Origin of the sequence: Ferrimonas marina, assembly GCF_900129905.1 — a bacterium.
GTDB classification, from domain to species: Bacteria; Pseudomonadota; Gammaproteobacteria; order Enterobacterales; family Shewanellaceae; genus Ferrimonas; species Ferrimonas marina.
Genome location: NZ_FQXG01000005.1, coordinates 347,617 through 398,724, shown reverse-complemented (window position 1 = coordinate 398,724; position 51,108 = coordinate 347,617). Strand labels below are relative to the sequence as shown.

52 protein-coding genes and 1 pseudogene (1 of these 53 only partly in view) are annotated in these 51,108 nt (G+C 61.9%); 30 read left to right on the top strand and 23 right to left on the bottom strand.

Features of this window, described 5'->3' with window-relative positions:
* Nucleotides 1-124 precede the first annotated feature (124 nt).
* Nucleotides 125-607: an Rsd/AlgQ family anti-sigma factor gene (locus BUC04_RS14195; RefSeq protein WP_067661651.1), complete on the bottom strand. Its 483-nt coding sequence runs from the start codon at nt 605-607 to the stop codon at nt 125-127.
* A 396-nt stretch (nt 608-1,003) separates the two neighbouring features.
* Between BUC04_RS14195 and hemE the strand changes: the two genes are divergently transcribed.
* The gene (gene hemE, locus BUC04_RS14190; RefSeq protein ID WP_067661844.1) at nt 1,004-2,068 is read left to right on the top strand and encodes a uroporphyrinogen decarboxylase; all 1,065 of its coding nucleotides are present in this window, start codon (nt 1,004-1,006) and stop codon (nt 2,066-2,068) included.
* 275 nt (nt 2,069-2,343) lie between these two features.
* A complete protein-coding gene (locus tag BUC04_RS14185) occupies nt 2,344-3,261 on the top strand; it encodes a pseudouridine-5'-phosphate glycosidase (RefSeq protein ID WP_067661653.1) in 918 nt (305 codons plus the stop codon).
* Nucleotides 3,262-3,265: 4 nt separating this feature from the next.
* Here BUC04_RS14185 and BUC04_RS14180 read toward each other — a convergent pair whose 3' ends face one another.
* Nucleotides 3,266-3,838: a uracil-DNA glycosylase family protein gene (locus BUC04_RS14180; RefSeq protein WP_067661655.1), complete on the bottom strand. Its 573-nt coding sequence runs from the start codon at nt 3,836-3,838 to the stop codon at nt 3,266-3,268.
* Between the two features lie 123 nt (nt 3,839-3,961).
* On the opposite strand from BUC04_RS14180, the gene BUC04_RS14175 reads away from it, so the two are divergent.
* Nucleotides 3,962-6,550: a putative bifunctional diguanylate cyclase/phosphodiesterase gene (locus BUC04_RS14175; RefSeq protein ID WP_067661657.1), complete on the top strand. Its 2,589-nt coding sequence runs from the start codon at nt 3,962-3,964 to the stop codon at nt 6,548-6,550.
* A 59-nt stretch (nt 6,551-6,609) separates the two neighbouring features.
* Here BUC04_RS14175 and BUC04_RS14170 read toward each other — a convergent pair whose 3' ends face one another.
* Nucleotides 6,610-7,470: a patatin-like phospholipase family protein gene (locus BUC04_RS14170; RefSeq protein ID WP_067661659.1), complete on the bottom strand. Its 861-nt coding sequence runs from the start codon at nt 7,468-7,470 to the stop codon at nt 6,610-6,612.
* Between the two features lie 211 nt (nt 7,471-7,681).
* On the opposite strand from BUC04_RS14170, the gene BUC04_RS14165 reads away from it, so the two are divergent.
* Nucleotides 7,682-10,066 (top strand): YgiQ family radical SAM protein, encoded by a 2,385-nt coding sequence (locus BUC04_RS14165; RefSeq protein WP_067661661.1) that lies wholly within the window; start codon nt 7,682-7,684, stop codon nt 10,064-10,066.
* Nucleotides 10,067-10,487: 421 nt separating this feature from the next.
* On the opposite strand, the gene BUC04_RS14160 is transcribed toward BUC04_RS14165, so the two are convergent.
* The 3 genes from BUC04_RS14160 to BUC04_RS14150 are packed head-to-tail and all read right to left on the bottom strand — an operon-like array spanning nt 10,488 to nt 13,011.
* Nucleotides 10,488-10,880, bottom strand: coding sequence for a MaoC family dehydratase (locus tag BUC04_RS14160; RefSeq protein WP_067661663.1), 393 nt, complete (start codon nt 10,878-10,880; stop codon nt 10,488-10,490).
* A complete protein-coding gene (gene phaC / locus BUC04_RS14155; RefSeq protein WP_067661665.1) occupies nt 10,877-12,655 on the bottom strand; it encodes a class I poly(R)-hydroxyalkanoic acid synthase in 1,779 nt (592 codons plus the stop codon). The genes BUC04_RS14160 and phaC overlap by 4 nt, the downstream gene beginning before the upstream one ends.
* Nucleotides 12,656-12,678: 23 nt before the next feature.
* Nucleotides 12,679-13,011, bottom strand: coding sequence for a phasin family protein (locus BUC04_RS14150; RefSeq protein WP_067661667.1), 333 nt, complete (start codon nt 13,009-13,011; stop codon nt 12,679-12,681).
* Nucleotides 13,012-13,268: 257 nt separating this feature from the next.
* On the opposite strand from BUC04_RS14150, the gene BUC04_RS14145 reads away from it, so the two are divergent.
* The 6 genes from BUC04_RS14145 (at nt 13,269) to BUC04_RS14120 (ending at nt 18,151) form a co-directional block, all read left to right on the top strand.
* The gene (locus BUC04_RS14145) at nt 13,269-13,613 is read left to right on the top strand and encodes a metalloregulator ArsR/SmtB family transcription factor (RefSeq protein WP_067661669.1); all 345 of its coding nucleotides are present in this window, start codon (nt 13,269-13,271) and stop codon (nt 13,611-13,613) included.
* A 30-nt stretch (nt 13,614-13,643) separates the two neighbouring features.
* Nucleotides 13,644-14,693, top strand: coding sequence for an ACR3 family arsenite efflux transporter (gene arsB, locus BUC04_RS14140; protein WP_067661671.1), 1,050 nt, complete (start codon nt 13,644-13,646; stop codon nt 14,691-14,693).
* Nucleotides 14,694-14,705: 12 nt separating this feature from the next.
* Nucleotides 14,706-15,713: an ArsJ-associated glyceraldehyde-3-phosphate dehydrogenase gene (locus BUC04_RS14135; RefSeq protein ID WP_067661673.1), complete on the top strand. Its 1,008-nt coding sequence runs from the start codon at nt 14,706-14,708 to the stop codon at nt 15,711-15,713.
* 50 nt (nt 15,714-15,763) lie between these two features.
* Nucleotides 15,764-17,002 carry an organoarsenical effux MFS transporter ArsJ gene (arsJ, locus tag BUC04_RS14130; RefSeq protein WP_067661675.1) on the top strand — a complete coding sequence of 413 codons (1,239 nt, stop codon included), beginning with the start codon at nt 15,764-15,766 and terminating at the stop codon, nt 17,000-17,002.
* Between the two features lie 25 nt (nt 17,003-17,027).
* The gene (locus tag BUC04_RS14125) at nt 17,028-17,504 is read left to right on the top strand and encodes a phosphatase domain-containing protein (protein ID WP_067661677.1); all 477 of its coding nucleotides are present in this window, start codon (nt 17,028-17,030) and stop codon (nt 17,502-17,504) included.
* Between the two features lie 134 nt (nt 17,505-17,638).
* A complete protein-coding gene (locus BUC04_RS14120; protein ID WP_067661679.1) occupies nt 17,639-18,151 on the top strand; it encodes a GNAT family N-acetyltransferase in 513 nt (170 codons plus the stop codon).
* Between the two features lie 13 nt (nt 18,152-18,164).
* Here BUC04_RS14120 and BUC04_RS14115 read toward each other — a convergent pair whose 3' ends face one another.
* The 3 genes from BUC04_RS14115 to BUC04_RS14105 form a co-directional block, all read right to left on the bottom strand.
* Nucleotides 18,165-18,503, bottom strand: coding sequence for an SH3 domain-containing protein (locus BUC04_RS14115; RefSeq protein WP_067661682.1), 339 nt, complete (start codon nt 18,501-18,503; stop codon nt 18,165-18,167).
* 43 nt (nt 18,504-18,546) lie between these two features.
* On the bottom strand, nt 18,547-18,951 hold the full coding sequence (locus tag BUC04_RS14110; protein ID WP_067661684.1) for a YccF domain-containing protein: 405 nt from the start codon (nt 18,949-18,951) through the stop codon (nt 18,547-18,549).
* 89 nt (nt 18,952-19,040) lie between these two features.
* A complete protein-coding gene (locus BUC04_RS14105) occupies nt 19,041-19,253 on the bottom strand; it encodes a hypothetical protein (RefSeq protein ID WP_067661686.1) in 213 nt (70 codons plus the stop codon).
* A 124-nt stretch (nt 19,254-19,377) separates the two neighbouring features.
* Between BUC04_RS14105 and BUC04_RS14100 the strand changes: the two genes are divergently transcribed.
* The 3 genes from BUC04_RS14100 (at nt 19,378) to BUC04_RS24205 (ending at nt 22,543) form a co-directional block, all read left to right on the top strand.
* Nucleotides 19,378-21,711 carry a helicase-related protein gene (locus tag BUC04_RS14100; RefSeq protein WP_067661688.1) on the top strand — a complete coding sequence of 778 codons (2,334 nt, stop codon included), beginning with the start codon at nt 19,378-19,380 and terminating at the stop codon, nt 21,709-21,711.
* Between the two features lie 80 nt (nt 21,712-21,791).
* Nucleotides 21,792-22,256, top strand: coding sequence for a DUF2780 domain-containing protein (locus BUC04_RS14095; protein WP_067661690.1), 465 nt, complete (start codon nt 21,792-21,794; stop codon nt 22,254-22,256).
* A 155-nt stretch (nt 22,257-22,411) separates the two neighbouring features.
* Nucleotides 22,412-22,543: a hypothetical protein gene (locus BUC04_RS24205; protein WP_268762532.1), complete on the top strand. Its 132-nt coding sequence runs from the start codon at nt 22,412-22,414 to the stop codon at nt 22,541-22,543.
* Nucleotides 22,544-22,726: 183 nt separating this feature from the next.
* On the opposite strand, the gene BUC04_RS14090 is transcribed toward BUC04_RS24205, so the two are convergent.
* Nucleotides 22,727-23,248: a DUF4136 domain-containing protein gene (locus tag BUC04_RS14090; RefSeq protein ID WP_082766722.1), complete on the bottom strand. Its 522-nt coding sequence runs from the start codon at nt 23,246-23,248 to the stop codon at nt 22,727-22,729.
* A gap of 162 nt (nt 23,249-23,410) precedes the next feature.
* Between BUC04_RS14090 and BUC04_RS14085 the strand changes: the two genes are divergently transcribed.
* The 4 genes from BUC04_RS14085 (at nt 23,411) to BUC04_RS23975 (ending at nt 25,259) form a co-directional block, all read left to right on the top strand.
* Entirely contained in the window at nt 23,411-23,584 is a 174-nt protein-coding gene (locus tag BUC04_RS14085; RefSeq protein WP_159437697.1) for a DUF1289 domain-containing protein, read from the top strand.
* Between the two features lie 39 nt (nt 23,585-23,623).
* Nucleotides 23,624-24,511 carry a DUF1684 domain-containing protein gene (locus BUC04_RS14080; RefSeq protein ID WP_159437696.1) on the top strand — a complete coding sequence of 296 codons (888 nt, stop codon included), beginning with the start codon at nt 23,624-23,626 and terminating at the stop codon, nt 24,509-24,511.
* Nucleotides 24,512-24,717: 206 nt separating this feature from the next.
* Nucleotides 24,718-25,005, top strand: a complete 288-nt coding sequence (locus BUC04_RS14075) for a hypothetical protein (protein WP_067661696.1) — start codon at nt 24,718-24,720, stop codon at nt 25,003-25,005.
* Between the two features lie 89 nt (nt 25,006-25,094).
* Nucleotides 25,095-25,259, top strand: coding sequence for a hypothetical protein (locus BUC04_RS23975; RefSeq protein ID WP_156480020.1), 165 nt, complete (start codon nt 25,095-25,097; stop codon nt 25,257-25,259).
* On the opposite strand, the gene BUC04_RS14070 is transcribed toward BUC04_RS23975, so the two are convergent.
* The 3 genes from BUC04_RS14070 to BUC04_RS14060 form a co-directional block, all read right to left on the bottom strand.
* A complete protein-coding gene (locus BUC04_RS14070) occupies nt 25,256-25,501 on the bottom strand; it encodes a DUF2960 domain-containing protein (protein WP_067661698.1) in 246 nt (81 codons plus the stop codon). The two genes, BUC04_RS23975 and BUC04_RS14070, sit on opposite strands and share 4 nt — an antisense overlap.
* Before the next feature lie 16 nt (nt 25,502-25,517).
* The gene (locus BUC04_RS14065; RefSeq protein ID WP_067661699.1) at nt 25,518-25,766 is read right to left on the bottom strand and encodes a VF530 family protein; all 249 of its coding nucleotides are present in this window, start codon (nt 25,764-25,766) and stop codon (nt 25,518-25,520) included.
* 105 nt (nt 25,767-25,871) lie between these two features.
* A complete protein-coding gene (locus BUC04_RS14060; RefSeq protein WP_067661701.1) occupies nt 25,872-26,252 on the bottom strand; it encodes a Cif family virulence factor in 381 nt (126 codons plus the stop codon).
* Between the two features lie 240 nt (nt 26,253-26,492).
* Between BUC04_RS14060 and BUC04_RS14055 the strand changes: the two genes are divergently transcribed.
* The 4 genes from BUC04_RS14055 to BUC04_RS14040 all read left to right on the top strand — a co-directional run bounded on the left by BUC04_RS14055 (nt 26,493) and on the right by BUC04_RS14040 (nt 28,308).
* A complete protein-coding gene (locus BUC04_RS14055) occupies nt 26,493-26,780 on the top strand; it encodes a hypothetical protein (RefSeq protein ID WP_143165729.1) in 288 nt (95 codons plus the stop codon).
* A gap of 125 nt (nt 26,781-26,905) precedes the next feature.
* Complete coding sequence (locus tag BUC04_RS14050; protein WP_067661705.1) at nt 26,906-27,118, top strand: hypothetical protein; 213 nt, start codon at nt 26,906-26,908, stop codon at nt 27,116-27,118.
* A gap of 152 nt (nt 27,119-27,270) precedes the next feature.
* Complete coding sequence (locus BUC04_RS14045; protein WP_067661707.1) at nt 27,271-27,951, top strand: HdeD family acid-resistance protein; 681 nt, start codon at nt 27,271-27,273, stop codon at nt 27,949-27,951.
* An 81-nt stretch (nt 27,952-28,032) separates the two neighbouring features.
* Nucleotides 28,033-28,308 (top strand): hypothetical protein, encoded by a 276-nt coding sequence (locus BUC04_RS14040; RefSeq protein WP_143165728.1) that lies wholly within the window; start codon nt 28,033-28,035, stop codon nt 28,306-28,308.
* Nucleotides 28,309-28,367: 59 nt separating this feature from the next.
* Here BUC04_RS14040 and BUC04_RS14035 read toward each other — a convergent pair whose 3' ends face one another.
* Nucleotides 28,368-28,736 carry a glutaredoxin family protein gene (locus BUC04_RS14035; RefSeq protein WP_067661711.1) on the bottom strand — a complete coding sequence of 123 codons (369 nt, stop codon included), beginning with the start codon at nt 28,734-28,736 and terminating at the stop codon, nt 28,368-28,370.
* 150 nt (nt 28,737-28,886) lie between these two features.
* Between BUC04_RS14035 and BUC04_RS14030 the strand changes: the two genes are divergently transcribed.
* Together BUC04_RS14030 and BUC04_RS14025 are read left to right on the top strand one after the other, a co-directional pair.
* The gene (locus BUC04_RS14030; RefSeq protein WP_143165727.1) at nt 28,887-29,333 is read left to right on the top strand and encodes a universal stress protein; all 447 of its coding nucleotides are present in this window, start codon (nt 28,887-28,889) and stop codon (nt 29,331-29,333) included.
* Nucleotides 29,334-29,846: 513 nt separating this feature from the next.
* Nucleotides 29,847-30,191 (top strand): DUF3332 family protein, encoded by a 345-nt coding sequence (locus BUC04_RS14025; RefSeq protein WP_082766724.1) that lies wholly within the window; start codon nt 29,847-29,849, stop codon nt 30,189-30,191.
* 198 nt (nt 30,192-30,389) lie between these two features.
* Here the strand turns inward: BUC04_RS14025 and purD are convergent, their stop codons facing one another.
* Together purD and purH are read right to left on the bottom strand one after the other, a co-directional pair.
* Entirely contained in the window at nt 30,390-31,673 is a 1,284-nt protein-coding gene (purD, locus tag BUC04_RS14020; protein WP_067661715.1) for a phosphoribosylamine--glycine ligase, read from the bottom strand.
* Between the two features lie 224 nt (nt 31,674-31,897).
* Nucleotides 31,898-33,490 carry a bifunctional phosphoribosylaminoimidazolecarboxamide formyltransferase/IMP cyclohydrolase gene (purH, locus tag BUC04_RS14015; protein WP_067661717.1) on the bottom strand — a complete coding sequence of 531 codons (1,593 nt, stop codon included), beginning with the start codon at nt 33,488-33,490 and terminating at the stop codon, nt 31,898-31,900.
* 298 nt (nt 33,491-33,788) lie between these two features.
* On the opposite strand from purH, the gene zntR reads away from it, so the two are divergent.
* The 3 genes from zntR to BUC04_RS14000 all read left to right on the top strand — a co-directional run bounded on the left by zntR (nt 33,789) and on the right by BUC04_RS14000 (nt 35,895).
* Entirely contained in the window at nt 33,789-34,193 is a 405-nt protein-coding gene (zntR, locus tag BUC04_RS14010) for a Zn(2+)-responsive transcriptional regulator (RefSeq protein WP_067661719.1), read from the top strand.
* Nucleotides 34,190-35,398, top strand: coding sequence for an SO_0444 family Cu/Zn efflux transporter (locus BUC04_RS14005; protein WP_067661721.1), 1,209 nt, complete (start codon nt 34,190-34,192; stop codon nt 35,396-35,398). Before zntR ends, BUC04_RS14005 begins: the two co-directional genes overlap by 4 nt.
* Nucleotides 35,399-35,475: 77 nt before the next feature.
* Nucleotides 35,476-35,895 (top strand): hypothetical protein, encoded by a 420-nt coding sequence (locus BUC04_RS14000; RefSeq protein WP_174522315.1) that lies wholly within the window; start codon nt 35,476-35,478, stop codon nt 35,893-35,895.
* A 74-nt stretch (nt 35,896-35,969) separates the two neighbouring features.
* Here BUC04_RS14000 and BUC04_RS13995 read toward each other — a convergent pair whose 3' ends face one another.
* The gene (locus BUC04_RS13995) at nt 35,970-36,866 is read right to left on the bottom strand and encodes a LysO family transporter (protein WP_067661723.1); all 897 of its coding nucleotides are present in this window, start codon (nt 36,864-36,866) and stop codon (nt 35,970-35,972) included.
* A 133-nt stretch (nt 36,867-36,999) separates the two neighbouring features.
* On the opposite strand from BUC04_RS13995, the gene BUC04_RS13990 reads away from it, so the two are divergent.
* On the top strand, nt 37,000-37,338 hold the full coding sequence (locus BUC04_RS13990) for a glutaredoxin family protein (RefSeq protein WP_067661725.1): 339 nt from the start codon (nt 37,000-37,002) through the stop codon (nt 37,336-37,338).
* Between the two features lie 10 nt (nt 37,339-37,348).
* Here the strand turns inward: BUC04_RS13990 and BUC04_RS13985 are convergent, their stop codons facing one another.
* Nucleotides 37,349-37,576, bottom strand: coding sequence for a TIGR02922 family protein (locus BUC04_RS13985; protein ID WP_067661727.1), 228 nt, complete (start codon nt 37,574-37,576; stop codon nt 37,349-37,351).
* Between the two features lie 244 nt (nt 37,577-37,820).
* Here BUC04_RS13985 and BUC04_RS13980 point away from each other — a divergent pair, with 244 nt between their 5' ends.
* Nucleotides 37,821-39,149: a DEAD/DEAH box helicase gene (locus BUC04_RS13980; RefSeq protein WP_067661730.1), complete on the top strand. Its 1,329-nt coding sequence runs from the start codon at nt 37,821-37,823 to the stop codon at nt 39,147-39,149.
* Nucleotides 39,150-39,220: 71 nt separating this feature from the next.
* Here BUC04_RS13980 and BUC04_RS13975 read toward each other — a convergent pair whose 3' ends face one another.
* Nucleotides 39,221-39,877, bottom strand: coding sequence for a YiaD family glycine zipper/OmpA-like lipoprotein (locus tag BUC04_RS13975; RefSeq protein WP_067661732.1), 657 nt, complete (start codon nt 39,875-39,877; stop codon nt 39,221-39,223).
* Between the two features lie 167 nt (nt 39,878-40,044).
* Between BUC04_RS13975 and BUC04_RS13970 the strand changes: the two genes are divergently transcribed.
* Nucleotides 40,045-40,875 (top strand): LPS-assembly protein LptD, encoded by an 831-nt coding sequence (locus tag BUC04_RS13970; protein ID WP_143165726.1) that lies wholly within the window; start codon nt 40,045-40,047, stop codon nt 40,873-40,875.
* 86 nt (nt 40,876-40,961) lie between these two features.
* On the opposite strand, the gene BUC04_RS13965 is transcribed toward BUC04_RS13970, so the two are convergent.
* Complete coding sequence (locus tag BUC04_RS13965; protein ID WP_067661737.1) at nt 40,962-41,315, bottom strand: ribonuclease E inhibitor RraB; 354 nt, start codon at nt 41,313-41,315, stop codon at nt 40,962-40,964.
* Between the two features lie 78 nt (nt 41,316-41,393).
* A pseudogene (locus BUC04_RS13960) lies at nt 41,394-41,615 on the bottom strand (RNA-binding S4 domain-containing protein); the annotation flags it as partial.
* Between the two features lie 152 nt (nt 41,616-41,767).
* On the opposite strand from BUC04_RS13960, the gene BUC04_RS13955 reads away from it, so the two are divergent.
* Nucleotides 41,768-43,873, top strand: a complete 2,106-nt coding sequence (locus BUC04_RS13955) for a TonB-dependent receptor (RefSeq protein WP_200804690.1) — start codon at nt 41,768-41,770, stop codon at nt 43,871-43,873.
* A gap of 88 nt (nt 43,874-43,961) precedes the next feature.
* Here the strand turns inward: BUC04_RS13955 and BUC04_RS13950 are convergent, their stop codons facing one another.
* Both BUC04_RS13950 and BUC04_RS13945 read right to left on the bottom strand, forming a co-directional pair.
* A complete protein-coding gene (locus tag BUC04_RS13950; RefSeq protein WP_067661741.1) occupies nt 43,962-49,364 on the bottom strand; it encodes an RICIN domain-containing protein in 5,403 nt (1,800 codons plus the stop codon).
* Nucleotides 49,365-49,426: 62 nt separating this feature from the next.
* A protein-coding gene (locus BUC04_RS13945) for a PQQ-dependent sugar dehydrogenase (RefSeq protein ID WP_067661743.1) crosses the window boundary here: on the bottom strand, nt 49,427-51,108 show its 3' end. Its footprint extends 1,915 nt past the window's final position; 1,682 of the gene's 3,597 nt are visible here — the last part of the coding sequence; its start codon lies beyond the right edge, outside the window; its stop codon occupies nt 49,427-49,429.

Here is a 51,108-nt window from a genome sequence, read left to right as displayed (position 1 = left end):
ACCTAGCACCTAGCACCTAGCACCTAGCACCTAGCACCTAGCACCCAGCACCCAGCACTTAGCACTTAGCCGAACACGATCAAAAACGCCCCGCAGTGGCGGGGCGCAGCATCGGTGTCTGGTGTCAGCCGGCGGTGGCCTCACTGGTATGAGACAGCAGGGTCTCGAGCAGCTTGTCTTCGAGTTCGAACCGCTCCTCCATTGCCTGACCCAGCTTGGACAGCTCGGCGTCCAGCTCCAGCAGCACGTCCTCGTCGACGCCATTGGTGAACTTGTCGTTGAAGTCCAGAGCGGAATCGGTGCTGGCGTTGATCTTCGGCAGCAGCGAGTTGGCCAGGGTCTTGCTCTTTTCGCCGTTGCGCTCGCAAGCGGAAGCCACCTGGTCATACACCTCGAAGTGGCCTTCGGAAACGTAATCCACCAGCTGGTTACAGAACTGCTTGATGTGGCCCTCTTCCGGCAAGGCCTCTTTGGCTTCGCCGTAGGGCGGTAGGCCCGCGAGCTGGCAATAGGTGATCAACAGCTGTCGTCGGCTCTCGAGCCATTGATCAATCAGTTTGTTGTTGCCGCCCCAAGCGTCGACCGCTCTTTCTAGTTTTGTCAGCATCGCACCGTCCTCTTGCAAGCTAACCTGCTTGTCCGTGGTTTCAGTTTAAATGTGTGAGTTGGAGTCGATCAATTGTTTTTCTCACTCAGCATAGCATCGCTGAGGCGGGGGAGGAGGGGTTAATGGGCTGAACCAGAAAAAGAAAACCCCGCTCAGAGAGCAGGGTTCAATAGGTGTATAAGCGGGCCCACTGCGGTGGACTTCTTGCTTCATTTTGCTAGCGCACCCTTGTTATACCAAAGCCGCATAATGAGTGCAAACTGGTGCGATCTTCGTTACATCCTGAAGTGGGTTAGTTAATCTGTGGCACAACTCACGCTTGGCTCGTATCAATCCGCTACCGCGGTGCTACAATGGCGCCACATTTTACCTTGTTGTGCGTTAGGGATGAACAAGATGTCAGAATTGAAGAACGATCGTTATCTGCGAGCTCTACTGCGTCAGCCGGTAGACGTGACCCCGGTTTGGATGATGCGTCAAGCGGGTCGCTACCTGCCTGAGTACCGCGCTACCCGCGCCGAAGCCGGCGACTTTATGAGCCTGTGTAAGAACCCGGAGCTGGCCTGCGAAGTAACCCTGCAGCCGCTGCGTCGCTTCCCGCTGGATGCGGCCATCCTGTTCTCCGATATCCTCACCATCCCGGATGCCATGGGCCTGGGTCTCTACTTCGAGACCGGTGAAGGTCCGCGCTTCCAGACCCTGGCTGACAACAAGGCCACCATCGAGAATCTGCCGATCCCGGATCCGGAAGGCGAGCTGCGCTACGTGATGGACGCGGTCCGTACCATCCGTCGTGAGCTGAAAGGCGAAGTGCCGCTGATCGGCTTCTCCGGCAGCCCGTGGACCCTGGCCACCTACATGGTGGAAGGTGGCAGCACCAAGGACTTCGCCAAGGTCAAGAAGATGGCCTTCGCTGAGCCGGCCATGATGCATATGCTGCTGGACAAGCTGGCCGAGTCCGTCATCGTTTACCTGAACGCCCAGATCAAGGCGGGTGCTCAGGCGGTACAGATCTTCGATACCTGGGGCGGCGCGCTGTCCGGCCCGGCTTACCGTGAGTTCTCCCTGCGCTACATGCACAAGATCGTGGATGGCCTGATCCGCGACCACGACGGCCGTAAGGTGCCGGTGGTGCTGTTCACCAAAGGTGGCGGTCAGTGGCTGGAAGACATCGCGGCCACCGGCTGTGACGCTGTCGGTCTGGACTGGACCGTGGACGTGAAAGACGCCCGCGCCCGTGTCGGCGACAAGGTGGCCCTGCAGGGCAACATGGATCCGTCCATGCTGTACGCCCCGGTGCCGCGCATCGAGGAAGAGGTTAGCCGCATCCTGGGTGAGTTCGGCCACGGTGAAGGCCACGTCTTCAACCTGGGCCACGGCATCCACCAGCATGCCGATCCGGAACACGCCGGTGCCTTCATCAAGGCGGTACATGAGCTGTCCAAGCCGTACCACAAGTAACGGCTCAGGCCGCGACTGAAATAAAAAAGCCACCGTTTTGCGGTGGCTTTTTTATTGGCACATGCTTAGGGCCTGTTGACCCTTCGGGATGTTTTTTGCAGCAAGCGCTGCCCGAAGGGTTCGGCCAAAGCCATTTTTCTCGTTGTCGAAGGCTCTTTGCTTAGCCCACTAGGCTTCATCGCCTTCTCCTAGATTAAAATCGCTTTGACTCGAACAAAAGTTCACCACGAAAGATCAACAGGCCCTATGGCCCGTGGATCTGCCAGGGAGAGAGTATGCGTGCGTTGAAGCTTCATCCTGAGGTGGCGTCGGCCCTGAGCCACGGCCAGCCGGTGGTGGCACTGGAGTCCACCCTGATCGCCCATGGTATGCCCCACCCGGATAACCTGGATACTGCCCGTCAGCTGGAGCAGCGGGTGCGCGATGAAGGTGCCGTGCCTGCCACCATCGCTATCCTCGATGGCCAGCCGACCATAGGTCTGACCGATGCCCAGCTGCAGTGCCTGGCCGACAGTCCTACGCCGGTGGCCAAGGTGTCCCGCCGGGATCTGCCCTTCGTGGTGCAATCTGGCCGGATGGGCGCTACCACGGTGGCCGCCACTATGTGGTTGGCGGCCAAGGCGGGGATCCGGCTGTTTGCCACCGGCGGCATTGGTGGGGTACACCGCCAGGCGCAGCACAGCTTCGATGTCTCGGCGGATCTGCAGGAGCTGGCCCAGACCGATGTGGCGGTGGTCTGCGCCGGGGCCAAGTCGATCCTGGATCTGGCGTTGACCCGCGAGGTGCTGGAAACCCTGGGGGTGCCGGTGGTGGGCTACCAGACCGATACCCTGCCGGCGTTCTATTGTCGTGACAGCGACGAAGGGGTGGATTACCGGCTCGATTCGGTCAGCGCCATCGGTGAGGCGCTGCGCTGGAAGTGGCAGTCCGGATTGCACGGCGGTGTGGTGATCGCTAACCCGATCCCTGAGGCTCACGCGCTGCCGCGGGCGCAGATGGACGAGGCGATCGAAACGGCCCTGGCCCAGGCGCAAAGCCAGGGCATCCGCGGCAAGGCGATCACCCCCTTCCTGCTGGCCAAGATCCGCGAATTGACCCGCGGGGCCAGTCAGCAGGCCAACGTGGCCCTGGTGCTCAACAACGCCACCCTGGCAGCGCAGATTGCCGTGGCGATGAGCACCTCAGACAGCTAGCGCTTTACAGCCCGAGCTGACCAATACGGCGCTGTAGCTCCGGCACCAGCTCCTGTTCGAACCAGGGGTGGCGCTTAAACCACAACTGGTTGCGCGGTGACGGGTGGGGCAGCGGCAGCCGGTGTGGCCCGCAGGCCCGCCAGTCCTGCACAGTCTCGGTCAGGCTGCGGCCCTTGCCGAGGTAATGGCGCTGAGCGTACTGGCCAATCAGCAGGGTCAGTTCAATCTTGGGCAGCTGGCCAAGCAGGGTGGCGTGCCACTTGGGGGCGCAGCGCGGATCCGGCGGGTTATCGCCGCTCTTGCCCCGGCCGGGGTAACAAAACCCCATCGGCAGGATCGCCACCTTGTCGGCATCGTAGAACACCTCCGGGCTCATCCCCAACCACTGACGCAGGCGACGGCCGCTGGGATCGTTCCAGGGGATCCCGGTTTGATGCACCTTCAGCCCCGGCGCCTGACCGATGATCAACAAACGGGCATTGCGACCCATCTGCACTACCGGGTTGGGCTCAAGTTTGTCCTGGCACAGCCGACAACCAGAGGGGGTGATCAGATCACCGCATAGGGGTTGTTTCATTGAGAGTGAGACCCAGGTTTAATTGATTGAAAGTAACTAAAGTTTTGTTTGCAATAGGACGCTTATTGAGTACCTTGAGTAGCCAATAGGCCCAAAGAATAGGGTTCACGATTTTTGCCTGCTATGAAGCTCTCCCGTCGTTTGATGCTACTGGTTTTCGGCCTGGCTTTGCCAGTGCTGTTGCTGGCGTCGCTGGCGATCCATTTTGGGGTCCAGCACGGGGTCGATCGCTTCAGTCAGCATGAGTTGGCGATGGAGCGGGCACAGCTGCACGGTAGCTTCGAACAGCTGCTGCAACAACGTCGTGATGAGGCCCTGGCGGTGCGCGGTGCCCTGGAGATGGGCCGCACCGAACTGCTCGACCACCTGCTGGTCAAAAGCTACCTGGCTCGCCACCGGATCTTTGGCGTCAACCACCATGGCGAATTGCGCCCCCTTCTGCCCAACAGCCGGCCTGCCGATGGCACCACCGAAGCCTGGATGGAGCAGCTCGAACCGGCGCTAAAAAACAGCAGTTACCAGGCCGAGCGAGCCGGCTACGGCAGCCTGGAATCCACCCTGCTGGCCATCGTCTCCCTACCGATGAAGCACCGCCAGTGGCGTGGCCTGTTGCTGGTGCAACCGGTCAACGACGAGCTGCTGCGCACCATGGCCAACAGCAACCCACGAATTCGTAATATCGTCATTGAGCCAGACCAGTCCGGCAGCCTGTCACCCTTGCACCTGAGCACCCTGTTTGGCGCGCCGCTGAAGCTGCAGCCGGAGTTTCGCACTGACGGCTTCGATGAGCTCAACAGCGATCTGTTTTACCTGCAACTGCTGCAGCTGGCGGCCATCCTGCTGACCCTGGCTGCACTGTTCTTCCTGGTGGGTCGTGCCACCCTGTCCCCGCTGCGACGGATGCTGGGCCAGATCGAGGGTCAACTGCCCAACCACAAGCAATCCCAGCCGCTGAAGATGCCGGTGGAGGGAGAGCTGGGGGAGCTGGCCAGCCTGTGTAACGACCTGTTCCGCGAGCGCCACCATCACCGCCAACAGAAGAACGCCCTGCTGCGGGCGGTCAGTGACGCCATCGTGGTGGTGGATCACCAGGGCCGGATCGAGCTGGTTAACCCAGTGGCAGAGCGACTGCTGGCGGTGGATCATGGCCCGGTGCGCCAATGCACCCTGGCCAACCTGGTCAGCGGCATGGCCGGTCAGGAGCTGCACGGCGCCCTGCTCGAACTGCTGGGCTCCGGTCGGGTCAGCCAGGAGGGCAAGGTTCAGATCCCCCGGGGGCGCCGCTGGCAGACCCTGGAGTACAGCGCAGCGCGCACCCTGGATGGCGAAGGTCGTACCCTCGGCGCGGTGATGGTGCTGCGGGACATGACCCACTCCGAGCAGATGAAGCAGGAGCTGCAGAAGAAATCCGAGCGGGACCAGACCACTGGCCTGTTCAATCGTCACGTGTTTGAGCGCACCCTGGAGGGGCTGGCCAAGCGCGAAGGCCAGCACGCGGTGTGCTACATGGACCTCAACCGCTTCAAGCTGATTAACGACAGCTGTGGCCATGAGGCCGGCGACCGCATGCTGCGGGACGTGGCCCAGGAGATGAGCCAGAGCATCCGCCAGAGCGATACCCTGGCACGGATCGGCGGTGACGAGTTTGGTCTGATCCTGCCGGACACCTCCGCATTGGAGGCGGCACGCCTGCTTAAGGCGCTGAGTGAGCGGGTTCATGGCATTACCCTGTACTGGGACTCCGGCAGCTACAAGGTGGGGGTCAGCATCGGTGTGGCCTTCTACCGCCAGGATGAACAGACCCCGCGGGAGGCGTTCAAGGACGCCGAGATCGCCTGCTCCGCCACCAAGAGCAACGGTGGCGAGAGCCAGATCCACTTCTTTGATTCTCTCGATCAGGACCTGGCCCACCAGCGCAACGCGCCGCTGTGGGCGATGCGGATCAACGACGCCATCGTCAACGATGACCTGGTGCTCTACTACCAGCCGATTGAGCCGGTGCACGGTAACCACAGCAACAAGCGCAAGGTGGAGATCCTGCTGCGGATCAAGGAGGAGGGTGGTCGCATCCTGGCTCCGGGCCAGTTCATTGCCGCGGCCGAGCGCTTCAACCTGATGCCCCAGGTGGACCGGGCGGTGATCCGCAAGGCGTTCGAGTGGCTGGGGCGCAACCCCCAGCTGTGGGATACCCAGGTGATCGCCATCAACCTGTCCGGTACCACGCTCTCCAGTGACGGTTTGGTCAACTACATCGATCAGATGGCCAGCACCTACCGGATCCCGACCTACACCGTCTGTTTCGAGGTCACTGAAACCGCGGCCATCGGCAACGAGAACCACGCGCTGGAGATCCTCCATTCGCTGCGCCGCCGTGGCTACGCCTTTGCCCTGGATGACTTCGGCTCCGGCTTTGCCTCCTACGGCTACCTGCGTCAGCTGCCGGTGGATTACGTCAAGATCGATGGCTGTTTCGTCCGTAACCTGGCCACCAACGCCAAGGACTACGCCATCGTTAAGTCGATCCACGATGTGTGTCGGGTGATGGGGATTGAAACCGTGGCGGAGTTCGTGGAGGACCAGGAAACCCTGCAGCGGCTGAAGGCGATTGGGGTGACCTATGCCCAGGGCTATGGCATCGGCCGGCCCAAGGATCTGGAGACCTACCAGCCGGTGGTCGACCCCATCGAAGAGATGGTGGAAGAGTTCAGCTGAGCCGAATCAGACATTAAAAAAACGCGCCGACCTCGGCGCGTTTTTTGTTGGGGCGCTGGTTAGCGCTTCGATTCCATGGCTTGCCACTGTTCGATAACGCTCTGGCCCAGCCCCAATCCCATCTGGTGGGCGGCGTAGACCGGCGCTGGGTCGCGAGTCAGCCGTTTGAGCTTGAACTGCTCCGGCGGGCAGATCTCGAGGATCTCCACCCCCTTGGGCGGCTGACGGATCAGCTCCAGGGTGGCGTTGTAGCGCTCGGCACGATTGAGCATCACCTCCACCAATCCAGGGGTGTGGCGCAGCATATGTTTCAGCAGCCGGGGCGCCTTGCTGGCGGATTTACGGTAGCTGGCAGGACGGCTGCGCAGCACCATGATCCGACGGGCGCCACGGCGGATCGCCTCCGCCACCGGGATGGCATCCGCTACACCGCCGTCCACGTAGGTGGTGTCATTCAGCGTCACGCCGTTGCGATAGAGGATAGGCAGGGCACTGCTGGCCTTCATCAGCTCTGGCAGGCAGTAATCCTTGGGTTGCAGATACTCCGCCTGGCCGTTGTCCTGGCGGGTCACCCCCATGAAGAAGGGGCGTTGGTCGGCAGCCAGAGTCGTCCGATCGATGTCCAGCTCCTTCAGGGTGATGGCCCACATCCAGTCCAGGTCCAGCAGGTCGCGGCCGCGGACAAACTGGCCCGGAGTCACGAACTCCTTGCGGCAGCTGTAATCGGCGTACACCTTGAGATTGCGTCCCGGCATCTTGGCCAGGTAGGCCGCCAGGTTGGAGGCGCCGGCGGAGACGCCCCAGAAGCTGTCAAAGGGGGAGAACCCCTCGGCCAGGAAGTGATCGAGCACGCCGCAGGAGAACACACCCCGCATAGCGCCGCCTTCGACGATCAGGGCACTGGGGCCAATGCTGCTCATACTGTCATCCTTGTCATTCAGTCGCTGGCATTATCGCAGCTTTTCTCCAAGGGAGAAGGGGTTGGAGGCCCAGAGGGCAGTTATCGGCGGGGTCATGTCGTTCTGACTTTCCCGTACAACCCATGTGGTTAAAAAACCATCATCGCGTCTACCTCGCTAAGCTGATACAATCCGCGGCCCCGGAGCGTGCCGGGCGCATTGAGGTACCCTGATGATCCAGACCCCTGAAACCAAACTGTTCGACTATCCCAAATTCTGGGCCGAGTGCTTCGGTCCGGCGCCGTTCTTGCCTACCTCCCGCAAGGAGATGAGCAAGCTGGGCTGGGACAGTTGTGACATCATCCTGGTGACCGGGGACGCCTACGTCGACCACCCCAGCTTCGGCATGGCGGTGATTGGCCGCATGCTGGAATCCCAGGGCTTTAGGGTGGGGATCATCGACCAGCCCGACTGGCACTCCAAGGACGCCTTTATGGCGCTGGGGCGACCGAACCTGTTCTTTGGCGTTACTGCCGGCAACATGGACTCGATGATTAACCATTACACCGCCGACCGTCGTCTGCGCCACGACGACGCCTACACCCCGGATAACGTCCACGGTAAGCGCCCGGATCGAGCCACCCTGGCCTACACCCAGCGCTGCAAAGAGGCCTACAAAGAGGTGCCGGTGATCATCGGTGGCATCGAGGCCAGCCTGCGCCGCATCGCCCACTACGATTATTGGTCCGATAAGGTGCGCCGCAGCGTGCTGTTTGACGCCAAGGCCGATCTGCTGGTGTACGGCAACGCCGAGCGACCGTTGATCGAGGTGGCCCACCGACTGGCCAACGGCGAGGACGTGAAGGCCATCCGTGACGTGCGCGGCACTGCCTTCCTCACCAAGGATGCGCTGCCGGAATGGTCCGGGCTGGATTCCACCACCCTGGATACCCCGGGCAAGATCGATCCCATCCCCAACCCCTACGGCGCGGATGACATGGGCTGCGAGCTGGGCAGCAAGTTTGACGATGCGCCGGCCAACCAGACCGCCCAGGCGATCGAGGTGAAGCCTGCCAATGCGGGGCGTAAGCCCAAGCCCTGGGAGAAGCAGTACATCCTGCTGCCAGCCTACGACCAGGTGCGGGCCGACAAGGTGCTCTACGCCCACACCTCACGGATCTTCCATATGGAAACCAATCCGGGTTGCGCCCGGGCGCTGATGCAGCGCCACGGTGACCGCCATGTTTGGCTCAACCCGCCGGCGATCCCGCTGGAGACCGATGAGATGGACGGCGTGTTTGGCCTGCCCTACGCCCGGATACCGCATCCCAAGTACCAGGGTAAGAAGATCCCGGCTTACGACATGATCAAGACCTCGGTTAACATCATGCGCGGCTGCTTTGGTGGCTGCTCCTTCTGCTCCATCACCGAGCACGAAGGCCGCATCATCCAAAGCCGTAGCCAGGACTCCATCCTCAACGAGATTGAGCAGATCAAGGAGAAGGTACCAGGCTTCACCGGGGTGATCTCCGATCTGGGCGGTCCCACCGCCAACATGTACCACCTGCGCTGCAAGAGCCCCAAGGCGGAGGCCACCTGTCGCCGTTTGTCCTGCATTTACCCGGATATCTGCGGCCACATGGATACCGACCACACCCCCACCATCGAGCTCTACCAGGCGGCGCGTAAGATCCCGGGGATCAAGAAGATCCTGATCGCCTCCGGGGTTCGCTATGACCTGGCGGTGGAGGACCCACGCTACGTCCGTGAACTGGCCCAGCACCATGTGGGCGGCTACCTGAAGATCGCCCCGGAGCACATCGAGGAGGGGCCGCTGTCGATCATGATGAAGCCGGGGATGGGCAGCTATCACCGCTTTAAGCAGCTGTTCGACAAGTACTCCAAGGAGGCGGGCAAGGAGCAGTACCTGATCCCCTATTTCATCTCCGCCCACCCGGGCACCACCGATGAAGACATGGTGCACCTGGCCCAGTGGCTGAAGCAGAACAACTTCAAGCTGGACCAGGTACAGAACTTCTACCCCTCACCGCTGGCCAACGCCACGGCGGTGTGGCACACCCAGAAGAATTCGCTGCACAAGGTCAGCCACAAGTCGGAAGACGTGCCGGTGGCCAAAGGCGGACGCCAGCGTCGCCTGCACAAAGCACTGCTGCGCTACCACGATCCGGAGAACTGGCCGCTGATCCGCGAAGCGCTGACCAAGATGGGCCTGAGCCGGCTGATCGGCACCAGTGCCAACTGCCTGGTGCCGCCAGCGGGCAAAGAGGGCCAGCGGGGGGCACGGCGCGGTCCGGCCAAGACCGCGCTGACCAAGCACACCGGCCTGGGCCAGTTCGATAAGCCCAAGGGCAAGCGCCATGGCGCCAATCGGGGTGGCGACCATCGCGATGCAGAGGGTCCCCAAGGCACGCAACGCCGCAATGGTGGCAAACCGAGCGGCAAGCCCAGCGGTAATGCCGGTGGTAAAGGGCAGGGGACACCAGGCAAGCCGGCCGCCAACGGCAAACCCAGCGGTAGCCGTAAGCCTTCTGGCAACGGCAAGCCTTCAGCCAGCCGAAAGGGTAGTGGCAAGCCACAGCGCCAACGAGCCAACTAACAACAACGCCGGGCCCAAGCCCGGCGTTTTTGTTTATTCGTCTTCGTCTTGCGCAGGCGAGACGGAGAGTTGCTGGATCTCAATGTGCCCACCTGTATTTTGGCCGACTTGGAGGTGCCCGAACGAGAGCGGTTGTTGCAAGGTCGAGGGCCAGGATGGCCCGAGTGACCAGCGGAGACAGGGAGGTCGACTCTGGTCAGAGCCGTCGGCAACAAGCGGTAGAGAGAGGAATCAGCACTGACCGGAGGCATAGGGGAGTCCAGAGGGGCGGAGCCCTTCTGGTTGTCGTCGCCAACGCGACAAAGCCGATAAGAAGGGTATGGAAGTTATCGCGAGAGGTAATTCATACCGACAAAAGGGGAAAATCCAAAAAAAAGGCCGGATAAAAATCCCGGCCAATGCTTTGCGCTAGCGTAAAACCTTACACCTTCACCACCGCCTCGCCCTGCACACAGGCCTCGCCCTTGCTGTTGAGCACTTCAGTCAGCAGGGTGACGATGGGCTTGTCGTCGCGGATCTGGGAGATGGTGACCCGGGCGGTCACCTCATCCCCTACCAGCACCGGACGGACAAACTTGAGGGTTTGACCCAGATAGATGGTGCCCTCTCCGGGCAGCTTCTGGCCCAGCAGGCCGGACAGCAGACTGGACAGCAGGATGCCGTGCACGATGGGCTGGCCAAAGGGCGTGGCAGCAGCGAAGCTCTCGTCCAGGTGGATGGGGTTGCGATCCTCGGACAGCTCGGCAAAGGCGGCAACCTCCGCCGGGCCAAACACCTTGGTCACTTCCGCACTCTGTCCCTCTACCAGGCTCATATCGCCTCCTCATCCTTCGCTGTGGTGCTGTTGAGACGCACCTGGACGTACTCGCCCGGGGCATCCGGCAGTGCCTCGTTCAGCTCTCGGGCGGGCACCGGCTTGGCTTTGGTGAGGCTGCCCAGCCACTGGTTCCATGCTGGCCACCAGGAGCCCTCGTTGTGCTTGGCCTGGGCCAGCCACTCGTCGGCATTGAGCTCGTCGGCGCCGGAGGCGATGTAGTGGCCGTACTTGCCGCCGGGGGGATTGATGATCCCGGCGATGTGGCCAGATTCGCCCAGTACAAAGGTCTTCTTGCCCCCCAGCTGACGCATTCCCTCGTAGTTTCCCTTCCACAGGGCGATGTGGTCATCCACGGTGGAGACGAAGTAGGTGGGGGTGGTGATCTTGCCCAGGTCGATCTTGGTGCCTCGAACGGTGAAGGCTCCGGGTTGGATCAGTTCATTATTCAAATAGAAGCGCCGCAGCATGGTGGAATGGGTCTTGCCCGCCACGTTGGTGTTGTCGCAGTTCCAGTGGAGCAGATCGAAGGCCACCGGGCTCTTGCCCTTAAGGTAGCCATCGACGTAGTAGTTCCAGTAGAGGTTGTTCTCCCGCAGCAGCGAGAAGGTCACCGCCAGCTGGCGGCCATCCATCACACCCTGCTCGGCGTTTTGCTGCTCCATCGCCGTCACTACCGCATCGTTGATGAAGACGCCCAGCTCGCCCGGTTGGGCGAAGTCCAGAATGGTGGTGAACAAGGTGGCGGATTTCACGCGGGATTTCATACGTTTGGCCGCCATGTAGGCCAGCGCGGTGGTCAGCGCGGTGCCGCCGATGCAGTAGCCCACGGCATTGACCTCGGCCTCGCCGGTGACCTTCTCCACCGCCAGCAAGGCGTCAATCACGCCATCCACCACGAAATCCTCGAAGTCGACGTCGGCGTGGCTGAGGTCGGGGTTGACCCAGGAGATCATCAGCACGGTGTGGCCCTGGTCGACCAGGTACTTCACCAGCGAGTTCTCTGGGCGCAGATCCAGGATGTAGTACTTGTTGACGAAGGGCGGCACGATCAGGATGGGGCGCTTGGCTACGGTCTCGGTGCTGGGGCTGTACTGCAGCAGCTCATACAGGCGGGATTGATGCACCACCTTGCCCGGGGTGCTGGCCAGGTCTTCACCCAGGGTGAACACCGACTCGTCGGTCATGCTGACGTTGAGGGTGCCGGCGCTGCGCATCATGTCCTTGGCCATCTGCTTGAGGCCACGCACCAGGTTGTCGCCACCGCTCTCCATGGTCAGCTGCAGCAGCTCCGGGTTGGAGCCGATGAAGTTGCTGGGGGCCAGGGCATTGACCGCCTGACGGGTGAAGAAGCGCAGCCGCTCCTTGGATTCTTCATCCAGGTCTTCGAACTGGTCCACCGTCTCCAACAGGTTCTTGGCGGTCAGCAGGTAGGCCTGCTTGATGTAGTCGTACCAGGGGTTGTCTTCCCACTGGGGATCGCGGAAGCGGCGATCGCCCTTGGGCGGCTGGATCACCGGGTCAATCTCCTGGCCCGCCTGCTTGAGCATGGCGTTCTGGAACAGCTGAAGCTGGGACTGCCACCAGTTGACCTGATGCTCGATCAGGTTCTCCGGGTGCTTCATGCCCTCGTTCATCGCCTTGCTCACATCCTCCAGGCTCTTTTGCATCATCGCCTGGCTGGTGTGTTGGCCCTGGTTCTTGGCCAGCTCCAGCAGCTGCTCGTTGCAGTGCATCAAGCTGTCCAGCAATTGTTTGTACGATCCGCTACTCATGGTGCTTCCTTTCGCCTCGTGTGTTAGCGCTTCAGTGGGCTGTGTTCAAACACCAGCGCCTGCAGTGCCTGCTGAGTGTCCTGGGCCAGGCCGGAGAACTGCTGCATATCCGATTGCCAGCGCGCCCCCACCGCCTGCAACAGCTCGGTTTGCTGCTGCACCAGTGACGGCAGATCCGGTTGCTGACCGGCATTGTGCATTTGCTCAATGGCCAAGCCGCCGTAGTAGTTGGCGGCCTCCAGCTGGATCTCGGTCCACTTCTCCATGCTGGCCACCAGGGTCTGGTTGTAGGCCATCCACGGGGCGGACAGGGTTTTCAGCTGCTCATCCCACTGTTTAAAGAGTTCATTTTCCATGACGACACCCTCGGCTAACTTGCGGCGATGGCCCCAACCTTACGGCGGACAGATGACAATCGCTTGACGAAAAGATGAGCACATTGTGCAACGCACAATATAGCACTGCAAGGGGGTTGCCGCTGTCGATTATGGGTTAATAGCGTTCACGACCCCATAGTGCCAAAGTCGTAAGGGTTGATTATATGTGTTTTCGCATATATGATTTTTCGCATATTTGAAGGGCGCCCCGCCCAGACAAGCTCGAGGTATCCCCGATGAATCCGGTTAACTTACTGAAATCTTTGGCTGATGAGACAAGGCTCAAGACCTTGCTGCTGATCCTCCAAGAGCAGGAGTGCTGCGTCTGTGAGCTGACCTGTGCCCTGGATGAGAGCCAGCCCAAGGTCTCCCGTCACCTGGCCCGCTTGCGCCAGGACGGTGTGCTGCAAGACCGTCGTGCCGGTCAGTGGGTCTACTACTCCCTGGCCCCCATGCCCCAGTGGCTGCTTGATGCCCTGGCGGGCATCGCCAAAGAGCACCAGGGCTTCCTGACCGATAGTGCCGAGCGTCTGGCCAACATGGGGGATCGTCCCCAACGCCAACAGCAGTGCTGCAACTGAGCCAATTTTTGATTTTGGAGGAGCCCCGCCATGGGATTGTTTGAACGCTATCTGAGTGTTTGGGTTGGCCTGGCTATCTTGGCCGGTGTGGTGCTGGGCAGCCTGGCGCCGGAGGCCTTTGCCACCCTGGCCAGTTGGGAGATCGCCGGCATCAACGGCGTCATCGCGGTGCTGATCTGGGTGATGATCTTCCCGATGATGGTGCAGATCGACTTTCAGTCGGTGAAACAGGTGGGCCAGCAGCCCAAGGGGCTGGTGCTGACGCTGGTGATCAACTGGCTGATCAAGCCCTTCACCATGGCGGCCATCGCCTGGTTGTTCTTCCGGGTGGTGTTTGCCGACTGGGTCGACCCGCAAAGCGCCTCGGAGATCATCGCTGGCATGATCCTGCTGGGGGTGGCGCCGTGCACCGCCATGGTGTTTGTCTGGAGCCAACTGACCCGGGGCAACCCCGCCTATACTCTGGTGCAGGTGTCAGTCAACGACCTGATCATGGTGGTGGCCTTTGCCCCGATTGCCGCACTGCTGCTGGGTGTTAGCGAGGTGCTGGTACCCTGGCAAACCCTGCTGCTGGCCACCGGGCTGTACGTGGTGCTGCCGCTGGTGGCCGGTGTGCTGGCCCGGATGTGGCTGCTGCGCCGCGGAGAAGCGGCGCTGACCGGCTTTATCGGCAAATTGAAGCCCTGGTCCATGATCGGCCTGCTGGCCACCGTGCTGCTGCTCTTTGCCATTCAGGCGCCCACCTTGCTGGCGCAACCCGGTTTGATTGTCCTGATCGCCATCCCCCTGCTGCTGCAAACCTACGGGATCTTCGCCCTGTCATACGGCATGGCCAAAGTTATCAAGCTGCCCCATAACGTGGCGGCTCCCGCAGCGATGATCGGCACCTCCAACTTCTTTGAGCTGGCGGTGGCGGTAGCCATCGCCCTGTTTGGACTGAATTCCGGGGCGGCGCTGGCCACCGTGGTGGGCGTACTGGTGGAAGTGCCGGTGATGCTCTCGCTGGTGGCGCTGGCCAACCGCACCCGACACTGGTTTCACGATGATGCGCCGGCTTCAGCCCGCGCTCTGCATTCCTAAAGAGAGACGACGATGAAAGTAAAAGTTGGGATCAATGGCTTCGGTCGCATGGGCCGCCTGGCCCTGCGTGCCGCCTGGGGCTGGCCGGAGTTTGAGTTTGTTCGCATCAATGACCCGGCGGGCAACACCCTCACCAACGCCCACCTGCTGGAATTTGATTCCGTCCACGGTCGCTGGGACCGCCCGGTATCCACCGAAGGCGACAACCTGGTGATCGACGGCAACATCATTGCTGTTACCAGCAACAAGGCGCTGGAGCAGACCGACTGGTCTGACTGCGACATCGTGATCGAGGCTTCAGGCAAGTTCAAAACCAAAGAGAAGCTGCAGGCCTACCTGGACCAGGGCGTGAAGAAGGTGGTCGTCACCGCGCCGGTCAAGCAGGAGGGGGTACTGGATGCCGTCTACGGGGTGAACCACCACTGGTACAACAAGGAGGAGCACGACATCGTCACCGCCGCCTCCTGTACCACCAATTGCCTGGCACCGGCAGTGAAGGTTATCCACGAGAAGCTGGGCATCAAGCACGGCTCGATGACCACCATCCATAGCATCACCAACACCCAGACCATCCTTGATGCCCCTCACAAGGATCTGCGCCGCGCCCGTTCCTGCGGGGAGAGCCTGATCCCCACCACCACCGGCTCCGCCACCGCCATTACGGTGATCTTCCCGGAGCTCAAGGGGCGCCTCAATGGCCATGCGGTGCGGGTACCGCTGTGCAACGCTTCGCTGACCGACTGTGTGTTCGAGGTGGAGCGTGCCACCTCGGTAGAAGAGGTCAATGCCCTGCTGAAGCAAGCCGCCGAAGGCGAGCTCAAGGGCGTGCTGGGCTTCGAGCAGCGTCCGCTGGTCTCCATCGATTACCGTACCGATCCGCGCAGCTCCATTGTCGACGCCCCCTCCACCATGGTGGTGAACGACACCCAGGTGAAGATGTACCTGTGGTACGACAACGAATGGGGCTACGTAAACCGCACCATGGAACTGGCTAAGTTCGTGGTAGAGCAGGGGCTGTAAGGCCGTAACGGGGGGCAGAGAGCCCCCCGGTTTTTGATCGGAAGAGAACCATGATCGCCAAGCTGCAAGGGCTGGATCGGCAGATGAAGCAATACCTGCTGATCACCTTCAACTACTGGAACTTCACCCTCACCGACGGCGCCCTGCGGATGCTGGTGGTGCTGCACTTTCACCAATTGGGCTACTCGCCGCTGGAGATCGCCTCGCTGTTCCTGTTCTACGAGATCTTCGGGGTGATCACCAACTTGGTGGGGGGCTACCTGGGCGCCCGCCTGGGGCTGAATCGCACCATGAACCTGGGACTGGCGTTGCAGGTACTGGCCCTGGGGATGCTGGCGGTGCCGTCACAGATGCTGTCGGTGCCCTACGTGATGCTGGCCCAGGCGATGTCCGGCATCGCCAAAGACCTCAACAAGATGAGCGCCAAGAGCTCGATCAAGATGCTGGTGCCTGCGGGCCAGGCCGGGGCGCTGTACAAGTGGGTGGCGATCCTGACCGGCTCCAAGAACGCCCTCAAAGGGGTGGGCTTCTTCCTCGGTGGCCTGCTGCTGATGGTGCTGGGCTTCCAGGGGGCGATGATCGTCATGGCCAGCGTGTTGGTGCTGGTATTGGCGCTGAGCCTGGCCTGGTTGGGGAAGGATCTGGGCAAGGCCAAGAACAAGCCCAAGTTCTCGGAGATCTTCTCCAAAAGCCCCAGCATCAACATCCTCTCGGCGGCGCGGCTGTTCCTGTTTGGCGCCCGTGACGTCTGGTTTGTGATCGCCCTGCCCATCTACCTGGGCACGGTGTTCGGCTGGAACCACTCCGCGGTGGGCGGTTTCCTGGCTCTGTGGGTGATAGGTTACGGCCTGGTGCAGGGCATTGCACCTAAGATCACGGGCAGTGGCAAGGCCGGCGGCAAGGTGCCGGATGGCGGCTCAGCACTGGTGTGGGCGGCGATCCTCACGGTGATTACCGTGCTGGTAGCGCTCGGGGTGCAGTGGGACTGGCATCCCCAGTTCACCATCGTGGTGGGCCTGATGGTGTTCGGTGCCGCCTTCGCGGTGAACTCCAGCCTGCACTCCTTCCTGATCGTGCATTACGCGGGGGAAGACGGCGTGTCGCTGGATGTGGGCTTCTACTACATGGCCAATGCCATGGGCCGACTGGTGGGCACGGTGCTTTCAGGCCTGGTGTTTCAGCTGGCGGGCCTGGCGGCCTGTTTGTGGATCTCGGTATTGTTCCTGGCCCTGACCACACTGATCTCTCTCTGGCTGCCGCGCCACGGTGCGGCGGTAGCACAACACTGACTCAACACTGAGATAGGATAACGAAATGAGCTTTACCCCTGCCCTGATCGAAGCCGACGGCTTCAAACTGGCTTTGCACCCGGCCCCTGGCCTGGAAACCCCGTTGGCGGAGGACATCGCGGCGCTGAAGGCGGCTGGTGTCACCGCCGTAGTGACCACCCTGACCGAGGATGAGTTGGCTCAGTTTGGCATTACCGAATTGGGCCAGCAGGTAGCGGCCGCCGGGCTGAGCTGGTTCCACCTGCCGGTACAGGATAAGTCCCTGCCGGCGGAGGCGTTCGACGCCCGCTGGCCGGAAGCACTGCCCCAGCTCAAGGCCAAGCTGGACGCCGGTGAGCGTGTCTCGGTGCATTGCCGCGGTGGTACCGGTCGCACCGGTCTGGTAGCTGCCAAGCTGGTTTTGGCCTGCGGAGCGGACTGGGACAACACCCTGGCGGCCATTCGTGATGCCCGCCCCGGTGCCCTCGCTGCCGAGGTCCAGCTAGAGTACCTGAAAGGCTGAGCAAAACCGGTGGGATAGGCTGCCGCCGACTCAGGTTTACGACCGCCCAAGGCATTTTGCCTTCGGGCGGTTTTTATTTGTCTTTTGCTTTGTTAGTTATGGAGTTAGTCATTTCGCAACCGCAGGAGCTGCCCATGCCTGAATTCTTCCATATCCGCCGCGCCGAACCCTCCGATGCCGAGGCCTTTGCCGAGATCGCCTCAGGGGAGAGCGCCTACAGCAACACCATGCAGCTGCCCTGGCCCAGCGTGGCCAAATGGCGCAAGAACTGCGAGCAGTGGCCGGATCACGTCCATGTGCTGGTGGCGGAAAACAGTGAAGGGAAGGTGATTGGTAACCTGGGGATGGAGGCGCTGCAGTCGCCCCGTCGACGCCACATCGGTCAGCTGGGCATGTTCGTCCATGACGATTGGCAGGGCCAGGGGGTGGGCACAGCGCTGATGGCTGCGGCCATTGAGCTGGCGGACAACTGGCTTAACCTGTCCCGGCTGGAGCTTGAGGTGTACCCCGACAACGAGGCGGCACTGGCGCTGTACCGCAGGTTTGGCTTTGTCCAGGAGGGGGTTGCCCGCCAAGGGGCCTTTCGCGCCGGTAAGCTGACCGACGTGGTGAAGATGGGCCGGCTCAGGGACGAAGTGACAGGCTAGGGCCGGGCAGGCCTTAGCCTGCCATCTTTAGCGTGTTCAGCGGAACCCAACCACGCTCTCCTTGAGCGTTCTCGACCCAGCCCCAACCCAGCAGTGATTGCTTCAGGGTCAAGTGCTCGCCCACCTGGGTGTCTAGCTCGCGGGCACTGTAATCACACAGCGCTATCGCTTCGCCATTCTCAACTCGAAAGTAGCTCTTCGGTGCCCAGCCCTGGTTGCCGTCCCCGGTGGTGGTGCGCACCCAACCGGGAAACTCGGTGTCTTCTACGCCTAAGGAGACCTGCTCACCGGCGTTGAACTGAATGGGGTTGGGGTACTGGCTGGAGTGGGGGTTAATCACCAGAAACTGCATGGTCACGTCCTTGTGTCAGCGGTAAATAATACGGGGGTTGGGGTTAGTCCTGAACGACGGTTTGGCCGATAGGCGCCACGGTCAACATCGCCAGTTTGACATGCTGGATGGCAAAGGGAATACCGATGATGGTGATGATCAGCGCCACCGCATGAAACAGGTGGCCCAGTGCCAGCCACAGGCCGGCAAACAGGAACCAGATGACGTTGCCGAGGGTGCCGAAGGCGCCGGTGCCGATGTCTTCCTGGCGGTTAACCACACGGCGGCTGGCGATATCCTTACCGAAGGGCCACAGGCTTAACTGTGCGATGACAAAGCAGCTGCGGGCAAAGGGGATGCCGATGATGGTCAGCACCATAACGACGCCCACCAGGGCCCAGGCCAGGGCCATGATAAAGCCGCCGCAGATAAGCCAAAGTACGTTGCCGATAAAACGAAACAGATCCATGTCATACCCATTCTATTGATTCACTGACAGGGTATGACGAAGGCAGGTGAGGAACCAGCCCCAAAGCGTAACCAAATGTCTTGGTTGGCTTAAACTACGGCCAGCAGGCGTTTCCCCAGGTACAGGTTGGCAGCGGACGAGGCGGCGGCACCGGCGAAGGCGGCCGCGGTCTTGATCGGGCTGGCGGCCTTGATGATGGCCTTGGCCTGGTCCGGCATGGCGTCTTTGCTGCTGTTTGGGCAGATGGGGCAGATAGCGCGGGGCACCACGGTGTGCACCGCATTGTGTACTGTCTGGAGCATACGTCGTTCCATTGCTCGGGCGATGTCCTTGTATCGGCATGGGGTTCGAACGCTTTAGCCCGGATCTTGCCCCACGGCGGGGTTGCAGTAAGATCGCTGCCATCGCCCTGTATTTGAGTCTGTCATGAGTCACTCTCTCCCCATCGACCCGCTAAAGCCGGAGTTTCTGCGTCGCCTTGCCGACCACCATCTGGTGGTGGAGGCGGAAACCGGCTCTGGTAAATCCACCCGACTGCCACTGTGGGCGGCCGAGCAGGGGCGGGTGCTGGTGGTGGAGCCGCGACGGATCGCCAGTACCGCGCTGGCGGATTACCTGTCGCAAAGCCACCCCAACGTCGGCTACGCCATCCGCTTTGATTCCACGGTGACCGAGCAGACCCAGGTGGCCTTCGTAACGCCGGGCATCGCTCTGCGCTGGTTTGCCGAGGATAAGCTGGCCCAGTACCAGACGGTGATCATCGATGAGTTCCACGAACGGCGCTGGGATACCGACTTGCTGTTGGCCCTGCTTAAGCGCCATCAGCAACACCGGCTGGTGCTGACCTCTGCCACCGTTGACGGTGAGCGGCTGGCCCAGTACCTGGAGGGGGAGCGGTTGCACGCCGAGGGTCGGCGTTACCCTGTGGCCCTGAACTACCAGGCCCGGGACAGCCGAGATCTGCCCTCGGATCGCGACCTGGCTCAGCGACTTAAAGCGGTGATCCCTCAGGCGTTGGAGCAGACCCAGGGAGACGTGCTGGTGTTTCTGCCCGGCCGTAAGGAGATCACCCAGGCCCAGCAAGTATTGGAAGCCGCTCTGAGTGAGCGTGCAGAGGTGATCCCACTGCACGCCTCGGTGCCTAAGGCGGTTCAACGCAAGGCGCTGAGTACAGGGCCCAAGCCGCGCGTGATCCTGGCCACTAACGTGGCGGAAACCTCGCTGACCATCCCCGGTGTCACCCTGGTGGTAGACAGTGGCCTGGAGCGCCGAACTCACCAGCGCAATGGCCGTACCGTGTTGGGGCTGTCGCGGATCTCCAAGGCATCGGCGGCGCAGCGTCAGGGCCGGGCCGGGCGGGTAGCCCCGGGGCAATGTCTGCGGCTGTGGGGTGAGTTTGCTCCGCTGGAGGCGCTGACACCGCCAGAGCTGCAACGCGAGGAGCTGGTGGAGCCGATGCTGGCGGCCGCCAGTGCCGGCACCCGGCTGGATCAACTGGACTTTGTTGATCTTCTGCCAGCCAAGTCTTTGGGGCTGGCGGCGGAGAAGCTGAGCCAGATGATGGCCATCGATGAGCAGGGCAACATCACCGAGCACGGTCGCCGGCTGTTTCCATTGCCTATCGATACCCAGTTTGCTCACCTCATTACCGCCATGCCGGACAAGCCCTGCCAGGAGGCGATGGTGGATCTGGCAGCGGCGCTCTCCATTGGCCAACGGCTGTGGAAGCTGCCGCAGTCTGAATCGGGCCTCAAGGCATTGAACCAATGGGTACCCCAGGCCTGCGATGGCCTTACCTTGGTCAGCATCGTCCGCCAGACCCCGCCGGAGGAGCTGGGTATCGATCCGGCGCTGCGCCGCGAGGCCAGACAGATGGCCAGCCAGATCCGTGCTGCCCTGGGCTTACCTGAGTTGGCGGCCAGCTCCCATCTGCCCTACGTCCAGTGGCGCCAAGCCATACTCAGTGCCATCCCAGAGCTGGCCTTTGTCCGCCGGCAGAAGCGGCGCGAGGCACTGGGCAATGGCGCGGTGGAGGTGCAACCGGGCCGTGAGAGCCGATTTGCCGAGGAGGCCGAGGCGGCCCTGGTGCTGGATCAGCACAGCCTGCCCGGCCGGGGTGTACGTCAGACTCTGAACCTGGCCACCTGCATGATGCCACTGACGCTCAAAGAGCTGGTGGCGGCCGAGCTGGGTGAGGAGAGTATCAACCCCAACCGCAAAGCCGACGCCGGTGGCGACGAAGTGGTGTTGGAGCGTCACTACGCCGGCCGGCTTATCGGTAGCCGAGAGGCGGCGCCGGAGGGGGCGCAGGCAGTGGAGGCGCTGGTCAGCGACATCCTCAAAGGCAAGCGCCTGGCGCCAGCGGGCCAGCAACTGCAGGCGGATCTCTGGGCCTGGCGGCTCTACCTGGGGCTGGGGCGCGCCCAGGGGGAAGCGCCTGAGGCGGAATCCTGGCTCAAGGCCAAACTGGAAGACTTGGGGGTGGAGAGCGCCGAGGATCTGGAGCTGATTGAACCGGCCGACCTGGCCTTTGAGGGCGTCCCCGAGTGGGAGCGGGCCGAATTTGATGCCCAGTTCCCCTCCAACCTGGTGCTGGCGGAGCTCAAGCTGAAGGTGGAGTACCACCCCAAGGCCAAACGCGTCACCCTGGTGTACGACTCGGGCCAGCGCAAGGCGGACCCAAAGCGCTGGGAACTCCCCAGTTGGAGTGGCTGGCGTATCCAATACCGCCGCGCCAGCCGTGTGGTGGATGTGCGCTAGCGGGTCGATACGCTTGTTTGGCCCTAGCCTACACTTGATTCGTCACTTATCGATGAACACACGCAGCGAGGAAGGCGATGATGAAGGCGAGGATCTACACGAAATTCTTAGGGCTGGTTTGGCTGGCACTGTTCTCCGGCTCGGTGATGGCTGAAGGGCTGGTGGATAGCCTGGTGTCGCAATTGGGTGTCACCGAGGCCCAGGCCAGTGGCGGTGCCGGGGCGATGCTCAGCATGGCTCAGGACTCACTGGGTGACAGTGATTGGAGCTCGCTGACCAGCTACATCCCCGAGGCTACCGATCTGGCCAGCGGAGTCGATCTCTCCAACTTCACCGGCGATATGGGCACCTCGGCGCTGGGGGATGTGGGTAGCATGCTCGGTGGTGCTGATCTGGGCCAGCTGGCCAACGTGGCCTCGGCGTTTGAGTCCCTGGGATTAAGCCCGGATATGATCGCCCAGTTCTCCCCCGTCATTCTGGAGTACCTCAAAGGCCAGGGTGGTACCGATCTGGTGGGTAAGCTCACCTCGCTATGGACGCCCTGACACGAGTTAGCTGCTGATTGCGTGCTGCCGCCTGAGGGCCGTTTGCGATCTTGCTAACACTTCAGTGGAAGGGGCCGGTTGGTATGGCGCTTGTCCTATTTCTGTCATGACCTCGACCTAGATTGGGCGCCATCACTGAACGAAGGAATAGGGCTATGGAGATCGACCACTGTGGGTTAACCCTGCTGGTTGCCACCGCATTGGCGTTGGCCAACTGGCTCTACGGCGAATTGGCGCAGGTTATGGCCGAGGTGCAGGAGATGTTGGCGGGAGTGGGCAACCGCTAAAATGATGGCGCTCCGACGCCGCAGCTGAAGCCATCTAGCCCGGGCTCTTCAAGCAGTCAGGAACAAGAGAAAGGCGCAGTGACGTGAGTCGCTGCGCCTTTGGTGTATTCAAGCCGGATCAGCGCCTGAACAGAGTCGATTCAGGGCCAGCTCAGGCGTAATTCTGGGCCAGCTAAGGGCTAATCAGGGTTTAGGCGGGAACTGGCCCAGCATCTTTGCCACCAGGTTCTGTACCCGCTCGGTGCGGCGTTCGGCCCGCTCCCGCTCGGGCAGGGTCATGTCGTCGGTGGCCCGCCAGATCAGTGCGCCGTCCTGCACCAGGTCAATCTGCAGGATCATCACCTGCTCTTCGGTGGGCCCCAGCGGTACCGCGACGCTGCCACTGACGCTGCCCCGGCGGCCATAGGTGCCGCCGCCCACGCCAACACTGACGTTGGACTCCTTCTCCCGGGTTTCCACCCGACTGCGGTAAAACACCCGAACGCCCTGTTCACCCTGGCGCCAGCCACGACCGTCCAGGTTGGCCTGGATCGCCGGAGCGATCCGCTCTGCCATCAGCGGGTCCTGCTCCGCTTCGGCCTCAGCCAGTTGGTACTGGTTGATGGCAGCGAAGTCGATCTCGGTGTTGTAGTCGACGTTGGAGCTGGGCGCGGCGCAGCCGGCGAGCCCAAGTATCAGCAATAACCCTAAGAGTTTTCGCGACATAGGGAGTCCTTATTGGGTAACGATGGGCCCTAGCTAAGCAGAGTTGGCGACCGGATGCCAGTCCGTTAGCCCACACACTCCCTGATACGGACCCGTTCCCCAGAGCGTTTATTTCTGTGGGTGATTTTGGCAAGGTGGAGGCGAAGCAGATGGAGGGGATTCGTGAGTACGCTCTCACCTTGTGTTGGCTGGTGCCAACTGGATGAACAGGAACGCTGCCGTGGTTGCCTGCGGGACGTGGATGAGATCCGCCAGTGGCGCGACTGGGACGACAATCAACGACGGGCGGTAATGGAACAGCTGCCCCAGCGGCGAGCCGCACAGCAGAAGGAGTAAGCCAAGCCGATGGGCAATCAGGGAAGAGCGGGGCGCAGTATGCGTCCCAGAGTTGCCAGAACCGTCCTGGGTACTTTGGTGCTTGGCAGTGTCGCTTTGTTTTGGGGCTGCAGCCAGGCCATGAGCCCGGAGCAGCAGGCCCAGGCGGAGTCATGGGGCCAATGGCGGGCTGAGCAGGAGGCGCAGGTCAAAGATCCGCAGCGCTCCTTTCTCAATATTCGAGATGCGGTGTACCTGCGGCCACAGCAGCAGGTAGGGCTTGACCCCAGCACACCGGCGGCGCAGATCCGCTGGCACAAGCAGGCATCGATGCCACTGACGCTCCACCACAATGGTCAGGATGCCAGCGTCGAGTGGGGCGACCAGCAGCGGACACTGTCAGCCGGGGAGACCTTGGCACTGAATGACAACCTGTTTGTCACCGTTGGTACCTTGTATGACCAGGGGCTACGGGCCTTTGTCCGCGACCGCCATCACCCCAAGGTGGCGGAGTTTGAGGGTTTTGAGTTCTTCGACTACAACCCCGATGCCCGGGTGATGGCCCAGTTTGTTGCCCAGACGCCGGAACCAGTCATGTTTCAGACCATCCAGGGGCTGAAGAACCGCTTCTATCGAGTCGGCAAGGTGGCGTTCGATTGGCAGGGCCAGGCGGTGACGCTCTCCGCCTACCACAGCAGTGGCAAAGCGCCGTATCGCTCGCTGCTGCTGTTCTTTAAGGACGCCAGCAACGGCGACACCACCTACGGCGGCGGCCGGGAGTTGGTCCTTGAGCTGCCCGATGGGGTGGCACAATCCTTTGCCATCGACTTCAACTACACCATCAACTTCTACTGCGCTCGCTCTACTTTCTGGAACTGCCCGGTGCTGAAAGACCCGGCCCTGACCGTGGCGGTGGAGGCCGGCGAGCAACTGCCCGCGGACTACTAGGCGCTGCGTGGAGTCGCCTTTGCGGTGCACTCTTTGGCGCGCTTACTTGGGCGTGTTTCTGAGCGCTCCTCGGCCAAAGGAACAGAGCGCTCTGGACTTGATCCGGATCATGAAACTTGAGTGAATTGTCCGGCTACCAGCCGCCTCCCTCCCGGGTCTGAACCACACTTGCTGTACGAGGTGGATAAGGTTGTGTGGGAGGCACCATGATCATTCAAACCATGACATTCCAGCTGTTGGAGCCGGGTCGGCCGGAAGGGGTCTTTGTGGTGGATCCCGCCGGTGTGTTGGAGGTGGATCTCAGTCCCTCTGGAAAGCTGTATGTGGGGGAGTTCGCTCAACTAAGCTTTGTCGGAGAGGGAGTGGGTACCCGCCTGAGCTGCAGTCGTTACGAGGGCTGGCAGCTGATGTTGCGGGACAAGGATGCCCTGGCGTTGAAGGCACTGATCCACGACGTCAGCGACGATCTGGAAGACCTGATGCGGGATCTCTGAGCGAGGGGCCCTTGATGTGATCCCACGCAGGGTTGGCAGCGGTTCACGATGGCACACTGGGTCGGGCATAAACCACAAGGAGTGACGCTATGCAGTTGGTAACCATCGTGATTCTGTTTGTGCTGGCCGCCGTGGTGGTGGGCTTTCTATTGATCCCCCGCAAGCGCAAACACAAGGAGGTTGTGCCCATCGCCAACCACGCTCGCAAGCGCAAGCCGCGTAAACGGCGCGGGGCCCAGAGCCGTCCGGCTTAGCCCTCGTCGCGGATCACCTGGATATCGTCAAACCCCAGGTCGCGGAAGTAGTTATCGCGAAAGTCCCGGTGCGCCTGCTTATCGCGGGTGCTCATCTGCACCTGCTGCTCCATCATCTGGTAGCCCTTGATATCCAGGCCCTCGGCAATGGCCGCCGCCTCAAACATGCTGTGGTGTTTGTCGTTGGCGTAGCCGATGATCTTCTCTTCGCCTTTGTAGCTGTACTTGAGTTTCAGGGACAAGGGAGTACTCCGTAGGTCATAGGGGGGTGAAGGGCCATTGGCGCGGTTGCTGCAGTGTTTCCAGGTAAAGCGTTTCTACCTTGGCGCGGGCCCAGGGAGTGCGGCGCAGAAAGGTCAGGCTGGATTTGATGCTGGGATCGCGTTGAAAACAGCGGATCGGGATCATCAGCGCCAGGTTGTCCCAGCCGTAGGTTTGCTGCAACGATTCCACCATCGCTTTGAGCGTGATCCCGTGCAGGGGATTATTGGGTTGGGACTGAGTCATGGCCGTACTCGGTTGCAAAAGGGCGCATTGTGCGCGCTCCGCCGGTTCAGGTCAAAGCCCGGTGCGCGACAGGCCATTGCGCACCGGCCGGGTGTGGCGTACCGCTTAGGGATCGAACCGCTCCAGGATCTCAAACTCATCCCGTTTTAGCTTCCAAACGCCATTGTCGGTATGAACCCACTCCTCGTGGGTAATCACCCCGCGGGCCACATTCATAGAGAAGTCCGCCCCCAGCACCACGGTGTCGGCATCCACCTCTTTGAGCCAGATGTTGGTGTAGACCAGATCGGTAGCACCACTGGCCATAAAGGGGCGCCAGAAGGCGTCGATGTCCACCTGGCCGTGGAACTCTCCCACCGGTTTGGCCACCAGCAGGGCATCGTCGTTGTAGCGCTGAACGCAGTAATCCGCATCGCCGAAATTGAAGTGGTCGATCCATGCATGGCTGGCTTGAAGGACTTCGATCAGTCGTTCCTGGTTATTCATCCGCTGGCCTCCGGCAATTCCGTTGACAAAGAATGGCACAGAATCCCATCGGCAAGGGGGGGCTGGGGGCAAAAAGCCAGCGCATTTTCCGCCGATAAAGGCAGCCGCTTGATGCCTCCTTTCACTCCAGCGCCCCCTTCGGGAGCGATCACAGGGCAGACTGCTTGAGGCAGATCAATCTTGGGTGGATTAGAACGCCGTAGATTGGTTGGAGCACCTAGCTTACTAAGAGAGCCTGTTATGGAAGCATCCACTATGACAATCCTGGATCGACGCCTGACCTTGGCCGATCAACGCCACGGTCGCTTTCAACTCGACCCCAGTGGCTTCCTGTTTATTGACCTGATCGATCAGGAGCTGAGTGCCCCCTTTACCAGCCTGGCCACCCAGCCCGCCTCGCCAGGACTGACAGAACTGGTGTGTGAGGGAGAGGCAGAACCGCTTTGGGCGCTCACCCTGAAAGACGAGGATGCGGACTACTTGCTGCGCCTGATCGGGCGCGAAACCCTAACCGGTCACCCGCAGTAACATACGCAAGCGAAATGGTGCCATAAATGGTTCATTGGGCCGTAATGCAACTCTTTTTTTATGGTCCAAAATAGGTAGGCATTGATGTCTTGGTTTCACTTTTTAGGGTTTGAAAGGAGAGAGGAATGGAAGTTCAAGAACGTACTCCCCAGTGGGCACAGAACAAATCCGTAGGCAAAGGCGTGCGCCCGGCGATGACCCGCCCCAGCCTGGCGTCGATGGCTGCGTTCCCCTCTCAACCGGCACCGAGCTGGCAACTGACCCTGTCCGACAGCAGCGAAGGCTACGAGCTATCGCTGCAACAAGAGATCGACCAACAACTGGCACACTGGGGCTGAGCCCCCGGCATGGCCAACGCGCCGGGGCTTGCCCCGGCGTTGTTGTATCCGCTCCTCAGCCAATGCTAAAACTCGCTTTCTTTACAACAGGTTTGACATCTTCACTGCGGATTTTGCCCTACATTTAGGGGATGAGATGACGGGAGGCTGTGATGGAATCGAGCTACTTTGGCCAGCGTATTCGCTTTGGTAAACGGGCCGGCATCGTAATGGTGGTACTGGGCCTGCTCTCCATTGCCATGCCATTGGTGACCGGATTGGCGCTGGAGTGGCTGATGGCCCTGGCCCTGGCCGTGGCGGGGATCTCCCAGCTGGCGGTGGCCATCCACCTGCGCGCGACCCCCTCCTTTGGCTTTCGTCTGGCACTGGGTCTTTTGACGCTGCTGGCGGGGATCTATCTTTGGCTCAATCCCGGTGCGGGCCTGGCACTGGCGGCGCTGCTGTTGGGCCTTTACTTCCTGGTGGATGGGATCACCACCCTGGTGCTGGGGCGACAGCACCAGGGTAACCGTGGCTTGGCCACCCTCAATGGGGTGATCACCCTGTGTCTGGCGGCCATCATCCTGTGGCAGTGGCCAGCGTCGAGCCGCTACGTCATTGGTATCTTGATCGGGGTCAAGCTGATGCTGGTGGGGCTGACCTTCTACACCGCCGCTAAGGTATTCAAGGCCGCGGGGGAGCAGATGGCCGAGGCGGTAGAAGAGGCTCGCTTTGCCCAGGCCAAAACGGTACAGGGGGAGGACCGCCCCGCGACTGGAGGGGCAGGGGAGCCATTGGAGCATCCGTCGTCACAGCCACCGGATGAGCCGACGCCGCCGTCTGAGCCGCGTTAGCCTCGGTTCACTCCAGGGGCCGGTGTGGGGAACAGTGAGAATCAAAGGTTGAGTGGCAACAGTAGCAGTAGGGGAGAGTCGATGAAGACAGCATGGCGTATGGCGTTGGGCCTGGTGTGCAGCCTGCCACTGGCGGCGTGGGCCACCCAGTGCGGGGACGAACTCAGTCGGGTGGAGCTGGAGCGCTGCATCCTACAGCAGGAGTTGGCCAATGAGATCAGCCCACAGCCAAGGCGGGTGCATTTCAATCCTCCGGCCGCCCAACCGGAACAAAGCTGGCAAAACCGCACCGATGGCAAGGATCGGCTGCAGTGGCAAAGCGAAGAGCCGGACTTGGAGTGGGAGCGCTACGAATAGCGCTAAGAAAGGGGGAGGGGCCGGAAGCCCGAGGAGTGGGTTTCCAGCCCCGAAAAGCGTTAGGCCGCCTGGCTCAGGTGGGTCTGTTCCAGATAGGCGATGATGTCTGAGGATTCGTACATCCAGGTCACTTCGCCCGCCTTCTCAATCCGCAGGCAAGGCACCATCAACCGTCCACCACCCTGCTCCAGTTCGGAGCGATGAGGCTCCTGTTTGGCATCCCGCAGCTCAATATTGAGGTTATGGCGACGCAGACTGCGGCGAACCTTGACGCAGAACGGGCAGGCGGCGTACTGGTACAGCCGGTAATCGCTCATGGCGGCGTCCAGTTTGGCTTGTGCCTCGGGGGCACGCTTGGCCCGCTTGGGGGCAAACAGAAAATCGAACAGCAGGATCAGTCGACCCAGGATCCAGCGGATTACCACCATGGTGACGCAGCTCACAATTAGCCTGAATTTGCGCGAAGGTTACCACCTTTGTGGGCTTTAACCAACCATTTTGCTTGGTCATTTCCGAGGGTGAGTTGGACTACGCTTTAAGGAGAGGATCCCGATTGATTGGCGCAACAGGAGGAGATTATGGACACCTATAAACACATTCTGGTTGCCATCGATGTGGACCTGAGCAGCCAACTGGTATTGCAGCGTGCGGTGCGTTTGGCCAAGGCCTTTGAGGCCGAGTTGAGCGTGGTGCACGTGGGCGATGAGCTGGCGGATCTGTCCGAGCCCCACCCCAAGTTCCAGCCGGTGTTCTGGTACGACTATCACGGATTGCTGACCCAGATGAACAAAGAGGTGCTGGAGCATTTCGATCATTCACTGGAGAATATCGACTACCCGCTGAAGGAACGGCTGGTGAAGTTTGGCAGCATCTCCGACGAGGTCTCCACCCTGGTGGAGGAGAAGGGCTATGACCTGGTGGTTTGCGGTCATCACCACTCGTTCTGGCACAACCTCAGCTCCGGGGCAGCCCGGCTGATGGGCAAGTGCAACTGCGACATGATGATCGTGCCGTTGTTTGACTGAGGGTCCCGTCGGGCATCAACAGGGCCGCGCTCTATTGAGCGCGGCCTTTTTGCATCGAGGGCCTGATAGCCTGGCCGGCACTAGCTCATGATCTGTTGCCTTCGCTGATGGTTGCCTTCGCTGATGATTGGCTGAGCCGCTTCTTTTGGCAGGCATCTTTGCACTTGTCGGTATAGGCCAGAATGCGACAACGAAGTCGTCGGTTTTGACACTGTGAAGGAGTTCAGAAAGCCAACAGCTGGTCTTCGCTCGTGCTTGCGATCCCAAGTTAAGCGGATACATTAGCGCGTTTTCACGCTCAGGATTGGGCGAACCTTTTCGTTGTTGCTCGCTTGCGTTGGCTGGCCAGTGTGAACCGGGGAAGTGTGATCTGCAGCAGAAAAAGCGCAAAACCTTGAAGCTTCGACGTTGCGTTGGCTGGAAAAAAGCCTAGATTAGCCGGCCTTCAAACCAAGGATTGGACGAAGACGTTTTTGTTGCTCACTCGTGAGTGCTTTATTGATGAGTCCTAAGATGATCCGTTCTAAATTTCGTACCGCCTTTGCGGTGATCGCTTTGCCCCTTGCCCTGTCCGGCTGTGTCGGCAGTAACGCCGTCACCGGCAAGCTGATGGAAGCCAACCTCAAAGCCGTGGACAACCGCTACGCCCGTGGTGGTTTGAATATGCTGATGTCACCCGCCTACGCCGTTTGCATCGGTGCTGACTACGTGGTGTTTAACTCCGTCGAGTTCTGGACCGGCGAGAACCCGATCAACGGCAGCGGCCACGTGTTCGATACCGAGGTCGACACCTTGATTGAGGTAAACCGTCAGCTTGACGATAGCCTGACTGAGGCGCCGATCGCCCCGATCAACTGATCGGCTTGGTTCAACACAAAGGAGGGACTCGTTGAGTCCCTCCTTTGTGTTATTGGCACTGCGCTTGGCTAGCCCAAGACCGCGCCAGGTTCGCCCGGTGTTTTTTTGGGAGGGGGGGGGGGTCGCAATTGCGTCGATGAAAAAGGCCGCGCTCGAATGAGCGCGGCCTTGTTAGCAGCGGTTGCCAGGGGGCGGAGCTTAGCCCTGCTGCTCCCGGGCGATGGCGCGGTAGGCGATATCACGGCGGGTGAACATCCCCTCCCAGCTGATCTCATCCGCCAGGCGATAGGCGCGCTGTTGGGCCTCGGTGACCGAGTGACCCAGGGCGGTGGCGCAGAGTACGCGACCACCGGTGTTGACGATGGCGTCATCCTGCTCGCTGGTACCAGCGTGGAACACCTTCTCGCCCTCGGCGTAATCGCTGCGCAGGCCGCTGATGGCAAAGCCCTTGGTGTAGCTGGCGGGGTAACCGCCGGAGGCCAGCACCACACCCACCGCAGCGCGGGGGTCGAACTCGGCGGACTTGCCGTCCAGCTTGCCGTCACAGGCGGCCAGGCACAGCTCGACCAGGTCGGACTGCATCCGCAGCATGATCGGCTGGGTTTCCGGATCACCGAAGCGGCAGTTGTATTCGATCACCTTGGGGGTGCCGTCGGCATCGATCATCAGACCGGCGTAGAGGAAGCCCTTGTAGGGGTGGCCCTCAGCCTTCATGCCGTCCACGGTGGGGCGGATCACCTCAGCCATGATGCGGTCATGGATCTCGGCGGTCACCACCGGGGCGGGGGAGTAGGCACCCATGCCACCGGTGTTGGGGCCGGTGTCGCCGTCGCCAACGCGCTTGTGGTCCTGGCTGGTGGCCATCGGCAGGATGTTGTCGCCGTCCACCATCACGATAAAGGAGGCCTCCTCACCGGTGAGGAACTCCTCGATCACCACACGGTGACCGGCGTCGCCAAAGGCGTTGCCAGCCAGCATGTCGCGTACGGCGGCTTCCGCCTCTTCCAGGGTCATCGCCACGATCACGCCTTTACCGGCGGCCAGGCCATCGGCCTTGACCACGATGGGGGCCCCCATCTGCTGCAGGTAGGCCAGGGCCGGCTCGATCTCGGTGAAGTTCTGGTAGGCCGCGGTCGGGATGTCATGGCGTGCCAGGAAGTCCTTGGTGAAGGCCTTGGAGCCCTCCAGCTGGGCGGCAGCGGCAGACGGGCCAAAGATGGTCAGGCCGGAAGCTTCGAAGGCGTCGACCACGCCATCCACCAGCGGCTGTTCCGGGCCGACGATGGTCAGGCTGATGGCGTTGTCCTTGGCAAACTGCACCAGGGCGTCGTTGCCAGCTACGGCGACGTTCTTCAGCTTGGGCTCGGTGGCGGTACCGGCGTTCCCCGGTGCCACGAAGACGGTCTCTACCGCCGGGTTCTGGGCCGCTTTCCAGGCCAGGGCGTGCTCACGGCCACCAGAGCCAATTACCAAAATGTTCATTGTTTTTCCTTGTCAGTCGCTAGGGTTTAGGCCCTAGGTACTAGGAAGAACGGTGAGTTAAGTCATGCCGCTCTTTCAATAAAATTCGGTGCTCCACTTACTGGAGCGCAGCTGAACGGGATGAGTGGCTAGGATAAAGCGAAGCGAAAACCCGCAGTTTGCTGTTGCAAATGAGGAGTTTGAGCTTCGCTTTGACGACGCCAATCGCCCGTTCAGCAAGCGTCTTAATGCTTAAAGTGGCGCATGCCGGTGAAGACCATGACCATGTTATGTTCGTCGGCGGCGTCGATCACTTCCTGATCGCGCATGGAGCCACCGGGCTGGATCACGCAGCTGATCCCGGCTTCAGCGGCGGCATCGATGCCGTCACGGAAAGGGAAGAAGGCGTCTGAGGCCATAACGGAGCCCGGTACGGTCAGACCTTCGTCGGCGGCCTTGATGCCGGCGATCTTAGCGGAGTAGACGCGGCTCATCTGGCCGGCACCCACACCCACGGTCATGCCGCCCTTGGCGTAGACGATGGCGTTGGACTTAACGTACTTGGCCACCTTCCAGCAGAACATCAGGTCCTTCAGCTCCTCTTCGGTGGGCTGACGCTTGGACACCACTTTAACGTCATCCAGGCTGACCATGCCTTGATCGCGATCCTGTACCAGCAGGCCACCGTTGACACGCTTGGTGTCGAACTCGGTGGTCTTGCTCTGCCACTGGCCACACTCCAGCAGGCGCACGTTCTTCTTCTCGGCCACTACGGCCTTGGCCGCGTCGCTGATGCTCGGGGCGATGATCACCTCAACGAACTGACGCTCGACGATCGCCTTGGCGGTGTCGCCATCCAGCTCGCGGTTGAAGGCGATGATGCCACCGAAGGCGGAGGTGGGATCGGTCTTGAAGGCGCGGTCGTAGGCTTCCAGGATGCCGTCGCCCAGGGCCACACCACAGGGGTTGGCGTGCTTGACGATGACACAGGCCGGGGCGTCGAACTCTTTCACACACTCCAGCGCTGCATCGGTATCGGCGATGTTGTTGTAGGACAGCGCCTTGCCCTGCAGCTGGGTGGCAGTGGCTACGGAGGCCTCCTGCACGTTCTTCTCAACGTAGAAGGCGGCACGCTGGTGGCTGTTCTCGCCGTAGCGCATGTCCTGCTTCTTGATGAACTGCTGGTTGAAGGTGCGCGGGAATACGGACTCCTCGTCGCCCTCTTTGTTGTCGCCGTGGCTGGGCACCATGGTGCCGAAGTGGTTGGCGATCATGCCGTCGTAGCCGGCGGTGTGCTCGAACGCGGCGATGGCCAGGTCAAAACGGGTGGCGAGGGTGAGGGAGCCGTTACCGGCGTCCATCTCGGCGATCACCCGGTCGTAGTCGTGGGCGTTGACCACGATGGTGACGTCTTTGTGGTTCTTGGCAGCGGAACGCACCATGGTGGGGCCACCGATGTCGATGTTCTCCACCGCATCTTCCAGGGTGCAGTCGGCTTTGGCCACGGTCTGGGCGAAGGGGTAGAGGTTGACCACCACCATGTCGATGGGGCGGATGCCGTGGGTTTCCATCACCGCTTCATCCTGCTCGCGACGGCCGAGGATGCCACCGTGTACCTTGGGATGCAGGGTCTTAACGCGGCCATCCATCATCTCAGGGAAGCCGGTGTAGTCGGAGACTTCGGTCACGGGCAGGCCAGCCTCGGCCAGCAGGCGGGCGGTGCCACCGGTGGACAGCAGCTCAACGTTGCGCTCGCTCAGGGCACGGGCAAACTCGACGATGCCGGTTTTGTCGGAGACGCTCAGCAGGGCACGACGGATCGGGCGGGGTGCGTTCATGGGTACAGATCCTTATTGGATTTTTATATAGGAAGATATTTCGCCAAACCGGCTACACCGAACAGCCCCAGCGGCGCGCTGAAGGCGTGAGCTTGGCGAAATACCCTCGACCCTGCATTTCGAGCGAGTATTTTGCGCGCGTATTCTAGCCAAAAAAAGATGTGAGATCAGCGCCGTTTTTGACCGGTCGATGGATTTTTTGTGTCAGTGGGTTGATGGAACTGAGATTTGGGTTTGACCTTTGACTTAACTCCAAGGTTTATACTCGCCGTAATCCCTTCCAGATGGAGTGTCCTGGATGTACAAGATTGGTGAATTGGCCCAGGCCTATCAGCTCAAGGCCGATACCCTGCGCTACTACGAAAAGAATGGCCTGCTCAGCCCCAGCGGCCGCAGTGACAGTGGCTATCGCCTCTACAGTGAGGACGACGCCCTCAAGCTGCGTTTTATCCTCAAGGCCAAAGCGGTGGGCTTCTCCCTGACCGAGGTACAGGAGTTGCTTACCATCGATGAGAATCGAGCTCAGTGGGCCTGTCAGGACGTCAAAGGCCTGGTGGAGGCCAAGGTGGCGCAGCTGGAGATCAAGATGGCAGAGCTGACCCGCTTTCGTGACTCGCTGCAAGAATTGGCCGATGCCTGCTGCGGCGGCTCGGAAAGTGCGGAACACTGCTCCATCCTGGATGCACTGGAGGTGCAGTCATGAACACCTTGACCCAACTGTCGCTGAACTTTCTCGATCTGTTTCTCGATTCCGCCCCCTGGCTGTTGCTGGGGCTGGTGATAGCGGGGCTGATCAAGATGTTCGTCCCCATGCGCTGGATGCAGAAGCAGCTCGGCGGTGAGGGGATCAAGCCCACGGTGAAAGCCGCCGTGTTGGGGGCGCCGCTGCCGCTGTGCTCCTGTGGGGTGATCCCCGCTGCGGTGGGGCTGCGCCGCAGTGGTGCGTCGAAAAGCGCCACCACCGCCTTCCTGGTGGCCACCCCGGAAACCGGGGTGGATTCGGTGTCCATCTCCTACGTGTTGCTGGGCCCCTTTATGGCCATCGTACGGCCTATCGCCGCCATCAGCTCTGCCATCGTGGCGGGGCTGCTGGTGGGGCGCGATGCCGAGTCTCAGGCCAGGCCGGCAGAGGTGAGTGCCACGCCAGTCAAAAGTGGCTGCTGCAGTAGCAAGGCTAAGGCTGAGGAAAGCCAGCCTAAGACCAGCTGCTGTGCCAGTAAGGCCAGCGCCCCTGCCGCGCCGATGGCTGCCGAAGGCGGCTGTTGCAGCAGTAAGTCGGCTGAGACAAAGCCCAAGGCCGAAAGCTGCTGTGCCAGCAAGGCTCAGGAGGAGGCCTTGCCGGTGGGCGTGGCCAACAAGCTGAAGGCTGGCTTGCACTTCGCCGCCAACGATCTGGTGCGGGACACCACCCTGTGGCTGTTGGTGGGGCTGTTCTTTGCCGCGCTGGTGAACACCTTCGTCCCCAATGAGTTTCTGTCCCAGTGGGGCAGTGGCATCCTGGCGATGACCATCATGGTGCTGGTGTCCGTGCCGATGTACATCTGCGCCTCCGCCTCAACCCCGATTGCCGCCGGCTTTCTGATGGCGGGGGTCTCCCCCGGGGCGGTGCTGGTGTTTATGATGGCCGGTCCGGCCACCAACATTGCCACCTTGGGCGTGGTGCGCTCCGAGCTGGGTAAGCGGGCCCTGTGGGCTTACCTGGGCGGGGTGATCGGCACTGCCATGCTGTTCGGCTTCTGGGTGGACTGGGCGGTGGCGCAGTTTGGTTTCCAGGTGATGTCGATGGTGGGGCATGAGCACCGTCTGCTGCCGGAGCCACTGGTCTACGCTAGTGGTTTGTTACTGGCATTGCTGATGCTTAAGGCCTTGTTGACCAAGTGGCCGGGGCACAAGCCCGCCGTGGCGTAATTCACCAACGCATGGATTTAGGTTGGCGGCCCTTCGGGCCGCCTTGCCGTAGTAATGGATCAACATCGAGGTTACTCATGAAAACGCTTGTTTTGGCCACCACCTTGCTGGCCTCCACCGCTGCCCTGGCCGCTGAGCCGGTACTGTATCGTTGCACCCACGGCAGCGAGTTTCGCCTGATCGAGGTGCAGTACCCCCAAGGCACCTCAGTGCCCTGTGAGGTGCACTACATCAAGTCGGACGGCGAAAGCAGCGTACCCTGGCGGGCAGCCAACAGCGAAGGCTACTGCGAGCAGAAAGCCGCAGAGTTTGTTGAGCGCCAGCAGGGCTGGGGCTGGCAGTGTGAGCAGCCGGTGGCGGTGCAACTGCCTGAAGTGGCCGAGCCGGAGCAGCCGGTTAAGCTGCCGGAGGAAGCGCAGCCCGAACAGCCGGTGCAACTGCCGGAGGTGGCGGAGCCGGAACAGCTGCCGGAGCTGGAGCCCGAGCTGGAGCAGTAAGCCTCCCCTGTCCTTGTTTGCGAAAAACCACCCGAGAGGGTGGTTTTTTTGTGGTGTATAGATGGTGCCCTGGCTTATCCCAAGGAGAGGAAGAAGGGGATCAGAATAGGGCCGGCCAGGGAGAGCAGGAAGCCGGAGACGATGGCCACGGGCACCGTCTGTGGGCCACCGCTTTTCTGGATCACCGGCAGGGTGAAATCCATCGCGGTGGCACCGCCGTAGCCAATGGCGGAGGCGGGGCTGGAGCGCATCAGGATCGGGATCAGGATGATGGCGATCAGCTCCCGGGCCAGGTCGGCGAGGAAGGCGGCAGAGCCCATCACCGGGCCCAGCTCGGCGCTGATCAGGATGCCGGACAGGGAGTACCAGCCCATGCCCGAGGCCAGGGCCAGGCCATGGTGGATTGGCAGCCCCAGCAGCGGCGCGGCCAGGGCACCGGCCAGCAGGCTGGTAACCAGGATCAGCCCGGCGATGGCCAGGCCACGCGGGTTGAGCAGGATCTGGCGCCAGCTCATGTTGCTGGCCCGCATCTGGATGCCGATCAGCAACAGCAGCAGCATCAGGATGGCGTTGGCGCCGGTCTCGATCCAGTGCTCCGGCACGGTGAACAGCAGGCCCAGCACCACCCCGGCGGCCACCACGGCGGCCAGCTGCAGCGACTCCAGCGCCATCGCCAGCTTACTGAAGCGGCCCTGGTGTCCCTCCAGTGCCAGTGGCCAGCGTTTATCGACCAATGGCAGCAGCGCCAGGTTGGCGACCAGGGTGAGTCCCGTCAGGGTGAGGGTGATCTTGAGGATCAGGCTGAGCTCGCCGGCCAGGTTATCCAGGCCACCCAGGCCCATCCCCATCAGCAGCAGGATAAGGTAGACGATGGCGGTGAGGCTGCGGTCGATCAGGCGCAGCAGGGGCCCCGGCTTAAGGGGGATCAGGTAGCCGAGAAACAGCGGCAGCAGGATGATCAGGGCGTCCAAGCGGTGATCCTTGGTTGTGAGCGGCGGGGCAAGGGTATCAATGCCAGGCCCGGGCCGGCAAGTGACGCACAAAGACACTGGCCTCGTGGCTGGGCTTGCGCCAAGATATCCTCAGTGAACCACAGGAGCACAAATGAAAAAGGTGTTGATCGGATTGGCGGTAGCGGCGTTGTTGCTGAGCGGCATGCTCTACCAGTTAGGGGCGGGCAATCGCCTGGCGCTTGAGCTTAATGAGGCCTACCAGAGCGAGGTGGTGCTCTACAGTGCCAGCTGGTGTACCGTCTGCGATCGGACCCGAGCCTATCTGCAGCAGCAGGGCCACCCCTTTGTCGAGGTGGACATGGAGCAGGACCCAAAGGCGGCCAGGGAGTTTGCCCAGTTTGGTGGCCATGGGGTGCCGTTCTTGTTGGTGAAAGGGCAGGCCATGCGGGGGTTCCAGCCCTCGGCGATAGAACAGGCGCTGCAGCAATAAATTAAGAGCGTCAGTTACCTAACTGACGCTCGTCGGCCCACTGCTCGGCGCGCTCGCCGACCAGGTTGAGGACCTTCACGTTGCCGCTGAGCACCGCGATGATGGATTTGCCTTCGCGAAACTCCCTGGGGATCACAACCCGGCCGGAGGGCCCCATGGTGAGGTCCTTGAGCACAGCCTTCTCCATGACCAGCGAGTCTATGTCGTAGTAGAGCACGCTGACGTCCATTGTCTTCATCAAAGTTCCCTTATTCTTGTTTATTAAACAGCCATTTGGGTTATTTCAACGACGCGCCCTCCAGTTGAGCACGTTTTGACCGACCGGTTCAAGCCTCGTGCCAAATTGCCGCTTTAAGGGGCGGGTTGCGAACCGTGTTTGTGCTGCTGCTCTCGCAAATTGCCGCGGTTGGCCACAGCGAGAGCGGCATCCCACGGTCATCTCAGGTTATAATTGCGCTTTTAACCCGTTTGTGGAGAACCGTTTGCACTTTTCCGAGCTGGCCCTTGACCGCCGCCTGTTAGCCACCGTGGCCCACCTGGGCTTTAACCAGGCTACCGAGATCCAACAACAAGCCATCCCCGCAGCCATGACCGGCCGGGATCTGCTGGCCTCCAGTCGTACCGGCTCCGGGAAAACTCTGGCCTATCTGCTGCCGGCGATGCAACGGCTGCTGAAGAACAAGGCGTTGTCGAAGCGGGATCCTCGGGTGCTGGTACTGGCGCCGACTCGGGAGCTGGCCAAGCAGGTGTACGGTCAACTGCGCTTGGTGGTGGCGAACACCCCTTACCACTCGGAGCTGATCCTCGGCGGCGAAGACTTCAACCAGCAGAGCAAGGCGCTGGCAAAGGACCCCCACCTGGTGGTGGCCACCCCGGGTCGACTGGTGGATCACCTGGAGCACGGTCACTTCTACCTGCATGGCCTGGAGATGCTGATCCTGGATGAAGCGGATCGCATGCTCGATCTGGGCTTTGCCAAGGAACTCAACGCGATCCACAAGGCGGCGGATCACCGCAAGCGCCAGACCCTGATGTTCTCCGCGACCCTGGATCATGCCCAGGTCAATGAGTTTGGTGCCAAGCTGCTGCAGTCGCCGACCCGGATCCGCATCGATGCCGAGGCGCAGATCCACGCCGACATCCATCACCGCTTCCTGTTTGCCGATCACCTGGATCACAAGGAGGCGCTGCTCAAGGCGCTGCTGGAAAAGCAGGACTTCAGCCAGCTGATCCTGTTCACTGCCACCCGCAGCGACACCGAGCGGCTCTCCAGCCTGGTGCAGCAGTGGGGCTACTCCAGCCTGGCCCTGTCCGGCGAGCTGAATCAGAGCGGCCGCAACCAGATCATGCAGGCGTTCAGCGCCGGCAAGGCACAGATCCTGATCACCACCGATGTGGCCAGCCGAGGCCTGGACATCGCCCGGGTCTCCCATGTGGTCAACTTCGACTTGCCCAAGCACGCCGAGGAGTATGTGCACCGGGTCGGTCGTACCGGTCGGGCCGGCGCCAAGGGCGATGCCTTCTCGCTGGTGGGGCCAAAGGATTGGGTTAACTACAAGAAGTTGGAAGGTTTCTTGGATCAGACCCTGGCGTTTGAGGCGATCCCGGGGCTGGAGGCGGAGTTCAAGGGCTTTGCCATCAAGGCCAACAAGCCCAAGCCAGCCAGCAAGAAGGGTAAGCCCGCCGCTGGAAAAGCCCGCGCGGCCTCGAAGGGCAAGAAGGTGAAGAAGAAGTTTGCCTTCAAGCTGACCGAGGTGGGCGATGCGCCGATGACCATCAAGCGCAAGCCCAAGGCCGAGCCGGAAGAGTAAGGCCCGCCAACAAAAAACACCCCGCTGCTGCCAGCGGGGTGTTTTTGTTTGGGCGGTATGAGCCGGGCGACTTAGCCGCGTGGGGTCAGCATGATCTCAACCCGACGGTTCTGCGCCTTGCCCTCGGTGGTCTGGTTGCTGGCGATGGGCTGATCCGGGCCGGCACCGTGGGTCACCATGCGGTTGATGGACACTTCCTGGCGCACCAGCTCGGAAGCTACCGCCTGGGCGCGGTCCTGGGACAGGCGCATGTTGAGGTCACGACTGCCGCTGCTGTCGGTGTGACCAACGATGCGCAGATCGGTCTGGTCGAACTCCGCCACCACCATGGCGACACCGGAGAGGGCGTTGATCGCCGGCAGTTTGAGGCTGGCACTGCCGACATCAAAGGTCAGGCTGTTGGGCATCACCAGCTGGATGTTATCGCCCTGGCGGGCCACCGAGACACCGGTGCCGGCCAGCTTCTCTCGCAGTTCTGCTTCCTGGCGATCCATGTAGTGGCCGATGCCGCCGCCCAGGGCCGCACCGGAGGCGGCACCAATCAGGATCCCCTTGCCACGGTCGCCGCGGGAGGAGCTGGCCGCGCCGATCAGGGCCCCGCCGATGGCGCCAATCGCCGCGCCGCCGGCGGCATTGGAGGTCTTCTGCTCCCCGGTGTAGGGATCGGTAGTGGCACAGCCGCTGGCCAGCAGGGCGGCCATCAGCAGGGGAAGAGCAGAACGTCGCATCGTGGGTACCTTTTGAACAGATTGAGTTGTCGCAAAATACTGCCACAGCTGCATCCAGTTCAAGTATTGAGCGAGCGATTGCTCGAATCTTGTTCTGTGGCCAGTGCGGCACTTAGGCGGGCTCTGACCTAGGGTTAGCAGGAGAGGGGCAGCGAACGGAGTCGATCATGGGCCGAGCCACGGCATTGGGTATTGTGATTTTATCGATAAGCTTCAATGGTATGGCGTTGCCGCTGGAGCCGGGTTTGAGTATCCGGGCCGGCGGCTTCTGGGCATCGGTGGACTCCAGCTTTGGTGCCCGGGTGCCGGAGCTGGATCGTCGGCGCGAGATCGACTTCGAATCCGACCTGGGGCTGGAGGAATCCAAGTTCAGCCCGATGCTGGAGCTGACCTACCGCTTCAACCCCCGTCACGCCCTCTCTTTCAACTACATCTCACTGCATCGAAGCGCCCAGTCGCGGGAGTCCACCAAGACCTTTGAGATCGACTGGGATGATCAGACCTACCTGATCGAGGCCGGCTCCAAGGTCGGCTCCACCCTGGACATCGACATCTACCAGCTACTGTATGGCTATACCCTGTGGCGCACCGAGCGCTTCTGGGTGTCGGGCACCCTGGGCCTGCACGTGATGGATATCGAGGCGGAGCTCAATGGCGAGCTTAAGGTGGTCAACGAGGGAGAGCTGGATTTTGCCACCGAGATTGGTGATACGGTGACGGCGCCGTTGCCGGACGTCGGCCTGAGCGCTGTGTGGCGATTAACCCCCCGTTGGCAGGTCGTCCTGTTAGGTCAGTACTTCCAGATCAAGTTTGACGACTACATGGGGCGGATGACCGACTTGCGCTTGCAGTTGACCTACTACTTCACCGATTCCTGGGCGGCCAGTGTGGCCTGGGAGCATTACGATCTGGATTTTGATCACGAGAACCAGCGCCGCGGCATCGATCTGAACTTCACCTACACCGGGCCTGTGTTGCTGCTGCAATACGATTTCTAGCCGCTGGCCACTCGTCACTAGCCACTAACCACGGGCCATAAAAAAACAGCGCCCCGATGGGCGCTGTTGTGGTCAATCGTGACGGCTTACTCGTCCTCGTCGTCCAGCTCGTCTTCCGGCTCCAGCATCCCCCAGCCATCCAGTTTGCCCTTGAACGGGCGGCACTGCTCGGCCAGCTTGGCTTCAACGCCGTTGATGGCGTCGTAGTCCGGTACCATCTCCTGTTGCAGGCGCAGCTCCCACTGGCCGGTCTCCTCGGAGTGGTTGAGGAACAGGGCGGCGTGCGGGAACTGGCTGCGTACCCCGTCTACGGCCAACTGGCCCTGTTTTTCGCTGCCAAACAGCACGTAGAAGTCCAGCATGTAGGCTTGCGCCAGGTCGATCCCCTCACCCTGCATCAGGGCCAGCAGTTCGCCATTGGCATCGTTCGGAAAGGTCATGGTCGTTCCTTAAAAAGTGATCTTGGGCCGGCCCTTAGGCTTGGCCGGTTTGCTGGGCGCCTCGCTGGCGGGGCGGGTACTGGCGGTGATCATCACCGCGTCCTCAGCAAAGATGACGTTGTCACCGGGCACCAGCTTGCGACGCTTGCGGGTCTCCACCTCGTGGTTCACCAGCACGTGGCCCTCGGCGATCAGCATCTTGGCTTCGCTGCCGGCACCGACCCAGCCCTGGATCTTCAGCACCTTGTACAGCTCGATGTAGTCGTCGCCCGGGTGCAGCTCCAGTACGTCTGTGGACATGGTCCACTCCTATGGTGATTGCGATTGCCGCGATTATAGCGAGTTTCTGCTCCAACGGCCCGAGATCCTGACCGCGGCAATGGGCAGGAGGCGTGTTTTTTTGGAGACAACTCATTAACATGAACCCCCTATCGACGATCAGGGAATGGAATGTGAAGGGCAATGGATGGGGCCTGCTGGCCCTGCTGGTAGCAAGTACAGTGGCGCAGGCTCAGTCGCAGCAGGATGAGCCGATGGAGCGGATGGTGATCACCAGCACCAGGGAGGCCAAGCCGCTGGTAGAGTCGCCAGAGGCGGTGGGCCTGCTGAGCCAGGAGGCGTTGGAGACCCTGGTGCCGGGCCATCCGGCGGATGCCCTCAATCGCATCCCCGGGGTTTACGTCAACGAGCTGGGGGGCGAGGGCCATATGACCGCCATCCGTCAGCCCATCACCACCACCGGGGTCTACCTCTACCTGGAGGACGGCATTCCGACCCGGCCCACCGGCTTTTTCAATCACAACGCCCTGTACGAGGTGAACGTACCGCAAAGCGGCCGGCTGGAGGTGATCAAGGGGCCGCCCTCGGCGCTGTACGGCAGCGATGGTATTGGCGGGGTGATTAACGCCTTTACCCGGGCGCCCAGTGCCGATGGGGAGGCGGACATCACCCTGGAGCTGGGAGAATACGGCTGGCGCCGTGCCCTGTTGGGGGGCAGTACCGGGGTGGGCCAGAATCATGCCCTGCGAGGGGATCTCAACCTCACCGACAACACCGGTTGGCGCGAGCAGACCGAGTACTCCCGGCTTAGCCTGACCGGTCGGCTCGACAGCGACCTGAGCAGCGGCTGGCAGGGGCGCAGCACCCTCTCTTATGCCCAGGTGGAGCAGCGGGCCGCCTCAAGCCTGGAGTGGGAGGATTACCAGAACAACCCCACCAAGAACCTCTACCACGGTGACGTGGGTAAGCGCGAGGTGGAGGCGGTGCGCCTGGCCAGCGCCTGGTCGCGCAGCTGGCAGGATGGCAGCCTCACTACCCTGACCCCCTTTGCCCGCTACAACCGCTCGCAGATGACCCCCAGCTGGATGGCCAGCTACGATCCCAACTACGCCGATACTGAGTTTGCCAGCCTTGGCCTGATGGCCAAGCAGCGCTGGCGTGGCGCGCGCACTGAGCTAATTTTGGGGGCGGATCTGGATTACACCGATGCCCGCTACCAGGAGGAGGCGATCCTGGTCAGCAAGGAGGGCGATATCTTTACCGGCTATCAGCGCACCGGTACCCCCAACTACGACTTTGATGCCGCCCAGTGGAGCATCTCGCCCTACCTGCATGGCGAATGGCAGGCCAGCGAGCATTGGCGCCTCAGTGCCGGATTGCGTTACGACCATTTCCGGGTGGATTACCACGACCGCCTGGCCGGGCGGGAGGACGCCAGCGACAACCACTACCGGGCACCGTCCCAGGTGCTCAACTACGACAACTGGACCCCGAAGCTGGGGGCCACCTACCAGTTTTCCCCGGCGCATCACCTCTACCTGAGTTACCGCCACGCCTTCCGTGCCCCCACGGTGGACAAGCTGTTTCGCTCCGGTCGGGTGGAGAACAGCACCGAGCTGCAGCCGGTAACCGCCGCCAACATCGAGGGGGGTGTGCGGGGCCGCTTTGGCCAGTGGCTGGATTACGAGCTGAGCCTGTATGACATGACGGTGGAGAACGAGATCGTCAACTACATCGACGGCGACGACCGCAAGACCACCAACGCCGGTGAGACCCGCCACCGAGGCATTGAGCTGGGGCTGGATATCGCCCTGGGCCAGCAATGGCAGCTGGGGCTGGCCTTCACCGTGACGGATCAGGAGTACGTGGATTACAGCTACGTGCTGGGCTATTTCGACCCCGGCTGCAGCTGCTTTGTCCAGGAAACGCTGAATTTTGCCGGCAACCAGATTGGTCGGGCCCCCAAGACCCTGGGCAACGCCAGCCTGGCCTACTTCCCGGATTGGCTCAGCGGTGCCCGGGCAGAGCTGGAGTGGGTCCATGTCGGCGAGTACTACACCGACGAGACCAACACCCAGTCCTACGACGGCCATGATCTGCTGAACCTGAGGCTGAACTACGAACTGAACGCCCAGTGGCGGCTGCATGCGCGCCTGCTCAACCTGACCGACGAGCGCTACTCCACCAACACCACCAACCAGGTAGGGGCGGAGGCGATCACCTACCGCCCTGGCGCCCCGCGCAGCCTGTTTGTCGGGGTGCGCTACCAGTGGCCCTGAGAAACCCGAGGTTGTGAGCAAAAAGCCGGCTGAGGGGCAACCTCAGCCGGCTTTTTTCGCGCTTGGTGCGGGCGGGGCAATGCTGCTGTCAGTTGATCTCCGGGTCGAGGGGATCGGCATCGGCGTTGTTGCCCACCCCATCGCCGTCGGAGTCGTACTGCTCGTCGGGGTCCTCAGGAAACTCATCCCGGTGGTCGTAGACGCCGTCACCGTCGTTGTCGCTCCAGCGCTCGGGCTGGGACTCCAGGGTCAGCAGCGCGTCCAGCCGCTCGGTCACCATCTCATGCACCTCGGCGGTGGGGTGGACGGTGTCCCAGAAGAAGAAGCCATCGCAATCCGCCAATGGCGCCCGGCTGCTGCCGCTGTTGCTGCGAAAATCGCGACACTCCTGGGTCATGCTGCTGATGCCGTAGTCACCGGGGTTAGCAACGATCTGCTCGACCCAATCGAAGATCTCCAGCGGCAGCACCGTCAGGCTTTGCGTCCGCTGCCACTGCAATAGCATCCACTCCAGCTTGGCATTGAACTCGATGGTGCGGCGGCGCAGGCTGGCGCGCTCGCCACTGGTGGCCTTGGGCCAGAGGGCCACGTCCAGCAGGTTAGGCAGCACCACGTAGCGGGCACCGGCGTCCTGCAGCGCCAGCAGCAGGGTGCGGACGTTGGCCACCGCCTGGTCCAGGTTGAGGTTGTTGTAGACGTCGTTGTAGCCGATCCACACCAGGTAGAGGGCCTCGCTGTCGGCTTGGGGTGGGTCTCCCAGCAACTGGGTCAGCTGGTCCTGCTCACCGTCGCGGCCGTCGAGCAGATCGCCGGTGGTCCAGCGGGTGATGGCGACGTTGTCCACCGGCAGGTCACGCTGCTGTGCCAGCTGCACCGCGTAGACCTCACCGTTGCTGAGGGAGCGGTCGCTGTAGCTGTCGCCCATGGCGCCGATGGCGCTGTACTGGGAGGGCATGCCCGGCGGCAGCACGATGTCGCCATCTGGGGTGGGGTCGCAGGGATCGCCAATGCCGTCGCCGTCCCGGTCGCTTTGATCAAAGTTGGCGACCTTGCGGCAGTTGTCGTCGGCGGCGGGGATGCCGTCGTTGTCCTGGTCGAAGGGGAAGGGATCGGCGTTGTTGCCCTGGCCGTCACTATCGCTGTCTGCCCATTCGTTGGGATCGTCGGGGAAGGCGTCCTGGAAGTCCGGGAAACCGTCACCGTCGCTGTCGAGGATCGGCTCCAGATCCAGCAACAACCAACGTTGATGGCTCTTGCCGAAATCCCGCTCCTGGGTGATCTGGCTGCGGAAGCTGACCGCGTTGATCACCTTGTCGCCCACCCCGGTACCGGTGAACAGCACTACCTGCTCGCCCTCCTCCACCATGCGGAACTGCTGGGCGGGGATATCCAGGCAGACCTGCTGAGTCAGGCGGGCGCCAGGGGCATCGCTGCTCTCGCTGACGCCAACACACAGCCCGCTGTGGACAAACTGCAGTTGGTAGCGGCCATCCGGCAGCGGCAGGAAGTTGAGCCGATCGCCACCTAAGGCACAGGCCGCCGGAACCAGAGGGGCGGTGGCGTAGAGGCTGTTGTTGCTGACCTGCAGGCACTGTCGGCTGAACTGGTTCTGCAGTGAGGCGACGAAGCTGATGCGCTGGGCAGCGGCTTCGCTGTAGCTGGGATCGCAAGCATCGCCGATGCCATCCCGGTCGGCGTCGGCCTGGTCCGGGTTGTAGTCCAGCGGGCAGTTATCGAGATGACTGCTGATGCCATCGCCATCGACGTCGTTATCCGGGTCGCGGGGGAAGGGGTCTTCGTGATCGCCCAGCCCGTCGCCGTCCTGATCGAGCTGGTTGCCGGGGGCGTCGGGAAGGGCGTCCAGTGCATCGGCATTGCCATCATTGCTCTGCTGCTGGTTCAGCCACTGCTGGCGGAAGAAGCGCCAGCGCTGGTTGTCGTTGCCGTAGTCGCGGTACTGGATGATGTCGGAGACGTAGGCGTGGGAGTCCACCACCTTGTCGCCGTTGCCCGTGCCGGTGTAGATCACCCAGTCGCTGCCTTCATCGAAGGCCTTGTACTGCTGGCTGGCGCGACCATCGCAGGGCATCTGTACCAGGCTGGCGGCGTCACTGGCGGAGCCACCCTCGACGTCGAGGCATTGGCCGGAATGCTCAAACACCAGGGTGTAGGCGTTGGCCTGGTCGACGATGGGGTTGAAGTGGAGGCGCTGATGGGCGGCGCCTTCCTGGCACTGACCCGGCTCGACATTAGCGCCGGCCACCATGCTGGCGCCAGCCACCTGGATACAGAGATCGGTGCGCTGATTCTGCACCTGGCCGACAAAGGCGGCGTCAGGCATGGGATCCGGCTCGGCGGGGATGGTGGGGAAGGGGTCGCTGTTGTTGCCGATGCCATCGCCGTCGGAGTCGTACTGCTCGCCGTTGTCGAACGGGAAGTCATCGCGGTGATCAGGCACCCCATCCTCGTCGCTGTCTAGCCAGCGGCCCGGGTCCGCCTCCAGTGCCATCAGGTCCTGCAGTCGTCCGGCGATGACGCTGTGCATCTCGGTGGTGGGGTGAACGGTGTCCCAGAAGAAGTATCCAGGGCACTCCGCCACCGGGGCGTCGTTGTCGCCACTGACCGGTTCGTTCTGCTCACAGATTCGGTCGATGTCGATGATGCCAAAGGCGTTAGGGTTGGCCTCGATCTGTTCAACCCAGTCGAACATCTCAAACGGCAGGATCTGCAGGGTGCCGGTTTGCTGGCGGGCCAACAGCAGCAGCTCCAGCTTGGCGTTGAACTCGATGGTGCGGGCCCGGTGGGCCTCGATGTCGCTGTTGTCGACGATGGGCCACAGCCCCACATCCAGCAGGTTGGGGACGGTGACGTAGCGGGCGCCGGCCTGTTCAAGGATATCCAGCAGGGTCTCCATGTTATCGATGGCCCGGTCGAGGTTGATGGGGCTGTCGTCATCACCAAAGTAGACGTCGTTAAAGCCAGCCCAAAGCACGTAGAGCCCGCTGGGATCCGCTTGCGGTGGATCCCCCAGCAGCCGCTCTACCTGACTAGGGTCGCTGAAGCGGCCCTCCAGCAGATGCTCGGTGGTCCAGCCTGAGCGGGAGACGTTGGCCAGGGGCAGGTCCAGGTTGTCGGCCAGGTAAGTGGCGTAGACCACACCGTTGCTCTGGCGCCGATCGCCGTAGCTGTCGCCCATCACATTGATGCTGGAGAAGCTGGCGGGCCAGGCGCTCATGTTGAGCGGATCATCGGGGTAGGGATCGCACAGATCGCCCAGGCCGTCGCTGTCCCGATCGGATTGGTCGGCATTGGCGTCAACCGGGCAGTTGTCGATGTGGCCGCTGATGCCGTCGCCATCGGCGTCGTTGGCGGCGTCTAAGGGGAAGGGATCGCTGTTGTCACCCTGACCGTCGCCGTCGCTGTCAGCCCACTCGTCGGGGTCGTAGGGGAAGGGATCCAGGCTGTCGACCACGCCATCACCATCGCTGTCCTGCGCCTCGGTGCGGCGGAAGAAGCGCCAGCGCTGGTTGTCATTGCCGTAGTCCCGGTATTGGATGATATCGGAGATGCGGGCATGGGAGTCCACCACCTTGTCGCGGTTGCCGGTGCCGGTGTAGACCACCCACTGGTTGCCCTCATCCAGGGCGCGGAACTGCTGGCTGTCGCTGTTGTTACAGGGGGTTTGCACCAGACTGGCGGCATCGGCGCGGGAGCCACCGGCCACATCCAGGCACTGGCCGGAGTGCTCGAAGCGTAGGGTGTAGGTGTCGTCACGCCCCTCTACCGGGATAAAGGCCAGTGATTGTTCCGGCTGATCCATCAGGCAGGGGGCGGGGGCGACGTTGGCACCGGTGACGTCGCTGGCGTTGTCGACGCCGAAGCAGAGATTGGTGCGCAGGTTTTGCAGCTGGCCGATGAACAGGGCCTGAGTGCCACCATCACCGTTGTCATCACCGCCGTCGTAATCCGGGTCGCAGGCGTTGCCGACGCCATCTTCGTCCTGGTCGGCCTGACCTGGGTTGGGCTCCAGCGGGCAGTTGTCGATGTGGCCACTGACGCCATCGCCATCGATGTCGTTGTCCGGGTCCTGCGGGAAGGGATCGCAGGCGTCGCCTTGGCCGTCGCCGTCCTCATCCGATTGGCTCGGGTTGGTGGTGGCGGGGCAGTTGTCCAGGCTGCCGCCGATGCCATCGCCGTCGATGTCATTGGCCGGGTCCTGAGGGAAGGGATCGCACGCATCGCCGAGGCCATCACCATCCTGGTCGGCCTGATCGGCATTGGCGTCGCCGGGGCAGTTGTCGATGTGGCCGCTGATGCCGTCGCCATCGCTGTCGTTGTTGGGGTCCAGTGGGAAGGGATCGCTGTTGTCGCCCTGGTTGTCGCCGTCGCTGTCGGCCCATTCCTTGGGATCGTTGGGGAAGGCATCCTGGCCATCGGGCACGCCGTCACCATCGCTGTCCAGCGCCTCGGTGAAGCGGAAGAAGCGCCAGCGTTGGTTGTCGTTGCCGTAGTCCCGGTACTGGATGATGTCGGAGATGCGGGCGTGGGAGTCCACCACCTTGTCGCGGTTGCCGGTGCCGGTGTAGATCACCCACTGGTTGCCCTCATCCAGGGCGCGGTATTGCTGGCTGTCGCTGCCATCACAGGGCATCTGCACCAGGGTGGCAGCATCGGCACTGGAGCCGTTTTCCACATCCAGGCACTGGCCTGAATGCTCAAAGCGCAGGGTATAGGTGTCAGCCTGGTCCGCTACCGGAATGAAGGCGAGGGATTGCTCGGGCTGATCCGCCAGGCACGGAGCGGGGCCAACGTTGGCGCCCGCGGCGTCACTGGCGTTGTCGACGCCAAAGCAGAGATCGGTGCGCAGGTTCTGCAGTTGACCGATAAAGCTGGCCCCAGCACTGGTCAGCTCGGCGTTGTCGTTGCTTGGGGATGGCTGCGCAGCGTTGTTGGCCTGTTGCTCAGCCGGTGAAGAGGGCGAGAACAGGCTTGCACTGATAGGCGTAAGGGCGGATAGGCGGCTTAGGTCGGCTGCGCCCAAGCGGGGCGCAGGTTGGCTCGAGGATGCCGCCCTTTGGGCAAAGCGAGCCTCGTTTGCCACCAGCGGATGCCCTTGTCGCTTGAGCCGGGCCGTCAGTGAGTTGGAGCCTGGCGATGGGCTGGCTTGGCCGTTGTTGGGATCCCAGGGGAAGGGATCGCTGTTGTCACCGAAGCGGTCGTTATCGCTGTCGGCCCACTCGTTGGGGTCGTCGGGAAAGGCATCCAGGCCATTGGGGACGCCATCACCATCCCGGTCTGCTGCGAACGCTGCCCTGGTCGCGACACTCACGCTGGTAGGCAGGGCCTGGAAGTCGGCGGAGCTAGCGCGCTCAGAGTCGGGGCGCCAGGATGTGGATGAGCCGACCGGTGCCGAGCTGGTGGTGGCGACAAAGCCGCCGGTGGCGATCAGAATCCAGTAACACAGGGTGCGCAACACTGAGCGATCCATCATTGGCCCATTATCCTTCCTTGTGTGAATGGACAGCGGTGCGACCAGGTCGCACCGCTGTGCCCTTAGTGCCTGTGCTGCCGGGAGGGGTTATTGGTGTCGTTGGCATCCGCTACAGGGCTAAGTGCCTCAATCCTGAGACTTGTTTCATTGTAGAAGAGGGAGCGCCTGTCGCTGGCAGAATCCACTGCTTTTATGCTGGCAGGGCAGAGTATTGCTCTTAAGTGGTTGAGTTTGTTGTTTCTCTCCCGTTGATGATGATCTTGCGACAAGGACAGATCGGCCTCGGAGCACAATGTCGGGCCGACCCCCGCTACCGTTTGGCCACGCCACTGCGTCAATGCTGGCTGGGCCTGTGTCCGTTGGGGCGCGTGACTCGACCGAGATGGGGTGGCAGCGACCGAGGTCCGGCTTAGGCTTTGCTGGACGCTGGCGGGACGCCAGGGCGGTGATACCGCGAGACGGTGCTGGCGCTCTACCCGCTGCAGCGTATGGGGGCGACGCGACTCCAGTGCGGGTCGGGAGATAGGAGTGTCGCCGCGTTCAGGCTGGCGAGGCAGCCAGCCCGGGGGGGTCTTGTCCTGATCGCAGGCGTCGCCCTGGCCATCGGCGTCCCGGTCACGCTGGGTGGGGTTGTAGATCTCCGGGCAGTTGTCGATGTGGCCGCTGAAGCCGTCGCCATCGACGTCGTTGCGCGGGTCCCGGGGGAAGCGGTCGCTGTTATCGCCAATGCCATCACTGTCGCCATCGGCCCATTCGCCGGGGTCGGTGGGGAAGGGGTCGTCGCTGTCCACGACCCCGTCGCCATCGGAATCGAGCACAACATCCACGGTATGGCTGAAGAAGCGCCAGCGTTGGTTGTCGTTGCCGTAGTCCTGCCACTGGATGATGTTGCTGACGTTGGCGTCGGAATCCACCACCTTATCGCGGTTGCCGGTGCCGGTGTAGAGCACCAGTTGCTCCCCCTCGGCCTGTAAGCGGAACTGCTGGCTCAGATTGGCGTTGCAGATGTTCTGAACCAGGTTGGCGCCGTTGTCGGCGCTGCCGCCATCCACGTCCAGGCACAAACCGCTATGGGCAAAGCGCACCGTGTAGGTGTCTGCTATCCCGGGGATGGCAAGGAACTGCAGCGATTGACTGGCTTGATCCTGTTCGCAGGGGCCGGGCTCGACGTTGGCCCCCTGGCTGCCACTTTGACCGAACACCTGGATGCAGAGATCGGTGCGCAGGTTCTGTAGCTGGGCAGTAAACTCCGGTGCCCCTTCGACCGCATTGACCAGCGCCCGGATCCAGTTGGACAGCAGGCTCATGCCGTCGTCGTCCACCACCGCCTTGGCCAGCGGCGGCATCGCCAGCGGACCCACCTGGCTGGCCCGCACATAGAGGATGGAGTGATCCGGCTGGCCCGGCACCACCACCGCTTCCCCTTCGATGCCGTAGCTCTCCATCAGCTGACCGTAGATTAGTCCCTGCTCCGACAGCGGGGTGACCAAGCGGGCATCGAAGGTGCCGCGCACGCCATTGGGGTGGTGGCAATAGCCGCAGTTGGAGTCCAGGTAGCTGCGGGCCCGGTCGGCCAGCGCCAGGCTTTGATCGCCACTGGGACTGGCGGTCAGTACCTGCTCCAGCAACTCGGCGAAGCTGTCCTGTGGCCACTGCTGGTGGAACATCCCCAGCGCGTTGAAGGTCTCCAGCTGGTTGCCGGTTTGACCGGAGGCGGGGTAGTACTGATCGCGGTTGAGCTGGC

Excerpts from the sequence above, each read along its gene's own strand:
- BUC04_RS14195 (WP_067661651.1), bottom strand. The coding sequence starts at position 607 with ATGCTGACAAAACTAGAAAGAGCGGTCGACGCTTGGGGCGGCAACAAC.
- hemE (WP_067661844.1), top strand. The coding sequence starts at position 1,004 with ATGTCAGAATTGAAGAACGATCGTTATCTGCGAGCTCTACTGCGTCAG.
- BUC04_RS14185 (WP_067661653.1), top strand. The coding sequence starts at position 2,344 with ATGCGTGCGTTGAAGCTTCATCCTGAGGTGGCGTCGGCCCTGAGCCAC.
- BUC04_RS14180 (WP_067661655.1), bottom strand. The coding sequence starts at position 3,838 with ATGAAACAACCCCTATGCGGTGATCTGATCACCCCCTCTGGTTGTCGG.
- BUC04_RS14175 (WP_067661657.1), top strand. The coding sequence starts at position 3,962 with ATGAAGCTCTCCCGTCGTTTGATGCTACTGGTTTTCGGCCTGGCTTTG.
- BUC04_RS14170 (WP_067661659.1), bottom strand. The coding sequence starts at position 7,470 with ATGAGCAGCATTGGCCCCAGTGCCCTGATCGTCGAAGGCGGCGCTATG.
- BUC04_RS14165 (WP_067661661.1), top strand. The coding sequence starts at position 7,682 with ATGATCCAGACCCCTGAAACCAAACTGTTCGACTATCCCAAATTCTGG.
- BUC04_RS14160 (WP_067661663.1), bottom strand. The coding sequence starts at position 10,880 with ATGAGCCTGGTAGAGGGACAGAGTGCGGAAGTGACCAAGGTGTTTGGC.
- phaC (WP_067661665.1), bottom strand. The coding sequence starts at position 12,655 with ATGAGTAGCGGATCGTACAAACAATTGCTGGACAGCTTGATGCACTGC.
- BUC04_RS14150 (WP_067661667.1), bottom strand. The coding sequence starts at position 13,011 with ATGGAAAATGAACTCTTTAAACAGTGGGATGAGCAGCTGAAAACCCTG.
- BUC04_RS14145 (WP_067661669.1), top strand. The coding sequence starts at position 13,269 with ATGAATCCGGTTAACTTACTGAAATCTTTGGCTGATGAGACAAGGCTC.
- arsB (WP_067661671.1), top strand. The coding sequence starts at position 13,644 with ATGGGATTGTTTGAACGCTATCTGAGTGTTTGGGTTGGCCTGGCTATC.
- BUC04_RS14135 (WP_067661673.1), top strand. The coding sequence starts at position 14,706 with ATGAAAGTAAAAGTTGGGATCAATGGCTTCGGTCGCATGGGCCGCCTG.
- arsJ (WP_067661675.1), top strand. The coding sequence starts at position 15,764 with ATGATCGCCAAGCTGCAAGGGCTGGATCGGCAGATGAAGCAATACCTG.
- BUC04_RS14125 (WP_067661677.1), top strand. The coding sequence starts at position 17,028 with ATGAGCTTTACCCCTGCCCTGATCGAAGCCGACGGCTTCAAACTGGCT.
- BUC04_RS14120 (WP_067661679.1), top strand. The coding sequence starts at position 17,639 with ATGCCTGAATTCTTCCATATCCGCCGCGCCGAACCCTCCGATGCCGAG.
- BUC04_RS14115 (WP_067661682.1), bottom strand. The coding sequence starts at position 18,503 with ATGCAGTTTCTGGTGATTAACCCCCACTCCAGCCAGTACCCCAACCCC.
- BUC04_RS14110 (WP_067661684.1), bottom strand. The coding sequence starts at position 18,951 with ATGGATCTGTTTCGTTTTATCGGCAACGTACTTTGGCTTATCTGCGGC.
- BUC04_RS14105 (WP_067661686.1), bottom strand. The coding sequence starts at position 19,253 with ATGCTCCAGACAGTACACAATGCGGTGCACACCGTGGTGCCCCGCGCT.
- BUC04_RS14100 (WP_067661688.1), top strand. The coding sequence starts at position 19,378 with ATGAGTCACTCTCTCCCCATCGACCCGCTAAAGCCGGAGTTTCTGCGT.
- BUC04_RS14095 (WP_067661690.1), top strand. The coding sequence starts at position 21,792 with ATGAAGGCGAGGATCTACACGAAATTCTTAGGGCTGGTTTGGCTGGCA.
- BUC04_RS24205 (WP_268762532.1), top strand. The coding sequence starts at position 22,412 with ATGGAGATCGACCACTGTGGGTTAACCCTGCTGGTTGCCACCGCATTG.
- BUC04_RS14090 (WP_082766722.1), bottom strand. The coding sequence starts at position 23,248 with ATGTCGCGAAAACTCTTAGGGTTATTGCTGATACTTGGGCTCGCCGGC.
- BUC04_RS14080 (WP_159437696.1), top strand. The coding sequence starts at position 23,624 with ATGCGTCCCAGAGTTGCCAGAACCGTCCTGGGTACTTTGGTGCTTGGC.
- BUC04_RS14075 (WP_067661696.1), top strand. The coding sequence starts at position 24,718 with ATGATCATTCAAACCATGACATTCCAGCTGTTGGAGCCGGGTCGGCCG.
- BUC04_RS23975 (WP_156480020.1), top strand. The coding sequence starts at position 25,095 with ATGCAGTTGGTAACCATCGTGATTCTGTTTGTGCTGGCCGCCGTGGTG.
- BUC04_RS14065 (WP_067661699.1), bottom strand. The coding sequence starts at position 25,766 with ATGACTCAGTCCCAACCCAATAATCCCCTGCACGGGATCACGCTCAAA.
- BUC04_RS14060 (WP_067661701.1), bottom strand. The coding sequence starts at position 26,252 with ATGAATAACCAGGAACGACTGATCGAAGTCCTTCAAGCCAGCCATGCA.
- BUC04_RS14055 (WP_143165729.1), top strand. The coding sequence starts at position 26,493 with ATGGAAGCATCCACTATGACAATCCTGGATCGACGCCTGACCTTGGCC.
- BUC04_RS14050 (WP_067661705.1), top strand. The coding sequence starts at position 26,906 with ATGGAAGTTCAAGAACGTACTCCCCAGTGGGCACAGAACAAATCCGTA.
- BUC04_RS14045 (WP_067661707.1), top strand. The coding sequence starts at position 27,271 with ATGGAATCGAGCTACTTTGGCCAGCGTATTCGCTTTGGTAAACGGGCC.
- BUC04_RS14040 (WP_143165728.1), top strand. The coding sequence starts at position 28,033 with ATGAAGACAGCATGGCGTATGGCGTTGGGCCTGGTGTGCAGCCTGCCA.
- BUC04_RS14035 (WP_067661711.1), bottom strand. The coding sequence starts at position 28,736 with ATGGTGGTAATCCGCTGGATCCTGGGTCGACTGATCCTGCTGTTCGAT.
- BUC04_RS14030 (WP_143165727.1), top strand. The coding sequence starts at position 28,887 with ATGGACACCTATAAACACATTCTGGTTGCCATCGATGTGGACCTGAGC.
- BUC04_RS14025 (WP_082766724.1), top strand. The coding sequence starts at position 29,847 with ATGATCCGTTCTAAATTTCGTACCGCCTTTGCGGTGATCGCTTTGCCC.
- purD (WP_067661715.1), bottom strand. The coding sequence starts at position 31,673 with ATGAACATTTTGGTAATTGGCTCTGGTGGCCGTGAGCACGCCCTGGCC.
- purH (WP_067661717.1), bottom strand. The coding sequence starts at position 33,490 with ATGAACGCACCCCGCCCGATCCGTCGTGCCCTGCTGAGCGTCTCCGAC.
- zntR (WP_067661719.1), top strand. The coding sequence starts at position 33,789 with ATGTACAAGATTGGTGAATTGGCCCAGGCCTATCAGCTCAAGGCCGAT.
- BUC04_RS14005 (WP_067661721.1), top strand. The coding sequence starts at position 34,190 with ATGAACACCTTGACCCAACTGTCGCTGAACTTTCTCGATCTGTTTCTC.
- BUC04_RS14000 (WP_174522315.1), top strand. The coding sequence starts at position 35,476 with ATGAAAACGCTTGTTTTGGCCACCACCTTGCTGGCCTCCACCGCTGCC.
- BUC04_RS13990 (WP_067661725.1), top strand. The coding sequence starts at position 37,000 with ATGAAAAAGGTGTTGATCGGATTGGCGGTAGCGGCGTTGTTGCTGAGC.
- BUC04_RS13985 (WP_067661727.1), bottom strand. The coding sequence starts at position 37,576 with ATGAAGACAATGGACGTCAGCGTGCTCTACTACGACATAGACTCGCTG.
- BUC04_RS13975 (WP_067661732.1), bottom strand. The coding sequence starts at position 39,877 with ATGCGACGTTCTGCTCTTCCCCTGCTGATGGCCGCCCTGCTGGCCAGC.
- BUC04_RS13970 (WP_143165726.1), top strand. The coding sequence starts at position 40,045 with ATGGGCCGAGCCACGGCATTGGGTATTGTGATTTTATCGATAAGCTTC.
- BUC04_RS13965 (WP_067661737.1), bottom strand. The coding sequence starts at position 41,315 with ATGACCTTTCCGAACGATGCCAATGGCGAACTGCTGGCCCTGATGCAG.
- BUC04_RS13950 (WP_067661741.1), bottom strand. The coding sequence starts at position 49,364 with ATGATGGATCGCTCAGTGTTGCGCACCCTGTGTTACTGGATTCTGATC.